This is a genomic window from Nonomuraea corallina (assembly GCF_027620315.1).
In the GTDB taxonomy this organism is placed as follows: Bacteria; Actinomycetota; Actinomycetes; order Streptosporangiales; family Streptosporangiaceae; genus Nonomuraea; species Nonomuraea corallina.
In genome coordinates, this window is sequence record NZ_JAPNNL010000013.1 from 1 (window position 1) to 56328 (window position 56328).

A 56328-nucleotide genomic window follows, 5' to 3' on the forward strand; every position below is an offset into this window, starting at 1 on the left:
CCGGGGACGGGCCTGCCGGGACGCCGGAGCGGCTCGCGGTCAGGCTGGACGAGCACCGGCGGCGGGGTGAGCGGATCGTGTTCACCAACGGCTGCTTCGACGTGCTGCACCGGGGGCATGTGACGTACCTGGAGCGGGCCGCCCAGCTCGGTGACGTGCTGGTGGTGGCGGTCAACAGCGACGCGAGCACGGCGCGGCTGAAAGGGCCGGGCCGGCCGATCAACCCGTGCGAGGACCGCATGTCGGTGCTGGCGGCGCTCGGCTACGTCGACTACGTGACCTCGTTCGAGGAGGACACGCCGGAACGGCTGCTGCGGATGGTCCGTCCCGATCTGTACGTGAAGGGCGGCGACTACACCCCCGACATGCTGCCGGAGGCGCCGCTGGTGCGGGCCATGGGCGGCGAGGTGCGGGTGCTGGACTACGTCTCCGACCGGTCCACGACGGCGATCATCGAACGGGTGCGCTCGCTGCCCGAGGACTCCCCGGGCCCTGCCTGAGCGGTCTTCCACGCCCAAATGGTCACATTCTGTGATATGTCGTGATCTGAGGGTAGAGGGCTCGCCATCGGCTCGTTCGGGGGGATCGAAGATGGCCCTGAGTCCAGTGGTGATCGGCGTCAACCGGTCGCGCGACGGGTCGATCGCGCTCGCGCGCGGCCCCGGCTCGGTCCACTGCCTGCAGAAGGAGCGGATCACCCGCCGCAGGCACCACCGAGGCCGGCTCGGCGACCTGCCGGACCACTACCTGCCCCGGCTGCCCCCGCTCGCCGGGCCGGTGGACCTCGTGGTGGAGAGCTACTCGTCCGGCGCCGAGATCGACGACCTGGCCGCCTACCGGGCGGAGCTGCGCGAGACGCTCGGACTGGGCCAGGACACGCCCGTGGTGCTCCTTTCGCATCACCTGAGCCACCTCTACAGCGCCTTCCCGCCGTCGCCGTTCGAGGAGGCCGCGGGGCTGGTGGTGAACGCGCAGGGCAGCCGGGCCCGCGACCTGACGGAACCTGTGGAGGCGCCCGGCGACCTGCTGGAGGTCTCGTCCTTCTACCGGTGCGCCAGGGGACGGGGCGGGTACCGGGCCGAGTGCCTCGCCAAGCAGCTCTGGAACGGTGACTGGACCAGGCCCGCGGGCCTGGGCTGCTTCTCCGCGCTGCTGACGCGGATGCTCTGGCCGAGCGGCGAGGGCGACGCGGGCCAGGTGACGGACCTGGCCCCGTTCGGCGACCCGGACGCGCTCGGGCTGCCCGGGCTGGACGTGCGCGGGCACGAGGTGTTCATCCCCCGGCCCTGGCTGGACGCGTTCGCGCAGGGCGCGGCGTTCCGTTACGTGGTCAACGGCGGGAGCACGTTCAAGCGGTCGGCGAACCTGGCCGCGGCCGGGCAGCGGGTGTTCGAGCGGGCGCTGGACGAACTGGTGGCGTGGCTGCACCGGCGCACCGGCCTGGCGAACCTGGTGTTCGCGGGCGTCACGGCGCTGAACCGCCCGGCCGTCGGCCGGCTGGTCCGCGCGTCGCCGTTCCGCGAGGTGTTCGTCCCGCCGAGCCCGCACGACGGCGGCACCGCGATCGGCTGCGCCCTGTACGGGATGATCGAGTGCCTGGGCGCCGGCAGCGCCTTCCGGTGGACCGACGACTTCCTCGGGCCCGACCCGGACCCGGCCGAGGTCGAGGCCGCGGTGCGGGCGCTGCCGGAGGACCTGGCGGCCGAGCGGCCCTCGGACCTCGCGGGTGCGATCGCCGGGTTGCTGGCGGACGGCCGCACGGTGGGCCTGCACCAGGGACGCAGCGAGTCGGGGCCGCGGGCGCTGGGCAACCGGAGCGTCCTGGCCGACCCCCGGGTGCCGCAGATGCGTGACTACGTCAACGCCGAGGTGGGCGGCCGCGAGTGGTTCCGGCCGCTGGCGGCGCTGGTCGCGGCCGAGCACGCGGAACGGATCTTCGAACTCGACCGTCCGGCGCCGTTCGCGCAGTACACCGCCGGCGTGCGGCCGGAGCACCGCGACGCGCTGCCCGGCGTCACGCACGTGGACGGCAGCGCCCGGCCGCAGACGGTGCGGCCGGACACCGCGCCGTTCCTGCACGGGCTGCTGACCCGCTGGCACGCGCTGACCGGCTGCCCGGTGCTCGCCTGCGCCTCGCTGAGCGGGCCGGGCGAGCCGCTCGCCGAGACGCCGGAGCACGCCATCGGCACCCTGCGCGGGACCGGTCTGCACGCGCTGGCCCTGCCGCCGTACCTCATCCGCAAGCGTGCCGAGCCGCCCGTCCCGGGCGAGGACTGGCAACCTGAGGCGCTCCCGCTCTAGCCGCCGCCGGGAACGCGCGAGGGCCCGCACCCCCACCGGGGATACGGGCCCTCCTCGCCGCGAGGTCAGGCGGGGACGATGTTCTCCGCCTGCGGGCCCTTCTGGCCCTGGGTGATGTCGAAGCTCACCTTCTGGCCCTCGTGGAGCTCACGGTAGCCCTGAGCGGCGATGTTGGAGTAGTGGGCGAAGACGTCGGCGCCGCCGCCGTCCTGCTCGATGAAGCCGAAGCCCTTTTCGGCGTTGAACCACTTCACGGTGCCTGTGGCCATGTCATTCTCCCTTGATGAGTACAGAGCCGGAGTGTCCGGACCCATCCGGAAATGACCGGTAAAACAAATGCGCCCGACGGTTACATACCGTACGGGCGCACACGAGTCATGGGTACCAGAACTGCAACGCATTCACTGTAGCACGCGGTCCCGTATGCGGGGCCCACGACAGGCACCCGCGCGAATTCTGGAAATTTTTCGCATTTGCCCGGCCGGGTTCGCCGCGTATCGCCCCTGTCACGCGGCTATCGTGGCCAGCATGTTACGGGGAGTTGACCCTGATCACCCGTCGCTGGGGCAGCGCCTGGAGGCCGCGCGTGACCGCGCGTTCGTCGGGCGGGAGGAGGAGCAGGCGCTCTTCCGTTCCGCGCTCGGCTCGGAGCTCTCGTTCATGGTCCTGTTCGTGCACGGCTCCGGCGGCATCGGCAAGTCGGCGCTGCTGCGCCGGTTCGCCGCCCAGGCCGCCGCGGCCGGCCGGCCCGTGGTGACGGTGGACGGCCGCACCGTGGACCCGTCGCCCGCCGGCTTCGAGGCCGAGGCGGGGCAGGTGTTCACCGCCGGGCGCGCGGTCCTGCTGATCGACACCTTCGAGCGGTGCCAGGGCCTGGAGGGCTGGCTGCGGGAGAGGTTCCTGCCGCGGGTGCCGGCCGGAGCCCTCGTCGTGGTCGCCGGTCGCAACCCGCCCGACCTGCGCTGGCAGGCCGACCCCGGCTGGGCGGAGGTGCTGCGGGTGATCCGGCTGCGCACGCTCGCGCCTCGGGAGGCGATGGCCCTGATCGACGCCAGGGGCGTGACCGAGGAGCTGCGCGAGCCGCTGCTGGCCTTCGCGGGCGGCCACCCGCTGGCGCTCTGCCTGGGCGCCGCCGTCGCCGCCAAGGACGACCGGGCCTCGGCCCGCTGGACCGTGGACAGGGACATCCCCGAGGAGCTCGCCGCCACGCTGCTGGACCAGCTCGTCGGCGAGGTGCCGTCGGCGGCCCACCGCCACGCGCTGGAGGTGTGCGCGCACGCCCACGCCACCACCGAGGAGCTGCTGCGCGCGGTGCTGCCCGACCATCCCAGGCCGCTGTTCGGCTGGCTGCGCCGGCTGCCGTTCGTCGAGTCGGGCCGGCACGGCCTGTTCCCGCACGACGTGGTCCGCGACGCGCTGGAGGCGGACCTGCGCTGGCGCGACCCCGAGGGGTACGCGGACATGCACCACCGCATCCACGCCCATCTGGCCGCGCAGGTGCGCGCCGCCTCGGGCCAGGACGCGCTGGCGGCCATGGGCTCGCTGTTCTTCCTGCACCGCCACGACGGGGTGACCGCGGAGTTCCAGAACTGGCGCGGCGACGGCGAGGTGCACGAGGAGCCGTTCCACCCCGAGGACCGGGCCGAGGTGCTGCGCATGGCGGCCGAGGCCGAGGGCGAGACGTCGGCCGCGGACGCCGCGTACTGGATCGACCGCCAGCCGGAGGGGTTCTGGGTGCACCGGCGCACCGAGACCGGCGAGCCGGTCGCGCTCATGTCCTGGGTGCGGGTGAGCGCCCCGGCCGCGCCGGAAGCCGCCTGCCCGCTGCTCGGGGCGGCCTGGCGGCACGCGGCGGACACCGCGCCGCCGCGCCCCGGCGAGCACGTCGCGCTGGCCCGCGCCTGGGTGCTGCCGCGCTTCCACGGCCGCTCGCCGGTGATGGACCTGGTGCAGTGGCGGGCGGTCGGCGAGTGTCTGCGCTCCGACCGGCTGGCCTGGACGTTCCTCGTCATGCGGGAGCCGGACTCCTGGCGGCGCTACCTGCGCCACTACGACATGCACGACCTGGGCGCCCGCATCCCGGTGGGAGGCGAGACGTTCGGCCTGTTCGCGCACGACTGGCGCACCATCACGCCGGAGGCCTGGCTGGAGCGGCTGAGCGTGCGCGGCCTGGGCCTGCGCGCGCCCGCCGCCCCGCAGGGCGGTGAGCTGAGGGTGCTGGCGCGTTCGGACTTCGACACGGCCGTACGGGACGCGCTGCGCAACGTGTCGCGGCCGGAGGCGCTGGCGGGCAACCCGCTGGCCCGCTGCCGGCTCGTCGCCGTGCACCCGGCGGGGGATCCCGCGCAGGCCGTGCGGGACCTGCTGGAGCAGGCGGTCGAGCAGGTGCGGCAGGACCCGCGCGCGGACCGCTTCCACCGGGCGCTGGTCACCACCTACTACGGCCGCGTCCCCACCCAGGAGGCCGCGGCCGAGAGGCTGGGGCTGCCGTTCAGTACCTACCGGCGGCACCTCGCGGCCGGGCTGGAGCGGGTGGCGGAGATCCTGTGGCACCAGGAGGTGTTCGGGGCCCGGCCAGACGCCTGATCAGCGGCGCCGCGGGCCGCTCCACCCAGCGGTGCACGGCGTAGGCGGCCAGGCACATGACCGCGGTCAGCGCCACCAGCAGCACCCACCGGTTCATCGTGCCCCCGAGCCGCTCGATGACGATGAAGCCGATGTGCGCGTGCAGCAGGTAGAGCGGGTAGGTGAGGGCTCCGGCGGTCACCAGCCAGGGCCTGGCGAGCTGCCGCAGCGCGCGCAGGGCCACCAGGGTCATGACCAGGAAAGCCGCGGCGATCACGATCACGACCACCCACGGGTCGTACTCGACCCCGTACCGCCGCCCCACCGCCTCGGCATACCCCACGCCCCGGTAGATCGCGTTGGCCAGGCAGAGCGGCACGAGCAGCAGCGTCTGCCAGGTGACCCCGAACTGGTACACCAGGAACAGCGCCATCCCGGCGATGAAGTAGTGCGCGAACTCCGACTGCACGACCAGGTCGGCGACCCCCGGCAGCATCCCCAGCTGGACCAGGGCGGTCATGGCCAGCCACCCCCACAGCGCGGCCATGACCCGGCCCCTGGTCATCCCCAGCCAGGCCAGCGCCAGGATGAGGACGTAGAAGCGCAGCTCCGCCCAGAGCGTCCAGTACACGACGTCCACGTTGGGCACGTCCACGACCGACTGGACCATGGTCAGGTTGACCAGCACCTGGAGGGCCGACACGTCGAACAGGCCGCGGCCGAGCGTCACCGTCACCGCCGCGGTCACCGCCACGCCCAGCCAGTACGCCGGGTAGAGGCGGGCCAGCCTGGAGGCGGCGAACGCCCGCGGGCCCCTGCCCCAGGCGCTCATCAGCACCACGAAGCCGCTGATGAGGAAGAACAGGTCGACGCCCAGGTAGCCGTACTTGGCCAATCCTGATATTTCGCCATAGGTAATGGTCGTGGTCCCGCCGACCGGCCCGGAGAACGCGTAGTGGTACAGCACCACGCACAGCGCCGCCGCCAGCCGCAACCCGTCGAGCTCGTAGAGCCGGTCCGCCTTGCGGCGCCGGCTCTCGTACGCGTTTCCCCCGAGATTCACCCGGCGAGCATGCTTGGCCGCATTGCTCACTTAACAGGTCGTTTTACGCCCAATCGCTGCTCATTGTCGTCGCGCCCCTGTCCATCGGGCGTGCTCGGTCGCCCGGAGGTCAGGTCCAGACCGCGGTCGGGTCCTCCAGCACCGAGCGCACGGTCGCCAGCGCCGCCCCGAGCAGCGGCCCCCGCCGGCCCAGCTCCGAGACGGTCAGCGCCCCCGGGTCCCACTCCCGTACGGTCACCCGCGCCGCCAGCTCCCGCCGCATCGGCGGCACCAGCCACTCCCCCAGCTCCGCGTAGGCTCCGCCGAGGACCACGGCGGCCGGGTCGAGCAGGTTCACCGCGCCCGCCAGCGCCGTGCCCAGCGCCCTGCCCGCCTCCTCCAGCGCCCGCCCCACGCGCGCGTCGCCCGCCCGCGCCCTCTCGGCCAGCAGCGCGATCCCGTCGCCTGGACGCTCCCCCGAGGAGGTCACGGCGGCGGGGTTCGGGGGGAGGCCGGCGGCGCGCAGGACCGCGGCCTTGGCGGCGTACCGCTCCAGGCAGCCGCGCGCGCCGCAGGAGCAGGGGGGACCGTCCGGGTGGACCGGCATGTGGCCCAGCTCGCCCGCCAGGCCACGGGCTCCGGTGAAGAGCCGGCCGCCCACCACCAGGGCCGCGCCGATGCCGCTCTCGGCCGAGACGTGGATGAAGTCGGCCGCCACCGGGTGCGCCGACAGCTCGGCCAGCGCCCCCAGGTTGGCCTCGTTCTCCACCCGCGGCGGCAGCGGGCCCGGCCACAGGTCTGCCACCGGGACGTGGTGCCAGCCCAGGTTGGGTGCGCTGCCCACGGTGCCGGAGGCGTCGGCGACCAGACCGGGCACGGCCATCACCGCCGCCACCGGCCGCAGCCCGAGCCCGGCCGCGCCGGCGGTGGCCTCGCTCGCCAGGGCCGCCAGCCTGGCGAGCACCTCGGCGGGCGGAAGGGCGGCGTTGGGGCTCTCCACGACCGTCCAGACGCGGACCTGGCCGCGCAGGTCGGTCACGCAGGCGCCCAGGTGCCCGACGCCGACCTCCAGGCCGAGCCCGGCGGGGCCGCGGTCGCTGACCATGAGCGCGCTGCCCGGCCGCCCGACCCGCCCGTTGGCGGCCGGGCCCAGCTCGGTCAGCAGCCCGGCGGCGAGCAGCTCGTCCACCAGGCTCGACACGGCCGGCCGGGTCAGCCCCGTGTGCCCGGCCACGGCCGCCCTGGACACCGGTCCGTGCCCGGCGACGGTGCTCATGACCAGGGCCAGGTTGTGCTGCCGCATGCCCTGCTGCGACGCCGGCCGGCTCCCGCCCCCGGGTCCACTCCTCACCGGAAACCTCCCCGTACCCGCGCCGTGGACCTGCGGCGGTCGCACGAGCGGCCGCGCGCCCGCGCATTCCCCGCGTTCAGAGCCGGGTGAACAGCTGGCCGGCCCGGGGCAGCGTACCGGCGATCCGCTCCACCGCCGCCTCGTCCTTGGCCACCGGCTCCAGCAGCTCGCCGCGGGCCGTGCCCCAGCGGCGGGCGACCGCGTCCGGGGCCTCGCCGGTGAGCAGGGCGGCCGCCTGGGCCGCCGCGCCGAGTGCGACGAGTTCGGTCGCCGCAGGCACCAGCACCGGGCGGCCGGACAGGCGCAGGATCGTCCGCCGCCAGGCGTCTCCCCGGGCGCCGCCGCCGATCAGCAGCAGCGGGGTCGCCGGGTCGGGCCGCTCGCCGCCGGCCCGCAGCACGTCGTCGAGCGCGGACAGCAGGGCCGCCGCGGCGCCGTCGTAGGCGGCCTGGAGCACCTGTCCGGCGGTGGTCTCGTGGCGCAGGCCGTACACGAGCCCGGCGGCGTGCGGCAGGTTGGGGGTCCGCTCGCCGTCCAGGAACGGCAGCACGACGGCGCTGCCGCCGGGCTCGACCGCCTCCCGGTCGCGGCCGAGCAGCTCGGCGATCTTGTCGATGGCCTGGGTGCAGTTGAGGGTGCAGGCGAGCGGCAGCCAGGTGTCCAGCGCGTCGGCGAACCCGGCGACGACGCCGGTCGGGTCCTCGGGGTGCTGCCGGGTGACGGCGTAGACGGTGCCGGAGGTGCCGAGGCTGAGCACGGGGGTCCCGGGTTCGAGGCCGAGGCCGAGGGCGGCGGCCATGTTGTCGCCGGTGCCGGAGGCGACGAGGGCGCCCTCGGGCAGCGGCCCGCCCGCCCGCGCGGTGCCCGCCTGGCCGGAGACGACGCGGGGCAGCAGGGCCGGGTCGAGCCCGATGTCGCGCAGCAGGTCCGTGTCGTACCCCTGGGGCGTCCACCAGCCGGTGCCCGAGGCGTCGCCGCGGTCGGTGACGCCCTCGCCCGTCAGGCGCTCGGTGAGGTAGTCGTGCGGCAGCCGTACGGCCGCGGTCCGCTCGGCGTGGTGCGGCTCGTTCTCACGCAGCCACAGCCACTTGGAGACGGTGAACGCCGCCGTCGGCACGCTGCCGGTGCGCCGGGCCAGTGTCGCGGCGCCGTACTTGTCGGTCAGCGCGGCCGCCTGGCCGGCGGAGCGGACGTCGTTCCAGAGCAGGGCGGGCCGGATGGGCGCGCCGGAGGCGTCCAGCGTCACCAGGCCGTGCTGCTGGCCGCCGACGGAGACGGCGCCGGCCCGGTCCGCCCAGCCGGTCTGGCCGACGGCCGCGCACAGGGCGCGCCACCACTGCTCGGGGTCGCTCTCGCGGCCGGCGCCGGAGGTGACGGAGTGCGGGGCGCGGCCCTCCCCCACCACGGCGCCGGTGTCGACGTCCACGGCCACGGCCTTGGCCGCCTGGGTGGAGCTGTCGATCCCGATGACGACGCGCTGTGCCGACATGGTGCCTCCCGGGTTGTGGGCTTCCCTACCGCGCTTCCGCATATTAATTTGTTTTGTGCCCTTACGAATAGGAGTCCGATGACTGACAGCCTCGCTCCCCGCCCGGAGCACAAGTTCTCGTTCGGCCTGTGGACCGTCGGCTGGCAGGGCCGCGACCCGTTCGGCGACGCCACCAGGCCCCCGCTGGACCCGGTGGAGACCGTCAACCGCCTGGCCGAGCTGGGCGCGTACGGCGTCACCTTCCACGACGACGACCTCATCCCGTTCGGCTCGTCCGACACCGAGCGCGAGTCCCACGTCAAGCGCTTCCGCCAGGCGCTCGACACCGCGGGCCTGGTGGTGCCGATGGCCACCACCAACCTGTTCACGCACCCGGTCTTCAAGGACGGCGCGTTCACCGCCAACGACCGCGACGTGCGCCGGTACGCGCTGCGCAAGACCATCCGCAACATCGACCTCGCCGTCGAGCTGGGCGCCAAGGTGTACGTGGCGTGGGGCGGCCGCGAGGGCGCCGAGTCGGGCGCCGCCAAGGACGTGCGGGTGGCCCTGGACCGCCTGAAGGAGGCCTTCGACCTGCTCGGCGAGTACGTGCTCGGCCAGGGGTACGATCTGCGCTTCGCGGTCGAGCCGAAGCCGAACGAGCCGCGCGGCGACATCCTGCTGCCCACCGTCGGCCACGCGCTGGCGTTCATCGAGGAGCTCGCCCACCCCGAACTGGTCGGCGTCAACCCCGAGACCGGTCACGAGCAGATGGCCGGGCTCAACTTCACCCACGGCATCGCCCAGGCGCTGTGGCACGGCAAGCTCTTCCACATCGACCTGAACGGCCAGTCAGGCATCAAGTACGACCAGGACCTGCGCTTCGGCGCCGGCAACCTGCGCGACGCGTTCTGGGTGGTGGACCTGCTGGAGACCGGCGGCTACACCGGCCCGCGGCACTTCGACTTCAAGCCGCCGCGGACCGAGGACATGGACGGCGTGTGGGCCTCGGCCGCCGGCAACATGCGCACCTACCTGCTGCTGAAGGAGCGGGCGGCGGCGTTCCGCGCGGACCCGGAGGTTCAGGAGGCGCTGCGCGCGGCCCGCCTCGACGACCTGGCCCGCCCGACCCTGGCGGACGGGGAGTCGCTGGCCGACCTGCTCGCGGACCGCGCCGCGTTCGAGGAGTTCGACCCCGACGCGGCCGGCCGGCGCGGCATGGCCTTCGAGCGCCTGGACCAGCTGGCGATGGAGCACCTGCTCGGCGCCCGCTGACGGCCTCCGCCTCCCCGCCTCCCCGCCGTTCCCGCCGTCCCCGCCATGTGGGGGCGGCGGTCCCGGCTACGTATGATGGGCCGATCGCTTGCCGTAGCGGCGCGGAAGCCGGTGACCCAAGCGGTGGGCGTGGCGGGCGCGGGCACCGCGCCCGGCACGGTTCGACCGGACGCCCGTCGCGGGGCGCGTCCGGGCAGAAGGCGAAGGCTCGCCCTGTCGCCGGAGGAGGCGGACTCGACATGGACGTGGTTACGGTCGGCGCGGTCACGGACGGCACGCTGCCGGTGGTGCTACGCGGTGACATCGACTTCACCAACGCCGCGCGGGTACGGGAGACGATCTCGTCCGCGGTGGCGGCGCGACGCCCTCCCGGGGTGCGGATCGAGATGGGCGAGGTGACGTTCCTCGACTCCTCCGGCGTGGGGGTGCTGGTGGACGCGATGAAGGCGGCCTGGGACGTCCAGGCGGGGTTCAAGGTGGTCAACCCGACCCCTCGCGTGTTCGACCAGCTGAGGATCGCCGGGCTGCTGGACGCCTTCGGCCTGTCCTGATCCCGAGGTGAACCAAATCCCTCGTATCACCGTATCCCCATAGGAACACCACGTTCACGGAGGAACCTAGACGCTTAAGAGGTCTCGGTGGTTTACCCAAATATCCAGATTTTTGGGACAAACCTGAGGGCGACTCGACAGAATGCGGATTCCATCCAGCGTCTACCGCAAACTGGAGGGAACCCCGTATGCGTAGACCCCTTGGGGTACTCGCCTGCCTCGCGAGCGCGGCCGCGCTCTCGGCACCCGTCGCCACGGCGAACGCCGCCACGGTGCCCCAGCCGGCCTGCCGCGTCTCCGTGGCCAAGCCGCGCCTGGCCGAGAACGGCACGATCAAGGCGACCGCCGCCCTGCGCGACTGTCACCGGCCCGGCCTGGTACGGATGCGCATCCTGCGCGCCGTGCCCGGCAAGGACCGGGTCGTCAAGAGCGGCGCCGAGCGGGGCCGCAACCCCCGCCTCACGCTCGCGATGCCGTGCGCGCCAGGCACGTACTACGTCTTCGCCACCGACTACCGGGGCCACACGGGCAAGTCCAGGGCCGTGCGCGTGACGGCGTGCGACCCGGCGGCCACCCCGGTCCCGACCACGACGGCGACCACCCCGGCGCCGGCCCCGACCCGTACGGCGACCGCGACCCCCAAGCCGGTCCCCACCACGACCCGCACCCCCGCCCCCACCCTCAGCGCGACGCCCACGCCGAGTTCTCCCTCGGGCACGGTGGGCACGGCCGAGGAGAACGAGGTCGTCCGCCTCACCAACGCCGAGCGGGCCAAGGGCGGCTGCCCGGCGCTCAAGCACGACCCGCAGCTGAACAGGGCCGCGGCCGGGCACTCGGCGGACATGGCCGCGAAGAACTACCTGAGCCACACCTCCCAGGACGGCCGCTCGTTCCTGGACCGGATCAGGCAGGCCGGGTTCACCGGCGGCCGCGGCTGGGCCGAGAACATCGCGATGGGCCAGCGCACCCCGGCCGACGTGGTGCGGGCCTGGATGAACAGCTCGGGCCACCGGGCCAACATCATGAACTGCTCGTACAACCTGATCGGCGCCGGCGCCGCGAAGAACGCGAAGGGCCAGTTCTACTGGACCCAGAACTTCGCCGCCCGCTGACGATCACCTGATCTTCTCCCACGCGGCGTGCGGAGAAGGCCGCGGCGCCCCGCGACTCCCACCGCGGGGCGCCGCGGCACGCCGGGCCCCGCCCGTCAGGCGGACAGCGAGTTCGGGCGGCGGTGGTGCAGCCCGATCACCGGCACCTCGTGCAGGCTCCCCGAGTACAGGAACTGCGTCATGCCGACCAGCAGCCGGCGCACGTCCTCCTGGGGCCGCACCACCAGCCGCAGGAACTGGCTGGTGGTGCCCAGCTTGTTGCCGCACTCGCGGACGTACACGCCGTGCCGGGTGAGCAGGTGGTCGCGCAGCGCCACCCCGTCGAACCCGTGCGGCAGCTTCACCAGCAGGAAGTTGCCCTGCGACGGGAAGACCGTCAGCTCCGGCATGCACGACAGCTGGTGGTGCATGGCCCGCCGGTCCTGGGCCAGCCGCCGCAGGCTCTCCTGGTACTCGGCCGTGCACTGCTTCATCATGAAGACGACGACCTCGGCGAAGGCGTTCAGGTTCCACTTGGGCAGCGCGTCCCTGATCTTCCCGGCCAGCGCCGGGTTGGCGACCAGATAGCCGAAGCGGACGCCGTGCAGCCCGAAGTTCTTGCCGAGGCTGCGCAGCACGATCACGTTCGGCCGCACCGCCGCCTCGGCCGCCACCCCGGGGTAGGGCTCGGCGTCCACGAAGTCGCCGAACGACTCGTCCACGATCACCAGGTCGAGGTCGATGAGCCGGTCGAGCAGCCGGAGCACCTCGTGCTTGGGCAGGTAGCCGCCGTCGGGGTTGTTCGGGTTGCAGATGACCGCGACCCGGGAGCCCCTGGCGCGGACGAACGACACGTAGTCGTTCACGTCGAGCGCGAAGGCGCGGCTCTCCAGGAGCGGGTACATGTCGACTCGTTTGCCCGTCTCCATCGGCTGGTCGGTCCAGCGGCCGAAGGTGGGGATCGGGATCGCCAGGCTCTCGCGCACCAGCAGGTGGTCGATCCAGGTGATCAGCTCGGTGGAGCCGTTGCCCATGGCCACCGTCCTGGGGTGCAGCCCCATCGTGGCGGACAGCTCGGCGGTGATCGTGTCGGCGTCGCTGGGGTAGAACTTCAGGATCGTCTCCAGGTTCCTCCCCAGGTGCTCGAAGATCTCCGGCGTCGGGAAGTACGGGTTGCACGGGATGCAGAAGTCCACCGGCGGACGCTCGCCGTCGGAGCCGCGCAGCAACGAGAAGTACGACGGGCTGTGCGCCTGCGCGCGCAGAAGGCTGAGCTCCACGACACCTCCATGGCACCTGACAGAACGTGTGGAGGTACGCGCGATCGTCCCGGCCGGTTCAGCGGGCGGACGCCGGCCGAGGGACGACCGCCTGGCAGGATGCGGGGAAACCCCGAAGGAGCGGATACGTGCGGGCTTCGCCTTTACAAAGTAGATCACCCGGTCTCCCGCGCCGGAGACCGGGTGTGATCGCGTCCGCCCGTCAGTGGTGGTGACGGTGGCGGTGGCCCAGGACCTTCACCCAGTCGGCGCCCTCGGAGGGCGCCAGGTGGCGCGAGCCTTCGAAGACCGCGCGCCAGGTGCCGGACGCGCGGGCCGGGGCCTTGGCGTGGAAGGAGCCGTCGCGGTGCGTCTTGACCGTGTCGACGTGCACCCACCGGCCGCCGCCGGACGGCTTGAAGAGGATGACGATCCGCTTCCAGCCGAGCCGGTGCCAGGTGCCGTCCTCGTCGCAGTGGTCGGCGTGGTGCACCGAGACGAAGCCGTCGATGTAGTCCTCGTCGCACTTCACCGAGAGCTTGCCCTTGATCGACAGCGGCTGGCCGCGCCAGGCGGGCTCGGGGTTGACGTCGAGTCGCAGGCGGGTGCGGCCGTTCGGGTCGGCCATGGCCGGTGCGGCCGTGCCCGCGAGCACCGCGGCCCCCGCGGCGGCCGCGACCAGTCCGGCGGCGAGTCGTCGCATCATGAGCGTGACTTCCTTCCCCGTAGAAGACGCGCTCCCCGACCGAGAGCGCCATCGCCAATGACGGGTCAAGCGAAGGAAAAGTTTCGGCAAAGCCGATCACGATTGGGCAACGCCCGCGCCGGACCGCCTCAATCCGTCCTGATCCGCGCGTCGTCCGCGGCCTCGTGAGCGGTGCCGGGGAAGCGCGCGCGCCACTCGCCGCCGTCCCGGCCGCTCACGGTGCGGGAGAAGGCGCCGGCGCCGGTGGTCTGCGCCACCGCCACGCGCTCCCAGTCCTGCGACGCGTCCCGCCGCCACAGGAACTCCACCCGCTGCCCCCGGAACGGCACGTACCCGGCGCGACCACGCGGGTCCAGCCTCGTCAGGCGCCCGGACAGCCGCACGCCGCGGCCGTCGCGCTCGGCGCGCACCGGCGACAGCCTCGTCTCCCGCCTGAGCTCGAACGAGGCGTACTCGGTCACCTCCGCTCCCCCGGCGCCCCGCGCGGTCACCGCCACCGTCCAGGTGCCGGTCGGGAAGTAGCGGTTGAGCCGCTTGTCGGGCAGGAACCGCCAGGTCTGCCAGCCGTCGGCGACGGGCCGCGAGGCCACCGGCGCCTCGACGGCCCGCACGGAGCCCGGCCGTTGATCGTCAGGCCATGGGTCGTCCGGCCGGTCCGGGCCGGGGGCCTCCTCGCGTCCGTCCTCCGAGGGCGGCCAGGGCGGGCGCTCGTCGTCGAGCACCGGCCCCGGCGGCGTGCCCGGCTCGACCCTGACGGCGACGCCCTGCCGCCCGCGCACTCCCCTGGCGACCACGTCGATCACCAGCCGGACGGAGTCCGCGGCCCCCACCACGGGCGCGGCGGGCCGTACGTCGATCTCCCTGATGACGGGCCGGTCGGCGGCGGGCGCCCGCGCGGACGCGGGGACGGGCACCTGGGCGGTCGCGGTCAGCGCCGCCGCCGAGAGCGAGGCGAGAAGCAGGCATCTGGTCATGCGCAAGACGGTAGGAACCGCCCGGTCATGATCAGTGCCACGACACCCGCCCCGGATGGCAAAGCCGCGCTCAGTCGGTGTACAGGCCCTCGATCAGGTCGGCGTACTTGCTGTGCACCACCCGCCGCTTGAGCTTGAGGCTGGGCGTCAGCTCCTGGCTCTCGGGCGTCCACTCGGTGCCCAGCAGCGCCCACTTCTTGACCTGCTGCACCCGCGCCAGCTTGGCGTTGGCCGCCTCGACGGCGCCGCCGACCTCCTTGAGCACCTCAGGGTGCTCGGCCAGCTCGGCCAGCGTCTCGTAGGCGATGCCGCGCGACTGGGCCCAGCCGGGGGCGATCTCCCCGTCGAGGGTGAGGACGGCCACCGGGTAGGGCCGGCGGTCGCCGTAGGCGAGGGCCTGGCCGATCAGCGGGTGCTCCTTGAGGTGGTTCTCGATCTCGGCCGGCGAGATGTTCTCGCCGCCGGCCGTGATGATCAGCTCCTTCTTGCGGTCGACCACCCGGTAGAAGCCGTCCTCGTCGACACTGCCGATGTCACCGGTATGGACCCAGCCGTCGGCGTCGATGAGCTCGGCGGTGGCCTCGGGCCGGTTGAGGTAGCCCCGGGTGTTGAGCGGGCTGCGGGTGAGGATCTCGCCGTCCTCGGCGATGCGCACCTCGACGCCCGGCTCGGCCTGGCCGACGGTGCCCAGGCGGTAGGCGCCTGGGGCGTTGCCGGTGAACGCCCCGGTCGTCTCGGTCATGCCGTACACGTCGATGACCTTCAGCCCGAGTCCGGCGAAGAAGCGCTGCACCTCGCCGGCGAGCGGCGCGGCGCCGGTGGCGGTCCACTGGGCGCGGTCGAACCCGATCATGCCGCGCACGATCGACAGCAGGGAGCCGTCCGCCTTCTCGTACGCCGCCTCGATCTCCGGCGTCATGGTGTGGCCGTACTGTCCCGCCTCCACCCAGGCGACGCCGGCGGCCATGGCCTGGCGCACGGCCTGTTGCTGCTCCTCCGGCTGCGTGGACAGGACCGCGACCAGCCGGGCCATCATCTTCTCCCACACCCGCGGCACGCCGAAGAACAGCACCGGCCGCACCTGACCGAGCGTGGCGCCGAGGTTGGCCAGGTCGGTGCAGAAGTACACGTGGGAGATCTTGACCAGCGGCAGGTAGAGGCTGAGAACCCGCTCGGCGATGTGCGCGTAGGTCAGATAGGAGATCTGGGTGCCCTGGACGGGCAGGTCGGCCAGCCGGTCGGTGCAGGCCACCTCGTAGAACACGTTGGCGTGGGTGAGCGGGACGCCCTTCGGCTGCCCGGTCGTGCCCGAGGTGTAGAGGACCGTGACGGGGTCGTCGGCGGAGACGGCCTGCCAGCGGGCGTCGACGGCGGCCGGGTCGGCCTCCAGCCGGGACCGGCCCAGGTCGAGGAAGTCCTGCCAGGCCATGAAGCGGTCGCCGCCCGGCGCGCCCTCCAGCATGATGATCGTGCGCAGGCCGGGCAGCCGGTCCAGCACGGGCTCCCAGCGGGCCAGCTCCTCGGGCCCGCCGATCACCGCCACCTTGGCGGCCACGTCGCCGGCGACGAAGGCGATCTGGTCGGGCGCGAACGTGCCGTAGATGGTGCAGCCCACGCCGCCCGCGTGCACGGCGCCGAGGTCGGCGAGCACGTGCTCACTCCGGTTGACCATCATCAGCGCCACCGCGTCGCCGGGCTCCAGCCCCAGGGCGGCGAAGCCGGCCGCGATCTCCAGCACCCGCTGCCGGGCCTGGCCGTAGGTCAGGGTGCTCCACCCGTCGCCGTCCGGGTCGGAGTAGGCGGGGGCGTCAGGATACTGTTCGGCGGCCTTCCTCAGCTGCTCGCACAGGGTGAGCCCGGTGATCGATCGCTCGATCTCGGCGCGCACCTCCAGGACGTCGGCCATGGCATCCGCCTCCAGTCAGTAATCACTTGCGCAACTGGGATGCATCGCACCACAAGCCGTGGTCAGCGGCAAGAGCCTCGAACGATCGTCACGTACAGTGATGACGCACATGCGCGGCGCGACCGGAAAGGGCTCGGATGAGTAACGGCGGCAAGACGTTCTTCGGTCATCCGTGGGGTCTGGCGACGCTGTTCGGGACCGAGATGTGGGAGCGGTTCAGCTGGTACGGCCTGCGCGCCATCCTGGCGTCGTTCATGGTCGCCTCCCCGGCCGACCAGGGGCTGGGCCTGTCAGAGGAGACCGCGCAGGCCGTGATCGGCATCTACGGCGCGCTGATCTACCTGGTGGCGCTGCCGGGCGGGTGGGTCGCCGACCGCATCCTGGGCCCCCGCCGGTCGGTGTTCTGGGGCGGGTTCGTCATCATGTGCGGCCATATCAGCATGGCGATCCCGGTGACCTCTCCGGCCTTCGTCTGGCTGGGCCTCCTGCTGATCATCGCGGGCACCGGGCTGCTCAAGCCGAACATCTCGGTCATGGTGGGCAAGCTGTACCCCGAGGAGGACGACGCCCGCCGCGACGCCGGGTTCTCGCTGTTCTACCTGGGCATCAACCTGGGCGCGTTCTTCGCGCCGATCGTGGTCGGCTGGCTGGCCTCCGGCGACCGGTGGCACCTCGGCTTCGGCGCCGCGGCCGTGGGCATGGCGCTCGGCCTGCTGCAGTACGTGATCGGCGGCCGGAGCAGCCTGCGCGGCGTCGGCGAACGGCCGGGCATGCCGCTGCCCGCGCGCGAGCTGCGCCGGTTCGGGCTGCTGGCCGGGGCGGGCGCGGCCGCGGCGGCGATCGCCCTGGGTCTCTGGGCGGCGACGGGCACGTTCACGCTCGGCCGGTTCACCGCGGTGATGACGGTGGTGATCGTGGCGGTGCCGATCGTCTACTTCGCGTACATCATGCTGGGGGCGCACGGGCTGACCGAGGACGAGCGGACCCGGATGAAGGCCTACATCTGGCTGTTCGCCGCCGCCGCGATCTTCTGGATGATCTACGACCTGGCGCCCAGCAAGCTGCTGTTCTTCGCCGAGAACAACACCGACCTGTCGCTGTTCGGCATCCCGATCCAGGCGGCCACCACCCAGTCGTTCAACCCGCTGTTCATCATGATCTTCGTGCCGGTGTTCGCCGCGCTCTGGGTGAAGCTCGGCAACCGGGTGAGCACGGCGCAGAAGTTCGCCTTCGCGCTGGTGATGGTCGGGCTGAGCTTCGTGATCATGGCGGTGGCGGCCAACCTGGCGCAGAGCGGCCGGGTGTCGGTGTGGTGGCTGGTGCTGGTCTACCTGGTGCAGGTCTTCGGCGAGCTGGCGCTCAGCCCGGTGGGGCTGTCGGTGACGACCAAGCTGGCGCCGGTGGCGTTCAAGGGGCAGATGCTGGGCGTGTGGTTCATCGCGGTGTCGGTGGGCGACGCGGTGGGCGGCCAGACCGGGCGGCTCGGCCAGGTGATGTCCGAACCGGCCTACTACCTGCTGCTGGCCGCGATGGCGGTCGTCGCGGGGCTGGCGCTGTTCGCCTTCTCCGGCAGGCTGCGCGCGATGATGTCGGAGCACCGTACGCCCGCCGCGCCGCCCATCCGGTAGACAGTGCCGCGTGGCAGAACTCTTCGACCTCGCGGGCATCTTCGTCTTCGCGCTGACCGGCGCCCTCATGGGGGTGCGCAAGCGCCTGGACGTGATCGGCATGGCGGTGCTGGCCGAGATCACCGCGCTCGGCGGCGGCATCATGCGCGACCTGGTGCTGAACGTCTCCCCCGTGGCCTTCCAGAGCCTGGGCTACGTGCTGGTGCCGGTGGCGGCGACCGCGGTGGTGTTCTTCTGGCATCCGCACGTGACCCGGGTGATGCCGGTCATCCTGGTGCTGGACGCCGCGGGGCTCGGCCTGTTCTGCGCCGTCGGGACCGTCAAGGCGCTGGAGTACGGCCTCAGCCCGTTGCACGCCACCCTGCTCGGGGCCACCACCGCCGTGGGCGGCGGCATCCTGCGCGACCTGCTGGCGGGCGAGATCCCCACCCTGCTGTACGACAGGCAGCTGTACGCGGTGCCGGCCCTGGTCGGCTCGGCGGCGATGGCCGGGATGTGGTGGGCCGGCCTGCACGGCTGGCCGGCGGCGCTGGGCGCGGCGGTGCTGGCCTTCGGGCTGCGCCTGGCCGCGATGCGGCTGAACTGGCGCGCTCCCCTGGCCCGGGGCGTCGGCGAGTGAGGCTCACACCATGGGGCTGAGCGCGTCGGGCACCCTGACCGCGCCGGTGCGGCCCACGCGCCGGGCCCTCTCCAGGCGCCTGACCGCCTCCCGCAGCACCTGGGGCGGCTGGGTGAAGGGCAGCCGCAGATAGCCGTCCAGCGTCCCCTCCAGGCCGAACCAGGGGCCGGGCGCGATCCGTACCCCGTGACAGGCGGCGGCCTCGGCGAGGGCGACGGCCGAGCCGGAGTCGAGCCGGATCCACAGCGTGCCGCCGCCGCGCGGCGCGGTCCACTCCCACGCCGGCAGCAGTTCGCGCAGCGCGGCCGCGAGCGTGTCGCGCGACAGGAGCAGGCCGCGGCGGCGCTCGGCCGCGGTCTCGGCCAGCCGGTCGAACAGCGCGGCCACGACGAGCTGCTCCAGCACCGGGCTGGCGATGTCGATCGAGGCCCGGTGCAGCGCCATCCGGCGGGCCAGCGCGGCCGAGGCGCGGATCCAGCCGATGCGCAGCCCGCCCCACCACAGCTTGGACGCCGAGCCGATGCTGATCACGTCGCCGTCGGCGCCGAACGCGGCCATCGGCGCGGTGCGCGGCGTCTCCTCCAGCGCCAGCTCCGACCAGGTCTCGTCGACGAGCAGGACGGTGCCGGCCCGGCGGGCCGCGGCGGCGACGGCGGCGCGGGTGCCGTCGTCCATGAGCGCGCCGGTCGGGTTCTGGAAGTCGGGCATCAGGTAGGCGAGCCGGGCGCCGGCCTGCCGCATCGCGCTGGAGACCAGGTCCTCGTGCCAGCCGCCGGCGGAGACGCCGACGGACACCAGGCGGGCGCCGTGCCGCCGGGCGGAGTCGACGGCGTGCGGGTAGGTGGGCGATTCCACGAGCACGGCGTCACCCGGCCGGACGCACACGCCGAACGCGATCTCGATGGCCTGCTGGGAGCCGGTGGTGACGAGGATCTGCTCGGGGCGGGTGGCCAGGCCGCGCTCGGTGTAGCGGGCGGCGATCCGCTCGCGCAGGACGGGCAGGCCGAGCGGGTGGTAGCCGTTGCCCATGCCGTACCTGGGCGCCTCGTCGACGGCTTCCAGCATGGCGGCGCGCAGCGCGGACGGCGCGGGCGGGGCGGCGGCGTGCAACTGGATGAGGCCGTCGCCGTCGACGGCGAGCCACGGGTTGTCGGCGGTGGCGGCCGGGTCGGGCAGCGCGGTCCAGCTCCCCGAGCCGCGCCTGCTCTCCAGGAAGCCGCGCTCGCGCAGCACGTCGTACGCGGCCGTCACGGTGGTGCGGCTGACGCCGAGGGTCTGGGCCAGGTGGCGTTCGGCCGGCATGCGCACCCGGACCGGGATCTGCCCGCCCATGACAGCCTCGCGCATCGCGTCGGCGAGCGCCCGGTAGTAGGGCCAGGCCTGCGGGCTGACGTCGACGAGCCGGGCCAGCTGACCGGCGGAGAGGTACCTCATAAGGCCACTTTCCACGATTGGCCCTGTATTGGCCAGACTCCCGTGTGCCACGGTGATCCTCATCATGAGCCAAGCAACCATCACGCACGCCGGTTCCCTGCCCGTCCGCCTGGTCCGCCTCTACGGCGGCCTGGCGCTCTACGGCGCGGGCATCGGCCTGCAGATCCGGTCGGGTCTCGGCAACGGCCCCTGGGACGTCTTCCACCAGGGGGCCGCGCTGCGCACCGGCCTGTCCATCGGCACGATGATCATCATCGTGGGCGCGCTGGTCATGCTGTTCTGGATCCCGCTGCGGCAGCGGCCCGGCTTCGGCACGATCAGCAACGTCGTCTTCGTCGGCGTCTTCGCCGACGTCGCCCTCCACCTGCTGCCCCCGTCCGGGCACCCGGTCCTCAGCTGGCTCTACGTCGCGCTCGCGGTGACGTCCATCGCGCTGGCCACCGTCCTGTACATCGGCGCCGGGATGGGCGCGGGCCCGCGCGACGGCGTCATGACCGGCCTGATCCGGCTCGGGCTGTCGGTGCGCCTGAGCCGCTTCCTCATCGAGATCACCGTCCTGGCCGCGGGATGGCTGCTCGGCGGGACGGCGGGGCTCGGCACGCTCGCCTTCGCCCTCGCCATCGGCCCGCTCACGCAACTTTTCACCCGCTGGTTCCCGCTGGATTGAGGCTAGGGTCGAGCCATGCGGATCGAGGACTACGCGCTCATCGGAGACATGCAGTCGGCGGCACTGGTCGGCAGGGACGGCTCCATCGACTGGCTCTGCCTGCCCCGGTTCGACTCCCCCGCCTGCTTCGCCGGCCTGCTCGGCGACGACCGCAACGGGCACTGGTGGCTCGGCCCCGTGGGCCGCCGGCCCGCCGACAGGCGCCGCTACCGGCCCGACACGTTGATCCTGGAGAGCGAGTGGGACACCCCGACCGGGACCGTCCGGGTGATCGACTTCATGCCGCCGCGTGACGTCAACCCCGACGTGGTCCGCATCGTGGAGGGCGTCTCCGGCACCGTCGAGATGTCCACCCAGCTGCGGGTCCGCTTCGACTACGGCCGGATCGTGCCGTGGATGCGCCGCACCGGCGGCCATCTGCAGGCCGTCGGCGGGCCCGACGCCGCCTGGCTGCACTCCCCGGTCCCGCTGCGCGGCGGCGACTACGCGCACGTGGCGACCTTCGAGGTGAAGGCGGGCGACCGGCTGCCGTTCGTGTTCACCTGGCACCCGTCCCACGAGCCGATGCCGCCCCAGATCCAGTGGGACGAGCAGCTCGTCCAGACCGAGGCCATGTGGCACGACTGGGTCCGCACCTGCACCTACGACGGCCCGTGGCGCGAGGCCGTGACCCGCTCGCTGATCACCCTCAAGGCGCTCACGTACTCCCCGACGGGCGGCATCGTCGCGGCCCCGACCACCTCCCTGCCCGAGGACCTCGGCGGCGTGCGCAACTGGGACTACCGCTTCTGCTGGCTGCGCGACGCCACCTTGACCCTGGACGCGCTGATCGGCTCCGGCTACCTGGAGGAGGCCGCCGCGTGGCGGGCGTGGCTGCTGCGCGCGATCGCGGGCCGGCCGCAGGACCTGCAGATCATGTACGGGGTCGCGGGCGAGCGCCGGCTGCCGGAGCTGGAGCTCGACTGGCTGGACGGCTACGAGCACTCGCGCCCGGTCCGGATCGGCAACCAGGCCGTGGACCAGCTCCAGCTCGACGTGTACGGCGAGGTGATGAACTGCCTCTACCTCGCCCGCATCTCCGGCCTGACCCCCGACGAGCGGGCCTGGTCGATCCAGCGGCATCTGCTCGACTACGTCGAGGAGCACTGGGACGAGCCCGACGAGGGCCTGTGGGAGGTGCGCGGGCCGCGGCGCCACTTCGTGCACTCCAAGATGATGTGCTGGGTGGCGATGGACCGGGGGGTCAAGTACGTCGAGCGGTTCGGCCGCACCGGCCCGGCCGACCGGTGGCGCGCGATGCGCGACAAGATCCACGCCGAGATCTGCGACAAGGGCTTCGACCGGCGCCGCAACACCTTCACCCAGTCCTACGGCTCCCACGAGCTGGACGCGGCGCTGCTGCTCATGCCCATGCTCGGGTTCCTGCCGATCGACGACCCCCGGGTGACCGGCACGGTCGCGGCCATCGAGAGGGAGCTGATGGCCGACGGCTTCGTGCTGCGTTACCCGGTGGCCGACGCCAACGACGTCGACGGGCTGCCCGGCGGCGAGGGCGCGTTCCTGGCGTGCAGCTTCTGGCTGGTCGAGGTCATGGCGATGCAGGGGCGCAAGGAGGAGGCGGTCGAGCTGTTCGACCGGCTGCTCGGGCTGCGCAACGACGTCGGACTGCTGGCCGAGGAGTACGACCCGCGCTACGGCAGGCTGGTCGGCAACTTCCCGCAGGCGTTCTCGCACGTCCCGCTGGTGCACGCGGCGCGCGCGCTGTCGAAGCTCATCTGACCTGACCTACACGGCCAGCCTGGCCAGCACCTTCGCGAACTCGGGCGGCGGGGCCACGACCAGCCTCGTCTGGCCCTGCCGCAGCTCGATGTCGGCCTTGATGAGCGCGAGCCGGCCCTCGTGCCACCAGTAGACCTGGGAGCTGAGCCCGCCGGTGCGGGCCGCGTGCACGCGCAGCCGTTCGATCGCGCGCACCACCCCGATGCCGTCGACGGGGTGGACGAGCATGGTGTACGGGTCGGGCAGCACGACGAGCACGCCGTCGGCCGGCACCGGCAGATAGTCCTCCAGCCAGCGCAGGTGGGTGGCGGCGGCCGGGGCGCCCGCGGTGAGCCGGGTGACCCGGGTGCCGGACAGCTCGATGGACTCGACCGTCAGCCGCTGGCCGCGCCGCACGTTGGACACGGCCAGCTCCAGCGCCCGCGCGGCGGGCACCGGCCAGCAGCCGGACTCCTCGGGCCGCACCGGGCGGTCGCCGACGGTGAGCAGCTCCAGCAGGTCGCCGTTGAGGTGGCGGCCGACCATCCGGGTCGGGTCGGCCACCTCGTCCGCCGCCTCCACGCGGGTGGCCAGCAGCGGCCGGACCTGTTCCAGGTCGCAGTAGTCGAGCGGGCCGCCGGCGACGGCGTGCGCCAGGTGCTCGGAGACCAGGGTCGGCCAGTCCTCGCGGGCCCGGCGGCCCGCCTCTCTGCGCAGCCCGGCCAGCCTGACCCGGATCTCCCGCGGTCCGCGCATGGTCAGGGACGCACCGTCGGCCGCGAACGCGCAGGTGTAGCCGAGGGACTCGCTGACGAGCGCCAGCAGCGAGTCGAGGTCCACGTCCTCGACCGATCGGTGTGCGGGCTCCCGGTCACGGTCGGAGAATGGCACGCACCCGTGTCCCTTCTGTCGGTTTCGTCCCTTTCCAGTCCTACCTTGCCCGCTCCTCGTTCCAGTACGGGCCCGTCAGGGAGCACGATTCGGTATCAATAGCCCCAAGAGCCCCAAGCCATACGCTCATCTGGGGTGATCCATGTCCCACGGGCAGCCCCGCGACGATCGGCACCCCGAGCGGCTCCAGCCGGTCGCGGAGCACCGGGTAGGGGTCCCCGCAGTCGACCCAGGACCCCAGCGCGATCCCCCGCACCCCGGCGAACGCCCCCGCCTGCAGGAGCTGGGTGAGCATCCGGTCGACGCGGTAGGGCTCCTCGCCGATGTCCTCCAGGAAGGCGATCCCGCCGTCGAACGAGGGCCGGTAAGGCGTGCCGCACAGCGCGGCCAGCAGCGACAGGTTACCTCCGGTCAGCACCCCTTCGGCCCGGCCCGGCGCCAGCACCCGATCGCCCGTGACCGTCACGGGAGAGCCGGACAGCGCCGCCCACAGCTGATCCCAGGTGACCGGCTCTGGCCCCGCGCCGGGCCCGTGCTCGCCGCCCAGCAGCACGTTGCCGGGCATCGGCCCGTGCAGGGTGGGCACGCCCAGCTCCACCGCGAACGCCTGGTGCAGCGCGGTGACGTCGCTGGAGCCCACGAGCACCTTCCGGCCGGCGGCCCGCATGGCGTCCCAGTCGAGCAGTCCCAGCAGCCGGGAGGCGCCGTAACCGCCCCTGGCGCAGAACACCACCGACACCGCCGGATCGCACCACGCCGCCTGCAGGTCGGCCGCCCGGGCCGCGTCCTCGCCGGCCAGATAGGGCAGGTCCTGGCGGTCGAGGGCGTGCGGCCCGACGACCACTTTGACGCCGCGCTCCTCCAGGCGCTCGATCCCCCGCCTGAGCAGGGCGGCGTCCACCGGGCCCGAGGGTGCGACGACGGCGGCGGTGGTGCCGGGATGCAAGAATCCGGTTGTCTCTATCACCCGGAAAACGGTGTCACACTTACCTCTCGTATGCGACTTCCGCCCCACATCCTCGTGGTCAACGGCATCAAGGTCCGCAGGCCGGTCTTCCTGGTCGGCGCCCCGCACTCGGGCACGGACCTTCTGGCCCGCGCCCTCAAGCGGTCCCCGGGGTTCCACCTGACGACGGGCCGCGCGTGCGTGGCGCACGTCGTGTACGCCTTCGCCCGCCGGCCCTCGATCGGCGGCACCTCGGGCGCGGTGCGGGTGCTGCGCGACGCGCTGGCCGAATCGTGGCAGCTCCTCGACGGCTCGTGCGGGCTGTGCTCGGACTCCTGCCGCGAGGCGGGCGGGGTGACCAGCACCGGCCCGTGCGTGGCGGCCGGCGAGGTGACCAGGTTCGGCGACGCCAGCCCCGACCTGCTCTACGCGGCTCCGGTGCTGCTGCGCGCCTTCCCCGACGCCCGGTTCGTGCAGCTCATCCGCGACGGCCGCGACGTCGTCGCCGACATGCTCGGCGACCCGGCCTGCCTGGCCTGGTTCAAGCCGGTGATGCTGCCGGAGGACACCGAGTTCCCCAACGCCTTCCTCGGCGTCAACCGCGACGAGCACCGCGACCGCTGGAAGACCATGCCGGTGGCCGGCAAGAGCGCGCTGCGCTGGCGCAGCGCGGTCCGGCTGAACGCGGCGCTGCGCCAGGAGCTGCCGGAGGCCCAGCTCATCACGGTCCGGTACGAGGACCTCGCGCGGCGGCCGGCGCAGGAGGCCGCCAGGCTTTCGGAGTTCCTCAAGACGCGGGTGCCGAAGGTCGCCCTGTACGGACCGCAGCCGCCCGAGGTGGGCGGCTGGCGGGCCCGGCTGCGCGCGGCCGACGCCGAACTCGTGGAGAAGGTGGCCCGCCAGGAGCTCACGCGGCTGGGCTACCTGACGAGCTGAACTGGGTGCGGTAGAGCTCGGCGTACAGGCCGCCGCGGCTGAGCAGTTCCTCGTGCCGGCCGCGCTCGGCGACGCGGCCGGCGTGCACGACGAGGATCTCGTCGGCCTCCCTGATCGTGGAGAGCCGGTGCGCGATCACCAGCGAGGTGCGGCCCGCCAGCGCGGTCTTGAGCGCCTGCTGCACGGCCGCCTCCGACTCCGAGTCCAGGTGGGCGGTCGCCTCGTCGAGAATCACCACGCGCGGCGCCTTGAGCAGCAGCCGGGCCAGCGCCAGGCGCTGCTTCTCGCCGCCGGACAGCCGGTAGCCGCGCTCGCCGACCACGGTCTCCAGCCCGTCGGGCAGCGCCTCGACCAGCTCGCCGATCTGGGCGGCCCGCAGCGCCGCCCACATCTCCTCCTCGGTGGCGCCGGGGCGGGCGTAGCGCAGGTTGGCCCCGATCGTGTCGTGGAACAGGTGGGGGTCCTGCATGACCACGCCCACGGTGTCGCGCAGCGAGGCGAGCGTGGCCTCGCGCACGTCCAGCCCGTTGATCCGGACGGCCCCGCCCGTGACGTCGTAGAGCCGGGAGACCAGCGAGGTGATCGTGGTCTTGCCCGCGCCCGAGTGGCCGACCAGGGCGATGAGCCTGCCGGGCGCGGCGGTGAAGCTCACGCCGTCGAGCACCTGCGGGGAGGGGCCGGTGTCCGCCTTGGCGACCGACTCCAGGGACGCCAGCGACACCTCCTCGGCCGACGGGTAGCGGAAGCGCACGTCGTCGAACTCGACGGTGACCGGGCCCTCGGGCACCGGCCGGGCGTCCGGCCGCTCGGCCACCATCGGCTTGAGGTCCAGGATCTCGAAGACCCGGTCGAAGCTGACCAGGGCCGTCATGACGTCGACGTGCACGTTCGACAGCGACGTGAGCGGCCCGTACAGGCGCATGAGCAGCGCGGCCAGGGCGACGAGCGTGCCCAGCTCGAAGACGTCGGACACGGCCAGCACGCCGCCGATCCCGTACACCAGAGCGGTGGCCAGGGCGGCGACCAGGCCGAGCGCCACCCGGAACACGGTGCCGTACATGCCGACGCGGACGCCGATGTCGCGCACCCGGGCGGCCCGCTCGCCGAACACCGCGGCGTCGTCCTCGGGTCGGCCGTAGAGCTTGGCCACCATGGCGCCGGCCACGTTGAAACGCTCCGTCGTGACGCTGCTCATCTCCGCGTCGAGCTGCATCTGCTCGCGGGTCAGCGCGGACATCCGGCGGCCGACCCACTTGGCCGGGACGATGAAGATCGGCAGGAGCACCAGGGCGATCAGCGTCACCTGCCACGACAGCACCAGCATGGCGCCCAGCACCAGGACGAGGCTGACCACGTTGGACACCACGGACGACAGCGTGCTGGTCAGCGCCCGCTGGGCGCCGATCACGTCGGTGTTGAGCCGCGAGACCAGCGCCCCGGTCTGGGCACGGGTGAAGAACGCCACCGGCATCCGCTGCACGTGGTCGAACACCTCGGTGCGCAGGTCGTAGATGAGCCCTTCCCCGATGCGGCTGGAGAACCAGCGCTGCACCAGCGTCAGCCCGGCGTCGACGAGCGCCAGCACGGCGATCGCCACCGCCAGGCCGATCACCACGCCGGTCCGCTGGGCCAGGATGCCGTCGTCGATGATGGCCTTCATCAGCAGCGGGTTGGCCACCACGATGACCGCGCCCGCCACGACGAGCAGCAGGAACGCCGCGATCTGCCTGCGGTAGGGCAGCGCGTAGCCGGCGATCCGCCGTACGGTGCCGGGCGCGAGCCGCTGTTTGGTCACCGAGCCGTCGCGCCGCAGCGAGGCCCACACGTGGGGGCCGAAGCCCCCGCCCATCATCGCCATCTAGGGGAAATCCCTTCGCTCCCCCAGCAAAGCGCCGCCGCGCCGTCCATCGATTCCCTCATCAGCTCCTGGCGAAATCCGGCCCGGTCAGGACTGGGCGTCGAAGAGAGCTTTGAGGCGTTTGGCCTGCTCGGCACCCTCTGCGGCTCTCTGCTCCTCCAGGGTGCGCCCGGACGCGCCCTGAAGGAGTCGCTTGGTCGCGGCCGCCGCCTCCCGGTTGGTCGACAGCAGCTGGGCGACCTTGCCGGCCACGGCCTCGTCGAGGTCGCCCCCGGCGACCACCTGCTCGGCCAGGCCGATGCGGAAGGCCTCCTCGGCTTCCACGTTCCTGGCCGTCAGGCAGATGTCTGTCGCCTTGGCCAGGCCCACCAGCTCCACCAGGGGCTTGGTGCCGGTCAGATCGGGCACCAGCCCGAGTGCGGGCTCTTTCATGCAGAACTTGACGTCGTCGGCCACGATCCGCAGGTCGCAGGCGAGCGCGAGCTGGAATCCCGCGCCGACCGCGTGTCCCCGCACGGCCGCGATGGAGACGATCTCGGGGCGGCGCAGCCACAGGAAACCCTGCTGAGCCTGGTCGACCAGCTCCATGATCGAGCTTTCTTCCCGCCCGCTCGCCGAACCGAACGAGCCCTGCCCCGGCACTCCCTCTTTCGTGAACATCCGCAGGTCGATGCCTGCCGAGAAGGACGGTCCCTCACCTTTCACCACGACCACGCGCACCTGCTCCGGCAAGCCGGCGCCGATCCGCGCCAGAGCCGACCAGGTCGCGAGCGTCTGCGCGTTCCGCTTCTCCGGCCGGTTCAGGGTGACCGTGGCTATCTCACCGTCCACCTCGAAGCGCAGGCCGATCTCCGCCAGTTCTTCGGCGGAAATCTCCTCCGCGTACCCCCCACGCTGTCGCGCCTTCGCGTCCGCCATCACCGCTGCCCTTCTCGCTGAACCGTCGCGCCCGAGCCTACAGAATCACATTCTGGCCCGGGCGCGACGGCTGGCTGTCTAGGGACGGGCGGCTGCGGTCGCACGTTCCGAGGCGGCCGTCAGCGCTTGGACTTGCCCCGGGTCGCCCCACCACGTCCGCGCAGAGTCACGCCGGACTCGCTGAGGATGCGGTGGATGAACCCGTAGGACCGGCCGGTCGAAGCGGCCAGGGCGCGAATGCTCTCGCCCGCGGCATAGCGCTTCTTCAGGTCGCCGGCCAGTTTCTCGCGATCGGCCCCCGTCACCCGGGTGCCCTTCTTCAGTGTCTCGGCCACGAGTACCTCCTGTAGTGCCGGACTTCCGCAGCGTTACTCCGCCATGATCAGTCATTTCAGCGGGATCGGCTACCTACTCCACGGGAAAAGATCCGTACCCACCCAAATTAAGATCAGGCAAGTGCCACAAGATCGGAAAATTCCTCGCTCCACGCGTCTTCAGTTCCGTCTGGCAGCAAGATCACCCTATCTGGTGACAGGGCGTCAACGGCACCCTCGTCATGGGTCACCAGGACGATCGCTCCTGAATACGACCTCAGAGCGTTGAGAACCTGCTCCCGGCTTACCGGATCGAGGTTGTTGGTCGGCTCGTCGAGCAGCAGCACATTGGCGCTGGAGAGCACCAGAGTGGCCAGCGCGAGACGGGTCTTCTCGCCTCCGGAGAGCACTCCGGCGGGCTTGTCGACGTCGTCGCCGGAGAACAGGAACGAGCCGAGGACCTTGCGCAGCTCGGTGTCGGTGAACGTGCCGCCCGCCGAACGCATGTTCTCCAGGACGGTCCTGTCACTGTCGAGCGTCTCGTGCTCCTGGGCGTAATAGCCGACCTTCAGGCCGTGGCCGGGCCGGATCGCTCCGGTGTCGGGCCGCTCCAGACCGCCCAGCAGCCGCAGCAGCGTGGTCTTGCCGGCGCCGTTGAGGCCCAGGATGACCACCCGGTGACCTCGGTCGATGGCCACGTCGACGTCGGTGAAGACCTCCAGGGAGCCGTAGGACTTGGACAGGCCCTCGGCGACCAGCGGGGTGCGCCCGCACGGCTGGGGCTCGGGGAAGCGCAGCCGGGCGACCTTGTCGCTCACCCGCTCCTCCTCGGTCGAGGACAGCAGGCGGTGCGCGCGGCGCATCATGTCCTGCGCGGCCTTCGCCTTGGTGGCCTTGGCGCGCATCTTGTCGGCCTGGGCCAGGAGCGCCCCGGCCTGCTTCTCGGCGTTGGCGCGCTCACGCTTGCGGCGCTTCTCGTCGGTCTCGCGCTGGGCGAGATAGGCCTTCCAGCCGACGTTGTAGTGATCGATGACGCACCGGTTGGCGTCCAGGTGGAGCACCTTGTTGACCGTGGCTTCAAGAAGCTGGACGTCGTGGCTGATGATCACCAAGCCGCCCTGATGGGATCGCAAAAAATCACGAAGCCACCCGATTGAGTCCGCATCTAGGTGGTTTGTCGGCTCGTCCAGAAGGAGAGTTTCCGCGCCGCTGAAAAGAATTCTCGCCAATTCCACCCGGCGGCGCTGGCCGCCGGAGAGCGTTTTCAGCGGCTGGCCGAGCACCCGGTCGGGCAGGCCGAGACTGGAGGCGATGGAGGCCGCCTCCGACTCCGCGGCGTAGCCGCCGAGCACGTGCATCTGGTCCTCAAGACGGCCGTACTGCCGGACCGCCTTCTCGCGGGTGCGCTCGTCGGCGGAGGACATGCCGAGCTCGGCCTCGCGCAGCTTGCGCAGGACCTCGTCCAGGCCCCTGGCCGACAGCACGCGGTCGCGGGCCAGCACCTCCAGATCGCCCGTGCGGGGGTCCTGCGGCAGGTAGCCGACGCTGCCGGTGCGGGTGACGGTGCCGCCGGCGGGCAGGCCCTCCCCGGCCAGCACCTTGGTGAGCGTCGTCTTGCCCGCGCCGTTGCGGCCGACGAGCCCTATCTTGTCGCCGGGGTTGACCCGGAAGGAGGCGTTCTCGATGAGGAGCCGCGAGCCCGCACGCAGTTCGATGTCAGTAGCGATGATCATGTTCGGCGAAGCACTCCCGTGCTAGGGAAACGAGGGATGAGGGCGTGCGACGCCGGTCAATCGGGAGTGTGCATACCGATCAGTGTAGAGCCCGCGCCTGCGGTTCCACCTCTGCGTAACGCGTCGCGCACAGCAGAACGCCGGGCGGCCCCGCTCCGATTCCGTCACTCCTCCGGCAGGTGGGCGGCGATCAGGGCCAGGTTCTGGATCGCGGCCAGGCCGTACTGGGCGGCGTCGTTGGTGCTCACGAACGGCGCGTCCCAGATCGCCGCCGGCACGTGCGGCCCCTCGACCCGGGTCAGCCGCCACTCCGGCTCGCGCTGCAACGGGTTGGTGTTGAGCTGGTCGCCCTCGTCGCGGAAGAACGCGCGCCAGGCCAGCGCGGCCAGGCCGGCGTCGCCCAGGCGGGCGGCGGCGTAGGCGGGCAGGCGGCTGTGCGCCTGGATCAGCGAGATCCCGCTCAGCGGGCCGCCCAGCTCGGCCGCCTGCCGCTCGGGCGGGGCGAGGTAGAGGCGGCAGTAGTCGAGCCAGGCCCGTTCGAAGCCGGGCACGTCCAGGCCGAGCGCGAGCAGCTCCGAGCAGATCTCGGGCAGGCCGAAGACGGCCGACAGGTGCGAGACGGCGACCGCGTCCCTGGAGGTGTCGAACCGGCCCGTGCCCAGGTCGAGGAGGGCCTCGCCGGTGAAGAACCCGCGGGGCAGCGCGCCGATGCCGGCCATGGTGCCCAGCAGCTTGTCCCTGGCCCGTTCGTCGCCGTGCCGCTCCCAGCGGGTCAGCCAGGCGGCGGCCAGCGCGCCCCAGTCGGCGCCGAGCCCGATCGGCACCGCCTGCCGGCCGGGCGGGCGCTCGTCCCGGCGCACCTTGCGCAGCGGGTCCAGGTCCGCGTACGCCTCCTCGGCGGCGGCCACCTCGTCGAGCAGGTCGCCGGTGCGCTCGTCGGCGGTCAGGTAGTAGAAGACGCGGCGGTAGGCGGCGTTCGAGATCCGCAACTGTTTGCAGCTGCACCCCCAGTGCTGCACGTTGTGCCGGCTGCCCAGGCCCTTCCACCGGCCCAGGTGGTGGACGTCGACCTCGCCGGTGTGCCGGCTCATGGCCTCGGCGAAGCGGAACACCTCGGCCCGCCCGGTGCGCAGGAACTGGTACCACAGCCACAGGTCGGGCGACAGCTCGGAGTTGTCCCAGGCGTAGCCGCCGACGTCGTAGCGCCAGGTGCGCCGGTCGGCGTCGTAGGTGTGCATGACGTCGCCGTAGTCCCAGAACCCGTACCAGCGGCGCTGCTCGCGCTCGCGGACGTACAGGTCGAACAGGAAGTCCAGGCGGTCCTCGATCGCGGCGCGGGCCGGGGTGGCGCGGTCGGGCGGCGCCCAGTCGCCGAACACCCCGGCAGCCCTGATCCGCTCGGGGCTCGCGACCAGCAGCGGGGGCTCGTTCATCGCGGCCGCGTGCGCGGCCAGCTCCGGGTGCGCGGGCGTGGCCGCGTACGCGCGCAGGGTCAGCTCGTGGGTGCGGGCGACGCCGTGCGGGTCGCCGAAGCCCGGCTCGTGGTCCTCGTACGTGATCTCCAGTCCTTCGAGCTGCTCGGCGAAGGTGTCCTGGCCCAGGCCGTCGTGCCAGAAGCGCAGGTCCATGGCGGGCGCGGACGGGGACCAGAGCCAGACGGTGACGGTGGCGGTGGCCGTGGCGGCGTCGCGGACGTCGAGCCTGGTCGGGTGCAGGCGCCAGAAGTCGCGCAGGCCGAAGCCGAGCCCGCCGCCGGGACCGCCGACATAGCCGTACCCGGCGGAACGGGTGCCGGACGGGACCGTCACCCAGGCGTGGCCCTCGGCGGTGCGCTTGCGTAGCAGGTAGCCGTCGGCGGAGTTCTGGTCGAGGGTGTAGTCGTTCCAGACGGGGACGAGGTGGAGGCGGCCGGCGACCTCCGGGTCGCCGATCGCGCCCACCGGCCGTCCCTCGACCTGGGCGCGCCGGGCCGGCTCTCCGGGGTCGCGGCGCAGGCCGGTCAGCCCGCGCACGGCCTCGGTGAGGAAGCCGTCGCGGCCGGCCAGCCGGACGTGCCGGTCGTGCGGCTCGTCCCGCATCACCACGCCGGCGCGCAGCCCCAGCCCGGCGAGGAAGTCCCGGCCCGGATCGCCGTCCCAGACGAAGGTGTGCACGATCCGCACGTCCTCGGCGCCCGCGTAGAAGTACAGGCGGACGGTGAACGGCAGCCGGTCGCCGTGCCGGCCGGTCAGCCTGATCACGGCGCGCACCGGCCCGTCCTGCTCGGCCACGGCCCGCTCGACCCGTCCCGTGGCGCTCTCTCTCCGGACGGCGCCGCCCTCGTCGGGGGTGGGGCCGTCCTGGCGCAGGCTGACCAGGCGCACGTCGCGCAGGATCTCCCGGCCGTCGCGCCGGGCGGAGCGCAGCAGGGTGTCCCCTTCCTCCTCGATCGTCCAGGTGACGGGTCCGGTGCTCACCCGGATCAGGCCGCCCTCACGGGCGACGGTGACGGGCACGCGCGCCGCCGCGGGCTCCTTTCCCGGTACGAGCCGGTACGCGCTCCCGTCCCCCGGGCCGGGGCCGATGGCGTGCGCGGACCATTTGACCGAGCCGTCCGGCCAGGTGGCCGTCACCCAGCTCTGCACGGGCACCTCCCCGCCGCCGGGTCCGGTCAGCGCGAAGGGGACGCCGGGAGCGACGGTGCCGCGCGGCCACGGGACCCCCCAGGTCACCCCGGTCGCCGTCCCGCCCGGACGGTCCAGCCAGCGCAGCGGGGTCTCCACCGCGGTCACTCCTTCACCGACCCGATGAGCACGCCCTTGGCGAAGTGCTTCTGCAGGAACGGATAGAAGAGCAGGATCGGCAGCGTGGCGATGACCACGACGGCGAACATCAGGCCCTTGGCGGGGAAGAAGACCGTGTCCAGCGCGCTGATGGCGTTGGCCGCGTCGGGGCTGGTGAGCTGCCGGACCAGGACCTGGAGAGTCCATTTGTCGTTGTCCTTGATGTACAGCAGCGGCGACATGTAGTCGTTCCAGATGCCCACCGCGTAGAACAGCGAGAACGTGGCGATGATCGGCTTCGACAGCGGGAGGACGATCTTGAAGAACACGCCCATCTCGTTGCAGCCGTCGATCCGCGCCGCCTCCTCCAGGGCCTGGGGCAGCTCCTGGAAGAACGACTTCACGATGATCAGGTAGAAGGGGTTGATCGCCAGCGGCAGGATCAGCGCCCAGTAGCTGTCCAGCAGTCCCAGGTCGCGCACCACCAGGTAGGTGGGCACGAGCCCGCCGCCGAAGACCAGCGTGAACACCACCAGGTTCAGCACCAGGGTCCGGCCCGGCAGATACCGCTTCGACAGCGGGTAGGCCATGGTGAAGGTCAGCGCCACCTGCACCACCGTGCCCACCGCGGTCACCGCGACCGTGGTGAGCAGCGCCCGCAGCATGGTGTCGTTGGCGAAGATGTAGGCGTACGTGCTGGTGACGAATCTCTCCGGCCACAGGAAGAACGGCCGCGTGGAGATCTCCGACTCACTGGCGAACGACCCGGCGACCACGTACAGCAGCGGGAGCACCGTGACCAGCGCGAGCCCGCCGAGCACGACGAGGTTCAGCGCGTCGAACACGCGGCTGCCGAGCGAGCCGTAGTGCTTGATCGGCGTGCCGGCGGGTTTCTTGACGGGCATGGCCACGCGCTCCTTCAGAACAGTCCGCGCTGGCCCAGGCGCTTGGCCAGCCAGTTGGCGCCGAAGATCAGGACGACGCCGGCGACGCCCTTGAACAGGCCGACCGCCGTGGCGTAGCTGTAACCGGCCCCGGCGATGCCGACGTAGTAGACGAAGGTGTCGAACACCTCCGCCGTGGAGCGGTTCAGCGAGTTGGTGAGCAGCCAGATCTGCTCGAAGCTCTGGTCGAGGAGGTTGCCGGAGGTCAGGATCGCCATGACCACGATCGTCGGGCGGATCGCGGGCAGCGTGACGTGCCAGAACTGCCGCCACCGGCCCGCGCCGTCCATCCGCGCCGCCTCGTACAGGTTGGGGTCCACGCCGGCCAGCGCGGCCAGGTAGATGATCGTTCCCCAGCCGGACGTCTTCCACAGCAGCTGCAGGATGACCAGCGGCCGGAACCACTCCGGCCTGGCCATGTAGTCGACCAGGGGCCCGCCGCCGCTCAGGCTGTGGATCCAGCCGGCGATGACGCCGAAGTCCACCGCGAACAGCAGGTACGTGAGCGAGAAGACGATCGTCCACGACAGGAAGTGCGGGATGTAGATCAGCGACTGCACGTACCGCTTGTAGGCGCTGACCCGCACCTCGTTGAGCAGCAGCGCGACCACGATCGGCGCCGGGAAGACGAAGAGCGCGGTGAGCAGGGCGAGGAACAGCGTGTTGAAGAGCAGCCGGCCGAAGTCGGGCCCGGTGAACAGCGCCTCGAAGTGCTTGAGCCCGACCCACGGGCTGCCGGAGTAGCCGCTGAACGGCACGAAGTCCTGGAACGCGATGGTCAGGCCGTACATCGGCAGATATCTGAAGATCGCGAAGTAGGCCAGGCCGGGGAGGAGCATCACGTACAGCCAGCGGTAGCGCCGCAGCGCCGCGCGGAGCGGCACCCGCCCGGAGCCGTCCCGGCGGCGCTCGGGGGCCGCCTCGGTGACGGGCGACGCCAGATCGGTGGCCACGGCGGCCTCCTTTCCCCAAGGGGAGGCCCGGGTGTCCCCGGGCCTCCCGGTCGAGCCGGTCAGCCGCCCACCTTGGCGATCCCCGCCTGGAGCTCGGCCAGGATCTGAGTGCCGCCGCTGTCGTACCAGCGCTTGATCTCCGCCTTGAACTGCTCCTCGGTCAGGTCGCCCGCCAGGTACTTGATGCGGGCGTCGGTCGGGATCGGGTTGAGCGTGGCGCCCTGGTCGACCGCGGTCTGTGAGATCACCGGCAGCGACGGGTCGTGCACCGCCGTCCGCAGGTCGAGCTCCATGAGCTCGTCGCGCTGCCTGAGCCAGTCCCGCTCGGCCTGGCTGGGACGCATCCACTCGTACGCGTCACCCGCCACGCCGACGCTGGAGGTCATGCCGAGCTGGATGAAGCCGAACTGGACGTCGTTGTTGATGACCTTGACCGCGGGGTCCGATTCGTTGATCTTGACGGCGAAGCCGTCCTCGACCTTGAAGTTGCGGCCCTCGATGCCGTTGTTGAGCAGGATCGAGCCCTCCTTGGAGGCCAGCTTGTCCAGCGTCCGCAGCACGTCGTCGAGCTGCTCCTCGGTCCGCACGCGCTGCTTGGAGACGGCGACGATGCCGTTGTAACCGGTGAACGGGTAGGAGAACTTCTGCCCGTCGGGCCGCGCGAGGTTGCCGGCCATCGCGACCTTCTCGTGGTAGGTGTCCGGGTCCAGCTCCTTGAACTTGTCGAACAGCTCCCCGGCCCGGACGTTGACGTCGATGATGATGCCGCCCTTGCCCTGCAGGAACGGGTCGTTCCACTTGCCGGTGTCCAGGGTGGCCCAGTCGGGGTTGACCAGGCCCTCGTCGACGAACCTCTTGATGTACTTCTGGGCCTCCCAGAACTCCGGCACGTCGAACTCGGGGACCAGCTTGCCGTCGCGCACGCCGTAGTTGTTGGGGGTGCCGAACCAGACGTCGATGACGTTGTACGGGCTGGAGGCGGAGAAGACGGGGGCGGGCCACTTGGGCAGGATCAGGCCGTAGGTGTCCTTCTTGCCGTTGCCGTCCGGGTCCCTCTCGGTGAACGCCTTGGCGATCTCGTACAGGTCGTCGGTGGTCTCGGGCAGCTTCAGGTCCAGCTTCTCCAGCCAGTCCTTGCGGATGACGACCGCCGAGCGGAGCAGCGGGCGGACCCGGTAGACGCCGTAGTTGCGGCCGTCGGTCTTGGAGTTGAGCCAGGCCTGCGGGGACTTCGGCTTGAGGTTCGGGTATTTGTCCAGCTTGTCGGTGAGGTCCCAGAACGCTCCTGCTTTGGCGGTCTTGACGAACGCCGCGCCCTTGTTGTCCTGGATGACCATGACGTCGGGCAGGGCGTCGGAGGCGAGCGTGACGTTGGTCTTCTCGTTGTAGTCGGCGTTGGGCACCCAGGTGATCTGGAGCTTCTTGCCGGTCAGCTTCTCGGCCGCCTGGTGGATCTCCCCCTGGGGGTCGGGGGCGGTCTGGAAGAGCGGGACCATCAGGGTGAGCGTGTTCGCGTCCGCCGCCTCACCGCCGCCCCCGGAGCAGGCGGTGAGAGCCAGGGCGAGGGCTAAGGCGGCGGCAGGCCGGCGACGACGGGATGCGGTCATCGGTTCCCTTTCGAGTGCAGGCGTGCCTCGTTCTCGTCGAAGAACCGCAGGCAGAGCCACGTGTTGAGGCAGATCCACGCGCCCACGCTGACGAGCGGCGCGAGGAGGGGCGCCGCCGTCGTCGCGAAGACGATCGCGGCGAGCACGAACAGCAGCAGCGCGGAGGAGGCCGGGCGGGTGAGCGCCAGCAGCGACGCCTTCGGCAGGTAGGCCGGCAGCGGCAGGTCGTAGTGAACGTAGAGCGGCCCCAGGTAGGACCCGACGCATGCGAGCGCCACCAGCGCCACCACGGTGGCCACCCGCCAGGCCGTCCCCTCCGGTCCCAGGGCCGTGAAGTACAGGTAGTTGCCGACCAGGACGGCGGCGGCGACCGCGGGCGGCAGGACGAGCAGGGACGCGCGGACGAACTCGCGCCGGTAGACGCCCCAGAACGCGGCCCACCCCTGAATCGATTCACCTTGAGCGTGCCTGCGGGCCAGGGTGTACGCGGCCACGGTGGCCGGTCCGAGCCCGAGCAGCACGCCGCCGAGAAGCGTGAAGACGATCCACTGCGCATTGAGCCGGGCCGCCCAGACCACCTCGGAACAGGCGGCCTGGACCCTGATGGACATGGCGGAATGGCTCATCCGGCGGCATCTTCCCGTGGCGTGTGCGCGGGCCCGGGGACGGGACCCGTTGCCGGGTGGTTCCGGTCCCGTTACGCGGGGGTGAACGGCGGTCGGTTGCTGCGAAAGTAGTGTTGAATCGAATCAAAGTCAACCGTCTCCGGCGAGGAATCCGGGGGGTGGGGAAAACGCCTTCCGTGCGGCCTGATGGAACGCCGGGCCGCTCAGGCGTCGCGCCGGACGGCCTTGCTCGACTCGCGCACGACCAGGTCGGGCTGGAAGATCACCTGCCGGTGACGGTGCTCGTCCCCCGCCGAGACCTCCTCCAGCAGCAGCTCGATCGCGGTCCGGCCGAGCAGCTCGCGCGGCTGGCGCACCGACGACAGCGGCACGGCCGCGGCGGCGGCGAAGTCGATGTCGTCGTAGCCGACGATCGCCACGTCCTCGGGCACCCTCAGCCCGCGCAGCGACATGGCCTGCAGGAAGCCGAGGGCGAGCAGGTCGTTGGCGCAGAAGGCGGCGGTGGGCCGGGCGGACTCGGGCAGCGCGGCCAGGCGTTCGCCCGCGGCCCGGCCGGCGGCCACGCCGAGCGAGGCGATCTCGAAGTCGACGAGCTCGGCGCCCTCACCGGCGACGGCGGCGGCGACGGCGGCCGAGGCCCCGGCGTGCCGGTCGGCGACCTGCTTGATCGACAGCGGCCCGCCCACGAACGCGATGCGCCGGTGGCCGCGCTCGACCAGGTGGGCCGCGGCCAGCCGGCCGCCGAGCCGGTCGTCGACCGCGACCGAGCACTGCGGGCCCGCGGCGGCGCTGTCCACCAGCACCACGGGCGTGCCCCTGGCGCTGAGCTGGGCCAGGCGCGGACTGGCGGCGTCGACCGGTGTGATCAGGACGCCCAGCACCCGCTGCTGCTCCAGCTGGTCGAGGTGGCGGCGCTCGCGCTCGGGGTCGGCGGCGCTGTTGCAGAGCATCATCATCGTGTCGTGCTCGTCGGCGACCGCCTCGGCGCCCTGGGCGACGTCGGCGAAGAACGGGTTGGAGACGTCGAGGACGACCAGCCCGACCGTGCGGCTGCGGCCGACGCGCAGGTGGCGGGCCACCTCGTTGCGGACGAAGCCGAGCTCGCGGATGGCCTCGAAGACCCGCTCGCGGGTCGCGGGCGAGACGATCTCGGGGCGGTTGAGCACGTTGCTCACGGTGCCGACCGAGACCCGCGCCAGCTGCGCGACCTCCTTGATGCTCCTGGTCCCCATTGATCCTCACGAGGCCGTGCCGCCGTGGACGGGGTCCATCATAGCGGCCTTGAAGATTCTTTTGAATCGTCTCAAAGCCTGGTGTCAGTGCGGCGCGGCCCCGGCGCTCATCCCGTCCAGCATCAGCCCGAGGAACCAGGCGGGCCGGGACGCCACGTGCGCGGGCAGCGAGCCGGGGTGACAGGCGAACAGGTTGAGCAGCGCCACCACGTCGTCGGCCGTCACGTCGGCGCGCATCCGGCCGTCGGCCTGCGCCCTGCGGACCAGAACGGCGAGCCGCTCCAGCCAGCGGGCCCGGATCTCCATGAACCCGGGCCCGGCGGTCGCCTCCTCGGGCAGGACGGCCAGCGCGGCGGCGAGGGCGCCCCGCCCCGCGTCGCCCGTCCACAGCACGAACGCCCGCAGCGCGCTCCAGGCGTCGGGCTCCCGCTCGGCGGCGCGGTCGAGGGCCTCGGCCAGCGAGTGCACGTAGTGCTCCCCCATGGCGGCCAGCAGCGCGGCCCGGTCGGGGAAGCGGCGGTAGAGGGTGCCGACGCCGACGCCCGCACGACGGGCGATGAGGTCCATGGGCGCGGCCGGGCCACGCTCGGCCATGACGGCCGCCGCGGCCTCCACGATCTTGCCCAGGTTCCGCCTGGCGTCCGCCCGCACGGAGGAAGCGTACCCGGAAAGAAGTGGACGATGATATTCCGCTTTCTGTTACGGTCACTCGTAACCGGAATATCATCATCCGCTAAGGAGTGGTCATGATCGTGGTCACCGGCGCGACCGGCTCGGTCGGCCGGGCGCTCGTCGCCCTGCTGCCCCGCGACGAGGTGCTCGCCGTGGTCCGCAGGCCCGCCGACCTGGACTGCCCGCACGCCCCCGGCGACTTCGAGCGCCCGGAGTCGATCGCCGCGCACCTGTCACCGGGCGACCGGCTGTTCCTCAACAGCTCCCTCTGGCCCGGCGTGGCCGACGCCCACCGCGCCGTGATCGACCTGGCGCGGGAGGCCGGGGTGGCGCAGGTGGTGACGGTCTCGGTCCGCCACGCCAGACCGGGCGGCCGGCTCGGCCAGGACCCGCACGGCCGCATCGACGAGCACCTGCGCGCCTCCGGCCTGCCGCACGCGATCCTGCGTCCCGGCGGGTTCATGCAGAACCTGCTGACGGAGGTGCGCGACGGCCGCTTCCACGGCTCGTACGGGGCGGCCCGGGTGAACTACGTCGACATCCGGGACGTCGCCGGGGCGGCGGCGGCCCTGCTGACCCGGCCGATCGGGCCGAGCGCGACCTACCCCCTGACCGGACCGGAGGCGTTCACCCACGACGAGATCGCCGCCGCGATCACCGCCGCGACCGGCCGCCCGGTGGCCTACGCCGACCTCCCGGTCCCCGCCATGACCGCCCACCTGACCGCCCAGGGGATGCCGGAGGACGTCGCCGCGCAGCTGGCCGTGATGATGCGGGAGATGGAGACGGAGGACTGGGCGTCGGCCACCACCGCGGTCGAGGACCTCACCGGGCGCCCGCCCCGCTCGCTGGCGGACTTCCTCGCCGACCACGCCCACGCCTTCGACGCCTGACCGCCGCAGCGCTCCCCGCCGCCCGCGGCTTCGGCCGCTGACGGTCGCAGCGCTCCCCGCCGGCCGCGCCGTGGGCCGCTGACGGTCGCAGCGCTCCCCGCCGCCCGCTCCGTGGGCCGCTGACGGTCGAGGGGGCCCGCCGTGCGCCCACGCCTTGGACGCCTGAAAGGTCAGGACGGGTCCACCACGCGCACCCGTACCGCACGGAACTGGGCCGGGGTCTCCTTGAGCACCGCCAGCCTCGGGTCGGGCACCGTCAGGAACGGCTCCGCCTCCAGGGCCAGCAGCGGCGCCAGGCGGCGGTCGGCGCGCAGGGCGCCGGCCGCCGCGCGGTCGCCGCCCAGCACGACGGCGTCCAGGTCGCCCAGGTACGGCGTCAGCACCCGCAGGGCCGTCTCCACCGCCGCCTCGAACGCCTTGCCCGCCTGATTGGACCTGCGGCGGGCGAAGCGCTGCTGGGACCAGCCGCCGGCCGCCGTGCGCCCCTGCACCAGCCGCGACCCGACCTTGGACGCGACCAGTTCGGTCCCTTCGAACACCCCGGCCGCGTACCCGCCGAGCCGCACCAGCACCACCCCCACCCGCCGGGCGGCGCGGGCGTGCTCGACGAGCCGCGTCACGTGCGGCGGCCCCGGCCGCATCGGCGGGAAGGGCACGTGCAGCTCGGCCAGCGCGCCGTCACGGGCCGTCAGCCGCACCACCCGCTCGTCGCCGGCGGCCTCGAACGGCCCGTGGCGGGCGGCGAACCCGTCGATCCACGGGTGCAGCCGCTCCGGCGGCACGGACACCCACCGGCCGCCGCCCTTCGCCGGTCGCGCGCTCATGCGGGAAGGCTAACGGAAGGCCCGGTCGGCGGCGGAGCCGCGGCCCGCGACCTGGACCCGTGTCCTGCCCGTGCTCTGGCCCGTGCTCTGGCCCGTGCTCTGGCCCGTGCTCTGGCCCGTGCTCTGGCCCGTGCTCTGACCCGGTGGGTAACGACTCGTCCGGCCCTCTGGGCAGATCGCGGCGGGCCAGGATAGGAAGGAGACGTGACGCGATCGATCAACAGACGTGCCCTGCTCGGCACGGGCATGCTCGCCGGGGTGGCCGCCTGCACGCCCGCCGCCTCCCCGGCCCCCTCCCCGGCCAGTTCCCCCACCGGCGCGCCCGCCTTCGACGCGAGTGACTGGGAGTCGGTGCGCGCGCAGTTCACCCTCGATCCGGCGTACGGGCAGTTCGCCGCGTTCGTGCTGGCCCCCGCGCCCGCCCCGGTGCGCGCGGCGATCGAGCGGCACCGCGCCGGCCTGGACGCCGACCCGCACTACCTGCCCTCCGGCCGCGCCACCCCCGACGACTCCGTGCTGGAGGCCGCGGCGCGCTACATCGGCGCCGACGCCCGCGAGATCGCACTCACCGACAGCACCACCATGGGCCTGGGCCTGCTCTACTCCGGCCTGCGGCTCACCAAGGGCCAGGACGTGCTCACCACCGAGCACGACTTCCTGGCCACCCACGAGGGGGTGCGGCTGCTCGCCGACCGCACCGGCGCGAAGGTGCGCAGGGTCAGGCTGTACGACGAACCGGCCAAGGCGTCGGCCGACCGGATCGTCGAGACGATCAAGGATGGCCTGGGGCCGCGGACCCGCGTGGTGGCGGTGACATGGGTGCACTCCAGCACCGGCGTGCGGTTACCGATCAGGGCCATCGCCGACATGCTGGCCGAGGCCAACCGGGACCGCGACGAGGACGACCGGGCGCTGCTGTGCGTCGACGGGGTGCACGGGTTCGGCGCGATCGCCGACGGGATGGACGACCTGGGCTGCGACTTCATGGCCAGCGGCACCCACAAGTGGCTGTTCGGGCCGCGCGGCACCGGGATCCTGTGGGGCCGGGCCTGGGAGGCGCTCACGCCGGTCATCCCGGGCTTCGGGCGGGCGTCGTTCGTGGCCTGGCAGCGCGGGGCGGGGCCGGGGGCGACCACCGCCGAGCTGGCCACGCCGGGCGGCTACAAGGCGTTCGAGCACCGGTGGGCGATGACGCAGGCGTTCAACTTCCAGACGGCGATCGGCAAGGACCGCGTCCAGCAGCGCACGCAGGAGCTGGCCACCCGGCTCAAGGCCGGCCTGGGCGAACTCCCCCACGTCCGGCTGGCCACCCCGGACTCCCCCGAGCTGTCGGCGGGGCTGGTGTGCTGCTCGATCGACGGCATGGACCCGGCCGAGGCGGTGGCCCGCCTGCACGAGCGCAAGGTGATCGCCTCGACCACCCCGTACGTGCCGCCGCTGCTCCGCTTCGGCACCAGCATCGTCACCACCCCCGAGCAGGTCGACCAGGCCGTCGAGGCGGTGAAAGGGCTGACATGAACGACGCCGAACCGTACGGGCCGCTGATCGGGACGACGGCACGGTGACCTGGAACGTCTTCGTCGGGTGATGCGGAGCCGGAGTGCCCGCCTCTGGCCGGGCACGGCGTCAGGGGGTCTGCGACGGAGGGGGCGGCTGCTGCTGCGCGCCCCAGTCCCAGAGCGCTTGGAGGACCGGGCCGAGGCGCCGCCCCTGCGGCGTGAGCCGGTAGTGCACCCGGGGCGGCCAACCGGACCGGCGGCGGCGATCGAGCACCCCCGTTTCCGTCAGGTGCGCCAGCCGGTCGGACAGGACCTTGTCCGACAGTGCTGGCAGGGCCCGGCTGAGCTCGGTGAAGGTGTGGTCGCCTTTCAGGAACTCGCGGATCACCAGAGTCGTCCATCGGCCGTGCAGGACCGCGAGAGTGATCTCCACCGGGCAGGAGGAAGTGGGTTCGGCGGCATGTGCCCGCGGGTCGTCCGGCAGACCCGGCAGAACCGGGTGTCCAACCGTTTGGTGAGTCACGAAGGCGCCTCCTAGCGTTGCCACGTCCGGTTGATTGTCTCCGATGGAAGGACGGGTACCGATGACACGGCAGCTCGCCGAACGTCCCGAGGACGTGGCCCCGGTGTTCGCCGAACGGTTCAACAGCGGCGATCCGGAGGCGGTGGCGGAGGTCTACGAGAGCGGGGCGGTGTTCGTCGCCGAGCCCGGCTCGCCGCTCACCGGGCAGGAGGCCCACGCCGCCAACGGCCGGTTCATGGAGCTCGGGGTGCCGATCACGGTTCACCCGCGGCACGTCTACACCACGGGTGACCTGGCCCTGCTGATCGTCGATTGGGCCATCGACGGCACCGGCCGCGACGGCCGGCCGGTGCACCTGGAGGGCACCGCCACCGACATCGCCCGGCGCGGGCAGGACGGGCGGTGGCGGTATGTCGTCGACAACCCTTTCGGCGTGCGCCGGGAAGGCCCACGGCCGTGATCCGCCGGGTCTCCCGAGGAGAACGCCCTCTCCCCGGGCGACCCGCTCTCAGAGCCGGCAGGCGTAGATGTCGGTGACGAGGATGGCGCGGGCGCCGATGTCCCACAGCTTGTCCATGACCTGCTGGTGGCCCTGACGGCGGACCATCGCGCGGACGGCCACCCAGCCCTCGCGGTGCAGCGGCGAGACCGTCGGGCCCTCCATGCCGGGGGTGAGCGCGATGGCCTCGTCGATCCGTTCGGCGCGGATGTCGTAGTCCATCATCACGAAGTCGCGGGCGTGCACCACGCCCTGCAGACGGCGGATGATCTGCTGGACGCCCGGCGTGTCGGCGGCGTCGTGCCGCCGGATCAGCACGGCCTCGGAGCGCATGATCGGCTCGCCGAACACCTCCAGCCCGACGTTGCGCAGCGTGGTGCCGGTCTCGACCACGTCGGCCACGGCGTCGGCGACGCCCAGCCTGATGGCGGTCTCGACGGCGCCGTCGAGCTTGATCACGCGCGCGTCGACGCCCTGGTCGGACAGGTACTTGTCGAGCAGGCCGGTGTAGGAGGTGGCCACCCGCAGCCCCTGCAGGTCGTGCACGCTGGTCATGGCGCCCGTCCTGGCCGCCAGCCGGAACGTGGAGGCGCCGAAGCCGAGCGGCATGATCTCCTCGACGGGCGCGCCCGAGTCGATGAGCATGTCCCTGCCGGTGATGCCGAGGTCGAGCGTGCCCTCGCCGACGTAGACGGCGATGTCGCGCGGGCGCAGGAAGAACAGCTCGCAGCCGTTGGCCTCGTCGACGATGAACAGCTCTTTGCTGTCTCTGCGGGGCCGGTATCCGGCCTCCTTGAGCATGGTCTGGGCGGCCTCGCTGAGAGCGCCCTTGTTGGGTACGGCCAGACGTAGCATGTCGGTGGTTCCTCAGATGTGTCGCGGAAGTTTGCGGGACGGGCGGAAACGGGCGCGGAGCGCCCTAGAGATGCTTGTACACCTCGTCGAGCCCGATCCCCTTCGCGATCATCAGCACCTGCACGTGGTAGAGGAGCTGCGAGATCTCTTCGGCGGCCCGGTCGTTGGACTCGTGCTCGGCGGCCATCCAGCTCTCGGCGGCCTCCTCGACGACCTTCTTGCCGATGGCATGGACGCCGGCGTCGAGCGCGGCCACGGTACCCGACCCCGCGGGCCGGGTCTGCGCCTTCTCTGACAGCTCGGCGAACAGCTCTTCGAAGGTCTTCATGATCTCTCTCGTCGTTCGGCAGGAGTGCTCTACAAGCCTAGTCTGCGCCGGGCACCGGACTCACCGAGGACCGCCGTGTTCCCCGGGCGCGTCGCCCTCCTTCCCTCCCGGGTGCGGGCCGCTGATGCGGGCCGCTGGTGCGGGCGCGACGCGCCACTGTTCTGCGTCGCGCCCTGTCCGCGGGCACCCCTCAGCCGGCCGTCACCAGGGAACCGGGCCCTCCACGCTGAAGAACCCAGCGGTCGGCCCGGCGGAACCGAGGGTGGCCAGCCGCACCACGATCGTGGCGCCCTGCGCGGGGGTGAGGAGCCCGCGGTGGTCGTTGATGTCCGTGGCGACGTAGCCGGGAGCGGCGGCATTGACCAGGATGCCGTCCTTGCGCAGTTCGTTGGCGTACTGCACGGTCAGGGCGTTCAGGGCCGTCTTGGAGGGCGCGTACGCGGCTGACTGCGGCAGCGCCGTCAGCGGGCCTTGCGGGTCGCTGGTGACGGCCAGCGACGCGACCCCGCTGCTGAGGTTGACGATGCGGGGCTCCGGCGACCGTCTCAGCAACGGGAGCATGGCGTTGGTCACCGCGATCACGCCGAAGACGTTCGTCTCGAACACCGCCCGGACCATGTCCAGGTCGACGCCGCTGGGGATCTGATCGACGGCGTCCTCGGGCGCGACCCGGCCCGAACCGGTGATGGCGGCATTGTTGACCAGCACGTCAAGGTGGCCGAAGCGCTCCCCGATCCAACGCGCGGCGTCCTCGGCGGTGGCCGGGTCGGTGACGTCCAGGGTGACCGCGTGCGCGTCGCCGCCCCCCGCGCGCACCGCCGCCGCGGCCTCCTCTCCGAGCGCCGGGTCCCTGGCGGCCATCAGGACCGTCATGCCCAGCTCGGCCAGGCGCTCCGCGGTCGCCCGCCCGATCCCCTTGTTGGCCCCGGTGATCAGCGCGACCCTCTGGCGCGCGGTGTGTTCGTCCATGATCAAGGCTCCTGTCTCAGTGGCGCTGTGTCCCCCCCGGGACGAGACAGGCCGGCCGTCCTGTGACATGGCCGTCGTCGCCCCGTACGCATGTCACAGAACACCTGGGCCGTCTCGTCCCGGGAACGTGGAACTGGTCACTGATGTCGGGAAGGTGATGGTCATGCGGGTGTTCGTGGCGGGTGGCGCCGGGGTGCTGGGACGGCGGCTGGTAGCGCGGCTGGTGGCGCGGGGCCATCAGGTGACGGCGACGACGACGAGCCCGGGCAAAGTGGGCGTCCTGGAGAGCCTGGGCTCCGAGGCGGTCGTGATGGACGGGCTGGACGCGGAGGCGGTCGGCGAGGCGGTGGCCCGGGCCCGCCCGGACGCGATCGTGCACCAGATGACGGCCATCAGCGGCAAGCCGGACATCAGGCATTTCGACCGTTGGTTCGCCACCACCAACCGGCTGCGCACCGAGGGGACGGACCATCTGCTTGCCGCCGCCGAGGCGACCGGCGTCCCCCACGTCGCGGCCCAGAGTTACGCCTCGTGGAACGGCATCCGCGAGGGCGGATGGGTCAAGACCGAGGAGGACCCGCTGGACCCGACCAGCACCGGCCAGGGCGCCGAGGCGATCCGCCACCTGGAGCGGGCTGTCGTCGCGGCCGGGGGCGCGGTGCTGCGCTACGGCGCCTTCTACGGGCCGGGCGCCACCGACGCCCAGGTCGAACTGGTGCGCAAACGGCAGTATCCCGTCATCGGTGACGGCCGCGGCCACAGCTCGTGGGTGCACCTCGACGACGCGGCCGAGGCCACCGTCCTGGCCGTGGAGCAGCGGGCGCGGGGCGTGTTCAACATCGTCGACGACGAACCGGCCCCGGCGCGCGAGTGGCTGCCTCACCTGGCCGCGTGCGCGGGCGCCAAGCCGCCGATGCGGATCCCGGTCTGGCTGGCCAGGCCACTGGCCGGGAGGACCGCAGTGGCGATGATGACGGAAGGCCGCGGCTTCTCCAACGCCAAGGCCAAGCGGGAACTCGGCTGGCAGCCGCGCCACCCGTCCTGGCGTCAGGGGTTCGAGGAGGAGCTGAGGTGAGCAGGACGGAGGAGTTCCAGGAGTTGCGGCCGCTGCTGTTCTCGATCGCCTACCGCATCCTGGGCAGCGCGAGCGAGGCCGAGGACGCGGTCCAGGAGGCCTGGCTGCGTTACGACGCCTATCCGGGACGGCCCGCGTCGGCCAAGGCGTTCCTGTCGGCCACGGTGTCCAGGATCGCGATCGACGTGCTGCGCTCGGCCCGGGTCCGGCGCGAGGAGTACACGGGGCGGTGGTTCCCCGAACCTCTGCTCGCCGACCCGTACGAGGACCCGGAGCGGTCGGCGGAGCTGGCCGACTCGGTGTCGACGGCGGCGCTGCTGCTGCTGGAGCGGCTCAGCCCGCTGGAGCGCGCGGTCTTCGTGCTGCGGGAGGTGTTCGGGTTCGGCTTCGGCGAGGTCGCCGCGGCGGTGGGGCGTTCGGAGGCGGCCTGCCGTCAGCTCGCCGTGCGTGCGCGCCGCCACATGGCCGAGGGACAGGTCCGGTTCACGGCCGACCGCCGGGAGCGGGAGGAGCTGGCGGGACGGTTCTTCCACGCCTTCCGTGAGGGGGACGTCGACGGGCTGCGCGAGCTGCTCGCCGCCGACGTGGCGATGGTCGGCGACAGCGGCGGCCGGGCCCCGCTGTGGGGCCGGGGCGTCTTCGGCGCCGCCGAGGTGGCCCGTACCCTGGCCGCCATCGGCGGGCCGTTCGCCCGCATCGGCGGCGTGGTGGAGCCGCGCGAGATCAACGGCCAGCCGGGCGCGATCTTCCGCGACCGTGACCGCAAGATCGTCAACACCTTGACGTTCGACATCCTCGACGGGCGGATCCAGACGATCCGCGCCGTGATCAACCCCGACAAACTACGCCACCTGGGCCCGGTGGCGGACGCCTGGGCCGTCATCCGCGAGGCCACCCGAACCCGCCACCCCACCCCTCCCGCCGTGCCCTGAACCCGCGCCAGGCACCGCGCGAGCCCTCAGCGGGTGGCTCGGTGGGGCGGGTGCGGAAAAGAAACAGGCGGGACCCGCCGGGTGGCTCGGTGAGGCGGGAGGTGGATGACGGGGGTCGGCACCGGCTGGTGGCTACATACGCGAGCACCCCCGCGCCGCTCGTCAGAACGGCACGGGGGTGCCCGGTGATGGCCTGTCAGGCCCGCCTGTCACGCGGATCGCACCGTACGCGCAGGCGGGATCGACCTCGGGTCAGCGGTCGAAGCGGCGGCCGGAGCCGCCACGGCGGAAGCCGCCGCCCCTGGCGCCGCGGTCGTCGGAGCGGAAGCCGCCCGGGCGGTAGCCGTCGCGGGGACGGTCGTCGGGACGGCTGACGGACCGGTCGCGGTCGCCCCCGGCGGGACGGCCACGGTCGGCGGAGTAGCGGTTGGCCCGGTCGTCGGAGCGGAACCCGCCGGCGCGCGTGCCGCGGTCGTCACGGTAGCCACCCCGGTCGAGGTTGGGCCGGTCGTCGCGGTAGCCGCCGCGCGGGCGGTCACCGTCGCGGAACGGGCGGTCGTCGGAACGGTAACCGCGCTGCTCAGAGCGGAACCCGTTGTCGCGGCGGTCCTCGCCGAAGGTGCGAGGCTCCCGGTCGCCGCCGTGGCGGCGGTCGTCGCGGAACGGCCGGTCGCCGCCCTCGTACCGACGCCTGCCCGAGAACCCGTCCTCGTGGCGGCGCGGACCGGAGAAGCCCTCCTCGCGGCGCGGGCCCGAGAAACCGTCCTCGCGGCGCGGGCCCGAGAAGCCCTCCTCGCGGCGCGGGCCCGAGAAGCCCTCGTCGTGACGCCTGGGGCGGCGCTCGCCGTCGTAGTCGCGGCGCGGGCGGCGGGTGCGGGCGCCGTGGTTGTCACGGCCGTCGCGGCGCGGGCGCAGGGGCTTGCGCACGTCCGGCTCCCAGACGGGGATCGACTCGCCGCTCGGCGTGCGGGCGCCGGTGACCTCGGCCACCCGCGGGTGACCCGGGGTCGCCTTGAGGCGGAACGGGTGGATGCCGGCCCGCCGGGTCAGCGACTCGGTGGAGCGGCGCTCGTTCGGCAGGACCAGCGTGACGACGGTGCCCTTCTCGCCGGCGCGGGCGGTGCGGCCGCCCCGGTGCAGGTAGCTCTTGCTGTCCTGGGGCGGGTCGACGTGCAGCACCAGGCTGATGTTGTCGACGTGGATGCCGCGGGCGGCGACGTCGGTGCAGACGAGCACGTTGACGGAGCCTTCGCGGAACTCGGCCAGGATGCGGGTGCGCTGGTTCTGGCGCTTGCCGCCGTGCAGGCCGCCCGCCTTGACGCCGACCCTGGCCAGCTGCTTGCAGAGGCGGTCGACGCCGTGCTGGGTGCGCACGAAGATGATCGTGCGGCCCTCGCGGTTGGCGATCTCGGCGGTGATGTCGAACTTGTCGTCCCGGGTCACCTGCAGCACGTGGTGCTCCATGGTGTCGACGGGCGAGGTGGCGGGGGCGACGGAGTGGCTGACCGGGTCCTTGAGGAAGCGCTGGACGAGCTTGTCCACGTCGCCGTCGAGGGTGGCCGAGAACAGCAGGCGCTGCCCGCCGGGCGGGGTCTGCGCGAGCAGTTCGGTCACGACCGGGAAGAACCCGAGGTCGCACATATGGTCGGCCTCGTCCAGGACGCTGACCTCGATGTCCTCCAGCGAGCACTCGCCCTGGCGGATCAGGTCGCCGAGCCGGCCGGGGGTGGCGATGACGATGTCGACGCCGCGGCGCAGCGCCTCGATCTGCTTGCCCATGGACATGCCGCCGACGACGACCTTCATGCGCAGGCCGAGGCCGCGGCCGAGGGGTTCGAGGGCGTCGTGCACCTGGAGGGCGAGCTCACGGGTGGGGACGAGGACCATCGCGCGGGGGCGGCCGGGGGCCGGCCTGACGCCGGCGATGCGGGCCATCATGGGGAGCCCGAAGGCGAGGGTCTTGCCCGAGCCGGTCTGGCCGCGGCCGAGCACGTCGGCGCCGGCGAGCACGTCCGGGATGGCCGCGCTCTGGATGGGGAACGGGGAGTCGATGCCCTGCCTGGCCAGACCGTTCACGAGCGGCTTGGGCAGACCGAGCAACTCGAACTCGGAGGGCCCCTGCTCGGGGGTCGTCTCGGGCAGGACAGCGTCAAGCATGGTCACGAAATTCGTGCCTTTCAGTCGAAGTGGCACGTCACTTCTGCGAAAGGACGAGCCAGGACGTACGGCGACCTTGCCGTACACATTGCAGTGCGCCCGCCATCGGGGCGGAGCTTGGGGGAAGGCGCACCTGAGGGCGCCGGCCGCAGGCGGCGCGGGACGCGCGATGAGGCGTCAGGTGTCCTTGTGTGCCAACAAGGGAGAGATCGCGATGTATTCCCGAGGGAGGACTCCGGACTTTCCGACATCCTCCGGCACGCTGAATCGGCCGGCGCCGGGGCGCCAGCCTCCAGCCGAAAATATCAGACGTTGAAGCCTAGCATACGAAGTTGCTCACGACCCTCATCGGTGATCTTGTCAGGGCCCCACGGCGGCAGCCAGACCCAGTTGATCTTCACGTCGGAGACCATGCCGTCGAGCGCGGAGTGCGCCTGGTCCTCGATGACGTCGGTCAGCGGGCAGGCCGCGCTGGTCAGGGTCATGTCGATGGTGGCGACGGGCTTGCCGTCCTCGCTCGGGTCCAGGTTGAGGCCGTAGATCAGGCCGAGGTCGACGACGTTGATGCCCAGCTCGGGGTCGACGACGTCCTTGAGCGCCTCCATGACCTCCTCGACGGTCGCGTCACCGTCGAAGCCGGTCGGGGTCTCGACAGGCTTGCTCATCGCGCAGCACTCCTCACCACAGCGTCCTTGTAGGCCATCCACGACAGCAGCGCGCACTTGACGCGCGCCGGGAACTTGGCCACCCCGGCGAACGCCACCGCGTCGCCGAGCACGTCCTCGTCGGGTTCGACCTGTCCCCTGCCCTGCATGAGGCGGGTGAACTCGTCGACCACGGACAGGGTCTCCTCCACGGTCGAGCCGGTCGTCAGCTCGTGCAGCACCGACGCCGCGGCCTGGCTGATGGAACAGCCCTGCCCGTCGTACGAGACGTCCTCGATCTTGCCGGCGTCGCCGACCCTGACCCGCAGCGTGATCTCGTCGCCGCACGTCGGGTTCACGTGGTGAACCTCGGCGTCGTACGGCTCGCGCAGCCCCCGCCCCTGCGGGTGCTTGTAGTGCTCCAGGATCAGCTCCTGGTACATCGACTCGCCGATCATGGCTATGCGAACACCTTCTGGACGTGGTGGAGGCCGCGCACCAGGGCGTCGATCTCGCCCGTGGTGTTGTACAGATAGAACGACGCCCGGGTGGTCGCCGGTATTCCGAACCGTAGATGCAGCGGGCGCGCGCAGTGGTGGCCGACGCGCACCGCGATGCCGAAATCGTCGTCCAGGATCTGGCCGACGTCGTGCGGGTGGATGCCGTCCAGGGTGAACGACAGCGTGCCGCCGCGCAGTTCGAGCGAGTCTGGGCCGATCAGCCGCAGGCCCGGCAGGTCGCGGAGCGCGTCCAGGGCGTACGCGGTGAGCTCACGCTCGTGGGCCTCGACCGCGGTCATGCCGATCCCGGTCAGGTAGTCGACGGCCGCGCCGAGACCGATGGCCTCGACGATCGGCGGCGTGCCCGCCTCGAACTTGTGCGGGATGGGGGCGAACGTCGAGCGGTCCATCCAGACCGCCTCGATCATCTCGCCGCCGCCGAGGAACGGGGGCATGGCGTCGAGCAGCTCGCCGCGGCCCCACAGCACGCCGATGCCCGAGGGGCCGACCATCTTGTGACCGGTGAAGGCGACGAAGTCGACGCCCAGCGCGGCCACGTCCACCGGGTGGTGGGGCACCGACTGGGAGGCGTCGAGCATCACCAGCGCGCCGGCCTGGCGGGCGCGGGCCAGCACGTCGGCCACCGGGTTGACGGTGCCGAGCACGTTCGACTGGTGGGCGATAGAGATGATCTTCGTCCGCTCGCCGACCAGGTCGTCCAGCCGGGACAGGTCGAGCCGGCCCTCGTCGGTGACGCCGAACCACCTCAGCGTCGCGCCGGTGCGCTGCGCCAGCAGCTGCCACGGCACGATGTTGGAGTGGTGCTCCATCTCGGAGATGACGATCTCGTCACCGGGTCCGAGCCGGAAGCGGTCGTCGGCGTTGGCCGGGTTGCCGAAGGAGTAGGCGACCAGGTTGAGCGCCTCGGAGGCGTTCTTGGTGAAGACGACCTCGTCGCGCGAGGGCGCGCCGACGAAAGCCGCGATCTTGTCGCGGGCGCTCTCGTAGGCCTCCGTGGACTCCGCCCCCAGCACGTGCATGGCGCGGCCGACGTTGCCGTAGTGCATCGCCAGGTGTTCGCGCATGGTCTCGATGACCTGCGTGGGCTTCTGGGAGGAGTTGCCCGAGTCGAGGTAGACGAGCGGACGCCCGCCGGGCAGCTCGCGGGAGAGAACCGGGAAGTCCTTCCTGATCCTCTCCACGTCCAAGCTGGTCTGAGTCATGCAGATGCCTTCGTGTACTGCTCGTAGCCCTCGGACTCGAGCTTGTCGGCCAGCTCCGGCCCGCCCTCCTCGACGATCTTGCCGGCGGCGAAGACGTGCACGAAGTCGGGCTTCACGTAGCGGAGGATGCGGGTGTAGTGGGTGATCAGCAGCACGCCGGTCTCACCGGAGGCGCGGAAGCGGTTGATGCCCTCCGACACCACCCGCAGCGCGTCGACGTCGAGGCCCGAGTCGGTCTCGTCGAGCACCGCGATCTTCGGCTTGAGCAGCTCCAGCTGGAGGATCTCGTGGCGCTTCTTCTCGCCGCCGGAGAAGCCCTCGTTGAGGTTGCGCTGGGCGAAGGCGGCGTCGATGGCGAGCGCGTCCATGCCGTTCTTCAGGTCCTTGGCGAACTCGCGCAGCTTGGGCGCCTCGCCGCGGACCGAGGTGACGGCCGAGCGCAGGAAGTTGGACACCGACACGCCGGGAACCTCGACGGGGTACTGCATGGCCAGGAACAGGCCGGCGCGGGCCCGCTCGTCGACCGACAGCTCCAGCAGGTCGACGCCGTCGAGCAGGACCTGCCCGCCGGTGATCGTGTACTTGGGGTGACCGGCGATCGCGTAGGCGAGCGTGGACTTGCCCGAGCCGTTCGGACCCATGATGGCGTGGGTCTCGCCGGACTTCACGGTCAGGTTGACGCCGCGCAGGATTTCCTTGTCCTCGACGGCGACGTGGAGGTCACGGATCTCAAGGGTGGACATGTGCTTATGACTCCTTCGAGAGCGAGACGAGCACGTCATCGCCGTCGATCTTGACTGTGTAGACGTTCACGGGACGGGTGGCGGGCGGGCCGGTGGGCTTGCCGGTGCGGACGTCGAAGCACGAGCCGTGCAGCCAGCACTCGAGCGTGCCGTCGTAGACGTCGCCCTCGCTGAGCCGCACCTCGGCGTGGGAGCAGACGTCGTGCAGGGCGAACACGTCGCCGCCCTGGCGCACCAGGGCGACCGGGGTGTCCCCGACCTCGACGCCCAGGACACCCCCGTCGGGGATGTCACCGATCACGCAGACCTTCTCGAAACTCATCGCGAGAGCTCCGCCTCCAGCGCCGCCATGACCCGCTCGCGGATCTCCTCGATCTGGATCTTCTCGACGAGCTGGCCGAGGAAGCCCCGGATGACCAGGCGGCGCGCCTCGTCGTACGGGATGCCCCGGGCCTGCAGGTAGAACAGGTGCTCGTCGTCGAGCCGGCCGGAGGCCGAGGCGTGCCCCGCGCCGGCCACCTCACCGGTGAGGATCTCCAGGTTGGGCACCGAGTCGGCGCGGGCGCCGTCGGTGAGGATGAGGTTGCGGTTGAGCTCGTACGTGTCGGTGCCCTCGGCCTCGACCCGGATGATCACGTCGCCGATCCAGACGGCGTGCGCGTCCTGGCCCTGCAGGGCGCCGCGGTAGTCGACGTTGCTCTTGCAGTTGGGCTGCGAGTGGTCGACCAGGAGGCGGTGCTCCAGGTGCTGGCCGGCGTCGACGAAGTAGACGCCGAGCAGGTCGGCGTCGCCGCCGGGCGCGTCGTAGGACACGCTGGGCGACAGGCGCACGAGGTCGCCGCCGAGCGTCACCGCGAAGCTGCGGAAGGTGGCGTCCTTGCCGAGCCTGGCGTGGTGGTGGCTGACGTGGACGGCGTCGTCGTCCCAGTCCTGCAGGCTGACCACGCGCAGGGTGGCGCCGTCGCCGACGGCGAACTCCACGTTGTCGGCGTAGACGGCGCTGCCCTTGTGGTCGAGCACGACCACGGCCTCGGCCATCGGCTCGACCTGGACCAGCAGGTGACCGTAGGCGGCGCCGTCGCCGGCGCCGGTGAGCGTGACGACGGTCGGCCGGGAGGCCACCGCCTCGCGCGGCACCGTGAGCACGGTCGCCTTCTCGAACGCGGTGTAGGCCTGCGCGCTGACCCGGTCGGCGGGCACGTAGACCTGGCCGAGCCGCGGGTCGTCACGGCCCACGGTCTCGACGGTGACCTCGGGCGCGGCGTCCACATCGACCCTGACATGACCTCCGGGGACGGCCTTGCCGTCGTGCAGGCCCTTCAGTCGCGCGAGCGGGGTGAACCGCCACGCCTCCTCACGCCCGGCCGGCACGTCGAAGTCGGCCAGGTCGTACGACGCCTTCTCGTGCAGGGTCGACAGGGGCTTCTCGTTCAGGCCCATCAGCCGACGGCTCCTTCCATCTGCAGCTCGATCAGCCGGTTCAGCTCGAGCGCGTACTCCATGGGCAGCTCACGCGCGATCGGCTCGACGAAGCCGCGCACGATCATCGCCATCGCCTCGTCCTCGTCGAGCCCGCGGCTCATGAGGTAGAACAGCTGGTCCTCGCTGACCTTGGAGACCGTGGCCTCGTGGCCCATCGAGACGTCGTCCTCGCGGACGTCGACGTAGGGGTAGGTGTCGGAGCGGCTGATCTGGTCGACGAGCAGCGCGTCGCACTTGACGGTGCTGGCGCTGCCGTGGGCGCCCTCCTCGATCTGCACGAGACCGCGGTAGGAGGTCCGGCCGCCGCCGCGCGCCACCGACTTGGAGATGACACTGGAGCTGGTGTGCGGCGCGAGGTGGACCATCTTGGACCCGGCGTCCTGGTGCTGGCCCTCGCCGGCGAACGCGACGCTCAGGGTCTCGCCCTTGGCGTGCTCGCCCATGAGGTAGACGGCGGGGTACTTCATCGTGACCTTGGAGCCGATGTTGCCGTCGATCCACTCCATGGTCGCGCCCTCGTAGGCGACGGCGCGCTTGGTGACCAGGTTGTAGACGTTGTTCGACCAGTTCTGGATGGTCGTGTAACGGCAGCGGGCGTTCTTCTTCACGATGATCTCGACCACCGCGGAGTGCAGGGAGTCCGAGGAGTAGATCGGCGCGGTGCAGCCCTCGACGTAGTGGACGTAGCTGTTCTCGTCCACGATGATCAGGGTGCGCTCGAACTGGCCCATGTTCTCGGTGTTGATCCGGAAGTAGGCCTGCAGCGGGATCTCGACCTCGACGTTCGGCGGCACGTAGATGAACGAGCCACCGGACCACACGGCGGTGTTGAGCGCGGCGAACTTGTTGTCGCCGACCGGGATCACGGAGCCGAAGTACTCCTTGAAGAGCTCCTCGTGCTCCTTCAGGCCCGTGTCGGTGTCGACGAAGATGACGCCCTTCTCCTCGAGGTCCTCACGGATCTTGTGGTAGACGACCTCGGACTCGTACTGGGCGGCGACGCCGGCGATGAGGCGCTGCTTCTCCGCCTCGGGGATGCCGAGCTTGTCGTAGGTGTTCTTGATGTCGGCCGGCAGCTCGTCCCAGGACGTCGCCTGCTTCTCGGTCGAGCGGACGAAGTACTTGATGTTGTCGAAGTCGATGGCGGTGAGGTCGGAACCCCAGGTCGGCAGCGGCTTCCGGTCGAACAGGCGGAGGCCCTTCAGGCGAAGGTCGAGCATCCATTCCGGCTCGTTCTTCAGCGCGGAGATGTCGCGTACGACCTCCTCGGACAGGCCTCGCTTGGCCGCCGCGCCGGCGGCGTCGGGGTCGGCCCAGCCGAACTTGTAATTCCCGAGGCCTTCCAGCTCCGGGCGGTCGGTGACAGTCACCCTCCGGTCTCCTTGCTTCTGTCGCGGATGCTTCTATCGCGGATGCTTCTATCGCGGATGCTTCTCTCGCGGACGCTCTGGTCACGACCGCTTTCATCTGCTCTATGTGAGGCCCCCAGCGTCTGGGGGCTGACGTGCGTGGTGCAGACCCCGTCGCCGTGGGCGATCGTGGCCAGGCGCTGCACGGGGGTGCCGAGCAGCTGCGCGAACGCCTCCGTCTCGGCCTCGCACAGCTGCGGGAACTCCGCGGCCGCGTGGGCCACCGGGCAGTGGTGCTGGCAGAGCTGGTCGCCGCCCGACTTGGCCTTGCTGGCCGAGGCGGCGTAGCCCTCCGCGGACAGGGCCTGCGCCAGCACCTGGACGCGCTGGCCCGCCGGCACCGTCCGCATGACCGGCTCCAGCCGCCGCAGCAGGCCGTCGACCTGGGTGCGGGCGAAGTCGGCCACCGCCTCCTCGCCCAGGCGCTCGGCCAGGAAGCGCAGCGCGCTCCCGGCCAGGTCGTCGTAGGCGTGCTCGAAGGCGTTGCGCCCCGCGTCGGTGATGGCGAACAGCTTGGCCGGTCGCCCGCGCCCCCGCTGGCCGCGCGGCCGCACCGTACGGGGCTCGATCATCCCGTCGGCGAGCAGCGCGTCAAGGTGGCGCCGGACGGCCGCGGGCGTCAGCCCGAGCCGCTCGCCCAGCGCCGCCGCGGCGATGGGCCCGTGCTCCAGGATGAGCCGGGCGACGCGCGCACGGGTGCTGCGCTCGCTGCCGGGCTCTATCAAGGGCACGTTTTTCACAACATCAGTGTGCCGTAATTCCTTCCCGGTCCACAAATGGTTCCGA

52 protein-coding genes are annotated in these 56328 nt (G+C 72.1%); 16 read left to right on the plus strand and 36 right to left on the minus strand.

The window, feature by feature from the left end; genetic code table 11:
• Positions 1-500, plus strand: a 500-nt coding sequence (gene rfaE2, locus OUY22_RS05500) for a D-glycero-beta-D-manno-heptose 1-phosphate adenylyltransferase (protein ID WP_270153655.1), incomplete at its 5' end; no start/stop codon positions are given.
• Positions 501-591: 91 nt separating this feature from the next.
• Positions 592-2301: a carbamoyltransferase C-terminal domain-containing protein gene (locus OUY22_RS05505; protein WP_270153656.1), complete on the plus strand. Its 1710-nt coding sequence runs from the start codon at positions 592-594 to the stop codon at positions 2299-2301.
• A gap of 65 nt (positions 2302-2366) precedes the next feature.
• On the opposite strand, the gene OUY22_RS05510 is transcribed toward OUY22_RS05505, so the two are convergent.
• On the minus strand, positions 2367-2570 hold the full coding sequence (locus OUY22_RS05510) for a cold-shock protein (RefSeq protein WP_270153657.1): 204 nt from the start codon (positions 2568-2570) through the stop codon (positions 2367-2369).
• A gap of 259 nt (positions 2571-2829) precedes the next feature.
• Here OUY22_RS05510 and OUY22_RS05515 point away from each other — a divergent pair, with 259 nt between their 5' ends.
• A complete protein-coding gene (locus OUY22_RS05515; RefSeq protein WP_270153658.1) occupies positions 2830-4887 on the plus strand; it encodes a P-loop NTPase family protein in 2058 nt (685 codons plus the stop codon).
• Here the strand turns inward: OUY22_RS05515 and OUY22_RS05520 are convergent.
• From OUY22_RS05520 to xylB, 3 genes are all read right to left on the minus strand, one after another.
• The gene (locus tag OUY22_RS05520) at positions 4793-5929 is read right to left on the minus strand and encodes an acyltransferase family protein (protein WP_270153660.1); all 1137 of its coding nucleotides are present in this window, start codon (positions 5927-5929) and stop codon (positions 4793-4795) included. The genes OUY22_RS05515 and OUY22_RS05520 overlap by 95 nt on opposite strands.
• Before the next feature lie 109 nt (positions 5930-6038).
• On the minus strand, positions 6039-7259 hold the full coding sequence (locus tag OUY22_RS05525; RefSeq protein WP_270153661.1) for an ROK family transcriptional regulator: 1221 nt from the start codon (positions 7257-7259) through the stop codon (positions 6039-6041).
• Between the two features lie 76 nt (positions 7260-7335).
• The gene (xylB, locus tag OUY22_RS05530) at positions 7336-8748 is read right to left on the minus strand and encodes a xylulokinase (protein ID WP_270153662.1); all 1413 of its coding nucleotides are present in this window, start codon (positions 8746-8748) and stop codon (positions 7336-7338) included.
• 78 nt (positions 8749-8826) lie between these two features.
• Here xylB and xylA point away from each other — a divergent pair, with 78 nt between their 5' ends.
• The 3 genes from xylA (at position 8827) to OUY22_RS05545 (ending at position 11665) form a co-directional block, all read left to right on the plus strand.
• On the plus strand, positions 8827-10002 hold the full coding sequence (gene xylA, locus OUY22_RS05535; RefSeq protein ID WP_270153663.1) for a xylose isomerase: 1176 nt from the start codon (positions 8827-8829) through the stop codon (positions 10000-10002).
• A gap of 239 nt (positions 10003-10241) precedes the next feature.
• Positions 10242-10553 carry an STAS domain-containing protein gene (locus OUY22_RS05540; RefSeq protein ID WP_270153664.1) on the plus strand — a complete coding sequence of 104 codons (312 nt, stop codon included), beginning with the start codon at positions 10242-10244 and terminating at the stop codon, positions 10551-10553.
• A gap of 188 nt (positions 10554-10741) precedes the next feature.
• Entirely contained in the window at positions 10742-11665 is a 924-nt protein-coding gene (locus OUY22_RS05545; protein WP_270153665.1) for a CAP domain-containing protein, read from the plus strand.
• 95 nt (positions 11666-11760) lie between these two features.
• Here the strand turns inward: OUY22_RS05545 and OUY22_RS05550 are convergent, their stop codons facing one another.
• The 4 genes from OUY22_RS05550 to OUY22_RS05565 all read right to left on the minus strand — a co-directional run bounded on the left by OUY22_RS05550 (position 11761) and on the right by OUY22_RS05565 (position 16489).
• Positions 11761-12924, minus strand: a complete 1164-nt coding sequence (locus OUY22_RS05550; RefSeq protein ID WP_270153666.1) for a pyridoxal phosphate-dependent aminotransferase — start codon at positions 12922-12924, stop codon at positions 11761-11763.
• A 202-nt stretch (positions 12925-13126) separates the two neighbouring features.
• The gene (locus OUY22_RS05555) at positions 13127-13609 is read right to left on the minus strand and encodes a hypothetical protein (protein ID WP_270153667.1); all 483 of its coding nucleotides are present in this window, start codon (positions 13607-13609) and stop codon (positions 13127-13129) included.
• A 128-nt stretch (positions 13610-13737) separates the two neighbouring features.
• Positions 13738-14583 carry a hypothetical protein gene (locus OUY22_RS05560; RefSeq protein ID WP_270153668.1) on the minus strand — a complete coding sequence of 282 codons (846 nt, stop codon included), beginning with the start codon at positions 14581-14583 and terminating at the stop codon, positions 13738-13740.
• Between the two features lie 70 nt (positions 14584-14653).
• A complete protein-coding gene (locus OUY22_RS05565; protein ID WP_270153669.1) occupies positions 14654-16489 on the minus strand; it encodes an AMP-dependent synthetase/ligase in 1836 nt (611 codons plus the stop codon).
• A gap of 137 nt (positions 16490-16626) precedes the next feature.
• Here OUY22_RS05565 and OUY22_RS05570 point away from each other — a divergent pair, with 137 nt between their 5' ends.
• On the plus strand, positions 16627-18117 hold the full coding sequence (locus tag OUY22_RS05570; protein WP_270153670.1) for a peptide MFS transporter: 1491 nt from the start codon (positions 16627-16629) through the stop codon (positions 18115-18117).
• A gap of 10 nt (positions 18118-18127) precedes the next feature.
• Positions 18128-18736, plus strand: coding sequence for a trimeric intracellular cation channel family protein (locus tag OUY22_RS05575; protein ID WP_270153671.1), 609 nt, complete (start codon positions 18128-18130; stop codon positions 18734-18736).
• 3 nt (positions 18737-18739) lie between these two features.
• On the opposite strand, the gene yczR is transcribed toward OUY22_RS05575, so the two are convergent.
• On the minus strand, positions 18740-20170 hold the full coding sequence (gene yczR, locus OUY22_RS05580; RefSeq protein WP_270153672.1) for a MocR-like transcription factor YczR: 1431 nt from the start codon (positions 20168-20170) through the stop codon (positions 18740-18742).
• A 64-nt stretch (positions 20171-20234) separates the two neighbouring features.
• Between yczR and yczE the strand changes: the two genes are divergently transcribed.
• Together yczE and OUY22_RS05590 are read left to right on the plus strand one after the other, a co-directional pair.
• Positions 20235-20837 carry a membrane protein YczE gene (gene yczE, locus OUY22_RS05585; RefSeq protein WP_270153673.1) on the plus strand — a complete coding sequence of 201 codons (603 nt, stop codon included), beginning with the start codon at positions 20235-20237 and terminating at the stop codon, positions 20835-20837.
• Between the two features lie 15 nt (positions 20838-20852).
• Entirely contained in the window at positions 20853-22616 is a 1764-nt protein-coding gene (locus OUY22_RS05590) for a glycoside hydrolase family 15 protein (RefSeq protein WP_270153674.1), read from the plus strand.
• A 6-nt stretch (positions 22617-22622) separates the two neighbouring features.
• On the opposite strand, the gene OUY22_RS05595 is transcribed toward OUY22_RS05590, so the two are convergent.
• Positions 22623-23486: a hypothetical protein gene (locus OUY22_RS05595; protein WP_270153676.1), complete on the minus strand. Its 864-nt coding sequence runs from the start codon at positions 23484-23486 to the stop codon at positions 22623-22625.
• Positions 23487-23526: 40 nt separating this feature from the next.
• Positions 23527-24432, minus strand: coding sequence for a S66 peptidase family protein (locus tag OUY22_RS05600; RefSeq protein ID WP_270153677.1), 906 nt, complete (start codon positions 24430-24432; stop codon positions 23527-23529).
• 51 nt (positions 24433-24483) lie between these two features.
• Between OUY22_RS05600 and OUY22_RS05605 the strand changes: the two genes are divergently transcribed.
• Positions 24484-25368, plus strand: a complete 885-nt coding sequence (locus OUY22_RS05605) for a sulfotransferase (RefSeq protein WP_270153678.1) — start codon at positions 24484-24486, stop codon at positions 25366-25368.
• On the opposite strand, the gene OUY22_RS05610 is transcribed toward OUY22_RS05605, so the two are convergent.
• The 11 genes from OUY22_RS05610 to OUY22_RS05660 all read right to left on the minus strand — a co-directional run bounded on the left by OUY22_RS05610 (position 25340) and on the right by OUY22_RS05660 (position 38966).
• The gene (locus OUY22_RS05610; protein WP_270153679.1) at positions 25340-27226 is read right to left on the minus strand and encodes an ABC transporter ATP-binding protein; all 1887 of its coding nucleotides are present in this window, start codon (positions 27224-27226) and stop codon (positions 25340-25342) included. The genes OUY22_RS05605 and OUY22_RS05610 overlap by 29 nt on opposite strands.
• Before the next feature lie 87 nt (positions 27227-27313).
• Entirely contained in the window at positions 27314-28144 is an 831-nt protein-coding gene (locus OUY22_RS05615; RefSeq protein ID WP_270153680.1) for an enoyl-CoA hydratase/isomerase family protein, read from the minus strand.
• 119 nt (positions 28145-28263) lie between these two features.
• Positions 28264-28479 carry a helix-turn-helix domain-containing protein gene (locus OUY22_RS05620; protein WP_020547488.1) on the minus strand — a complete coding sequence of 72 codons (216 nt, stop codon included), beginning with the start codon at positions 28477-28479 and terminating at the stop codon, positions 28264-28266.
• Positions 28480-28592: 113 nt separating this feature from the next.
• Positions 28593-30191 (minus strand): ribosomal protection-like ABC-F family protein, encoded by a 1599-nt coding sequence (abc-f, locus tag OUY22_RS05625; protein WP_270153681.1) that lies wholly within the window; start codon positions 30189-30191, stop codon positions 28593-28595.
• Between the two features lie 164 nt (positions 30192-30355).
• A complete protein-coding gene (locus tag OUY22_RS05630) occupies positions 30356-32953 on the minus strand; it encodes an exo-rhamnogalacturonan lyase family protein (RefSeq protein ID WP_270153682.1) in 2598 nt (865 codons plus the stop codon).
• 5 nt (positions 32954-32958) lie between these two features.
• Positions 32959-33858 (minus strand): carbohydrate ABC transporter permease, encoded by a 900-nt coding sequence (locus tag OUY22_RS05635; protein ID WP_270153683.1) that lies wholly within the window; start codon positions 33856-33858, stop codon positions 32959-32961.
• Between the two features lie 14 nt (positions 33859-33872).
• On the minus strand, positions 33873-34850 hold the full coding sequence (locus tag OUY22_RS05640; protein WP_270153684.1) for an ABC transporter permease: 978 nt from the start codon (positions 34848-34850) through the stop codon (positions 33873-33875).
• 59 nt (positions 34851-34909) lie between these two features.
• Positions 34910-36457 (minus strand): extracellular solute-binding protein, encoded by a 1548-nt coding sequence (locus tag OUY22_RS05645; protein ID WP_270153685.1) that lies wholly within the window; start codon positions 36455-36457, stop codon positions 34910-34912.
• A complete protein-coding gene (locus OUY22_RS05650; RefSeq protein WP_270153686.1) occupies positions 36454-37083 on the minus strand; it encodes a YesL family protein in 630 nt (209 codons plus the stop codon). The genes OUY22_RS05645 and OUY22_RS05650 overlap by 4 nt, the downstream gene beginning before the upstream one ends.
• A gap of 203 nt (positions 37084-37286) precedes the next feature.
• A complete protein-coding gene (locus tag OUY22_RS05655) occupies positions 37287-38315 on the minus strand; it encodes a LacI family DNA-binding transcriptional regulator (RefSeq protein ID WP_270153687.1) in 1029 nt (342 codons plus the stop codon).
• Positions 38316-38399: 84 nt separating this feature from the next.
• A complete protein-coding gene (locus tag OUY22_RS05660) occupies positions 38400-38966 on the minus strand; it encodes a TetR/AcrR family transcriptional regulator (protein ID WP_270153688.1) in 567 nt (188 codons plus the stop codon).
• A gap of 95 nt (positions 38967-39061) precedes the next feature.
• On the opposite strand from OUY22_RS05660, the gene OUY22_RS05665 reads away from it, so the two are divergent.
• The gene (locus tag OUY22_RS05665) at positions 39062-39880 is read left to right on the plus strand and encodes an NAD(P)H-binding protein (protein ID WP_270153689.1); all 819 of its coding nucleotides are present in this window, start codon (positions 39062-39064) and stop codon (positions 39878-39880) included.
• Positions 39881-40050: 170 nt separating this feature from the next.
• On the opposite strand, the gene OUY22_RS05670 is transcribed toward OUY22_RS05665, so the two are convergent.
• Positions 40051-40704, minus strand: a complete 654-nt coding sequence (locus OUY22_RS05670; protein ID WP_270153690.1) for an acVLRF1 family peptidyl-tRNA hydrolase — start codon at positions 40702-40704, stop codon at positions 40051-40053.
• Between the two features lie 204 nt (positions 40705-40908).
• Here OUY22_RS05670 and OUY22_RS05675 point away from each other — a divergent pair, with 204 nt between their 5' ends.
• Positions 40909-42222: an aminotransferase class V-fold PLP-dependent enzyme gene (locus OUY22_RS05675; protein WP_270153692.1), complete on the plus strand. Its 1314-nt coding sequence runs from the start codon at positions 40909-40911 to the stop codon at positions 42220-42222.
• A 108-nt stretch (positions 42223-42330) separates the two neighbouring features.
• On the opposite strand, the gene OUY22_RS05680 is transcribed toward OUY22_RS05675, so the two are convergent.
• On the minus strand, positions 42331-42636 hold the full coding sequence (locus OUY22_RS05680) for a winged helix-turn-helix transcriptional regulator (RefSeq protein ID WP_270153693.1): 306 nt from the start codon (positions 42634-42636) through the stop codon (positions 42331-42333).
• Positions 42637-42787: 151 nt separating this feature from the next.
• Between OUY22_RS05680 and OUY22_RS05685 the strand changes: the two genes are divergently transcribed.
• The gene (locus OUY22_RS05685; RefSeq protein ID WP_270153694.1) at positions 42788-43186 is read left to right on the plus strand and encodes a YybH family protein; all 399 of its coding nucleotides are present in this window, start codon (positions 42788-42790) and stop codon (positions 43184-43186) included.
• 48 nt (positions 43187-43234) lie between these two features.
• Here the strand turns inward: OUY22_RS05685 and hisG are convergent, their stop codons facing one another.
• From hisG to OUY22_RS05700, 3 genes are all read right to left on the minus strand, one after another.
• The gene (hisG, locus tag OUY22_RS05690) at positions 43235-44080 is read right to left on the minus strand and encodes an ATP phosphoribosyltransferase (protein ID WP_270153695.1); all 846 of its coding nucleotides are present in this window, start codon (positions 44078-44080) and stop codon (positions 43235-43237) included.
• A 64-nt stretch (positions 44081-44144) separates the two neighbouring features.
• Positions 44145-44408: a phosphoribosyl-ATP diphosphatase gene (locus tag OUY22_RS05695; RefSeq protein WP_148031308.1), complete on the minus strand. Its 264-nt coding sequence runs from the start codon at positions 44406-44408 to the stop codon at positions 44145-44147.
• 201 nt (positions 44409-44609) lie between these two features.
• Positions 44610-45377 carry an SDR family NAD(P)-dependent oxidoreductase gene (locus OUY22_RS05700; RefSeq protein ID WP_270153696.1) on the minus strand — a complete coding sequence of 256 codons (768 nt, stop codon included), beginning with the start codon at positions 45375-45377 and terminating at the stop codon, positions 44610-44612.
• 163 nt (positions 45378-45540) lie between these two features.
• Between OUY22_RS05700 and OUY22_RS05705 the strand changes: the two genes are divergently transcribed.
• Both OUY22_RS05705 and OUY22_RS05710 read left to right on the plus strand, forming a co-directional pair.
• The gene (locus OUY22_RS05705) at positions 45541-46452 is read left to right on the plus strand and encodes an NAD-dependent epimerase/dehydratase family protein (RefSeq protein ID WP_270153697.1); all 912 of its coding nucleotides are present in this window, start codon (positions 45541-45543) and stop codon (positions 46450-46452) included.
• The gene (locus OUY22_RS05710) at positions 46449-47384 is read left to right on the plus strand and encodes an RNA polymerase sigma-70 factor (RefSeq protein ID WP_270153698.1); all 936 of its coding nucleotides are present in this window, start codon (positions 46449-46451) and stop codon (positions 47382-47384) included. Before OUY22_RS05705 ends, OUY22_RS05710 begins: the two co-directional genes overlap by 4 nt.
• Positions 47385-47636: 252 nt before the next feature.
• Here OUY22_RS05710 and OUY22_RS05715 read toward each other — a convergent pair whose 3' ends face one another.
• The 9 genes from OUY22_RS05715 to OUY22_RS05755 all read right to left on the minus strand — a co-directional run bounded on the left by OUY22_RS05715 (position 47637) and on the right by OUY22_RS05755 (position 56273).
• Complete coding sequence (locus OUY22_RS05715) at positions 47637-49541, minus strand: DEAD/DEAH box helicase (RefSeq protein ID WP_270153699.1); 1905 nt, start codon at positions 49539-49541, stop codon at positions 47637-47639.
• A 305-nt stretch (positions 49542-49846) separates the two neighbouring features.
• Positions 49847-50206 carry a metal-sulfur cluster assembly factor gene (locus tag OUY22_RS05720; RefSeq protein WP_270153700.1) on the minus strand — a complete coding sequence of 120 codons (360 nt, stop codon included), beginning with the start codon at positions 50204-50206 and terminating at the stop codon, positions 49847-49849.
• The gene (gene sufU, locus OUY22_RS05725; protein ID WP_270153701.1) at positions 50203-50643 is read right to left on the minus strand and encodes a Fe-S cluster assembly sulfur transfer protein SufU; all 441 of its coding nucleotides are present in this window, start codon (positions 50641-50643) and stop codon (positions 50203-50205) included. The genes OUY22_RS05720 and sufU overlap by 4 nt, the downstream gene beginning before the upstream one ends.
• A gap of 2 nt (positions 50644-50645) precedes the next feature.
• Complete coding sequence (locus tag OUY22_RS05730) at positions 50646-51908, minus strand: cysteine desulfurase (RefSeq protein ID WP_270153702.1); 1263 nt, start codon at positions 51906-51908, stop codon at positions 50646-50648.
• Positions 51905-52651 (minus strand): Fe-S cluster assembly ATPase SufC, encoded by a 747-nt coding sequence (gene sufC / locus OUY22_RS05735; protein WP_270153704.1) that lies wholly within the window; start codon positions 52649-52651, stop codon positions 51905-51907. Before sufC ends, OUY22_RS05730 begins: the two co-directional genes overlap by 4 nt.
• Positions 52652-52655: 4 nt before the next feature.
• Positions 52656-52973, minus strand: coding sequence for a non-heme iron oxygenase ferredoxin subunit (locus OUY22_RS05740; RefSeq protein WP_270153705.1), 318 nt, complete (start codon positions 52971-52973; stop codon positions 52656-52658).
• Entirely contained in the window at positions 52970-54091 is a 1122-nt protein-coding gene (sufD, locus tag OUY22_RS05745) for a Fe-S cluster assembly protein SufD (protein WP_270153706.1), read from the minus strand. The genes OUY22_RS05740 and sufD overlap by 4 nt, the downstream gene beginning before the upstream one ends.
• Positions 54091-55503, minus strand: a complete 1413-nt coding sequence (gene sufB, locus OUY22_RS05750) for a Fe-S cluster assembly protein SufB (RefSeq protein WP_270153707.1) — start codon at positions 55501-55503, stop codon at positions 54091-54093. Before sufB ends, sufD begins: the two co-directional genes overlap by 1 nt.
• Positions 55500-56273: a helix-turn-helix transcriptional regulator gene (locus tag OUY22_RS05755; RefSeq protein WP_270153708.1), complete on the minus strand. Its 774-nt coding sequence runs from the start codon at positions 56271-56273 to the stop codon at positions 55500-55502. Before OUY22_RS05755 ends, sufB begins: the two co-directional genes overlap by 4 nt.
• Positions 56274-56328 lie beyond the last annotated feature (55 nt).

What these genes read in the sequence shown, in the direction of transcription:
- OUY22_RS05505 (WP_270153656.1), top strand. Translation starts at nt 592, where the DNA reads ATGGCCCTGAGTCCAGTGGTGATCGGCGTCAACCGGTCGCGCGACGGG.
- OUY22_RS05510 (WP_270153657.1), bottom strand. Translation starts at nt 2,570, where the DNA reads ATGGCCACAGGCACCGTGAAGTGGTTCAACGCCGAAAAGGGCTTCGGC.
- OUY22_RS05515 (WP_270153658.1), top strand. Translation starts at nt 2,830, where the DNA reads ATGTTACGGGGAGTTGACCCTGATCACCCGTCGCTGGGGCAGCGCCTG.
- xylB (WP_270153662.1), bottom strand. Translation starts at nt 8,748, where the DNA reads ATGTCGGCACAGCGCGTCGTCATCGGGATCGACAGCTCCACCCAGGCG.
- xylA (WP_270153663.1), top strand. Translation starts at nt 8,827, where the DNA reads ATGACTGACAGCCTCGCTCCCCGCCCGGAGCACAAGTTCTCGTTCGGC.
- OUY22_RS05540 (WP_270153664.1), top strand. Translation starts at nt 10,242, where the DNA reads ATGGACGTGGTTACGGTCGGCGCGGTCACGGACGGCACGCTGCCGGTG.
- OUY22_RS05545 (WP_270153665.1), top strand. Translation starts at nt 10,742, where the DNA reads ATGCGTAGACCCCTTGGGGTACTCGCCTGCCTCGCGAGCGCGGCCGCG.
- OUY22_RS05555 (WP_270153667.1), bottom strand. Translation starts at nt 13,609, where the DNA reads ATGATGCGACGACTCGCCGCCGGACTGGTCGCGGCCGCCGCGGGGGCC.
- OUY22_RS05560 (WP_270153668.1), bottom strand. Translation starts at nt 14,583, where the DNA reads ATGACCAGATGCCTGCTTCTCGCCTCGCTCTCGGCGGCGGCGCTGACC.
- OUY22_RS05565 (WP_270153669.1), bottom strand. Translation starts at nt 16,489, where the DNA reads ATGGCCGACGTCCTGGAGGTGCGCGCCGAGATCGAGCGATCGATCACC.
- OUY22_RS05570 (WP_270153670.1), top strand. Translation starts at nt 16,627, where the DNA reads ATGAGTAACGGCGGCAAGACGTTCTTCGGTCATCCGTGGGGTCTGGCG.
- yczR (WP_270153672.1), bottom strand. Translation starts at nt 20,170, where the DNA reads ATGAGGTACCTCTCCGCCGGTCAGCTGGCCCGGCTCGTCGACGTCAGC.
- yczE (WP_270153673.1), top strand. Translation starts at nt 20,235, where the DNA reads ATGAGCCAAGCAACCATCACGCACGCCGGTTCCCTGCCCGTCCGCCTG.
- OUY22_RS05590 (WP_270153674.1), top strand. Translation starts at nt 20,853, where the DNA reads ATGCGGATCGAGGACTACGCGCTCATCGGAGACATGCAGTCGGCGGCA.
- OUY22_RS05605 (WP_270153678.1), top strand. Translation starts at nt 24,484, where the DNA reads ATGCGACTTCCGCCCCACATCCTCGTGGTCAACGGCATCAAGGTCCGC.
- OUY22_RS05610 (WP_270153679.1), bottom strand. Translation starts at nt 27,226, where the DNA reads ATGGCGATGATGGGCGGGGGCTTCGGCCCCCACGTGTGGGCCTCGCTG.
- OUY22_RS05615 (WP_270153680.1), bottom strand. Translation starts at nt 28,144, where the DNA reads ATGGCGGACGCGAAGGCGCGACAGCGTGGGGGGTACGCGGAGGAGATT.
- abc-f (WP_270153681.1), bottom strand. Translation starts at nt 30,191, where the DNA reads ATGATCATCGCTACTGACATCGAACTGCGTGCGGGCTCGCGGCTCCTC.
- OUY22_RS05635 (WP_270153683.1), bottom strand. Translation starts at nt 33,858, where the DNA reads ATGCCCGTCAAGAAACCCGCCGGCACGCCGATCAAGCACTACGGCTCG.
- OUY22_RS05645 (WP_270153685.1), bottom strand. Translation starts at nt 36,457, where the DNA reads ATGACCGCATCCCGTCGTCGCCGGCCTGCCGCCGCCTTAGCCCTCGCC.
- OUY22_RS05650 (WP_270153686.1), bottom strand. Translation starts at nt 37,083, where the DNA reads ATGAGCCATTCCGCCATGTCCATCAGGGTCCAGGCCGCCTGTTCCGAG.
- OUY22_RS05655 (WP_270153687.1), bottom strand. Translation starts at nt 38,315, where the DNA reads ATGGGGACCAGGAGCATCAAGGAGGTCGCGCAGCTGGCGCGGGTCTCG.
- OUY22_RS05665 (WP_270153689.1), top strand. Translation starts at nt 39,062, where the DNA reads ATGATCGTGGTCACCGGCGCGACCGGCTCGGTCGGCCGGGCGCTCGTC.
- OUY22_RS05670 (WP_270153690.1), bottom strand. Translation starts at nt 40,704, where the DNA reads ATGAGCGCGCGACCGGCGAAGGGCGGCGGCCGGTGGGTGTCCGTGCCG.
- OUY22_RS05685 (WP_270153694.1), top strand. Translation starts at nt 42,788, where the DNA reads ATGACACGGCAGCTCGCCGAACGTCCCGAGGACGTGGCCCCGGTGTTC.
- hisG (WP_270153695.1), bottom strand. Translation starts at nt 44,080, where the DNA reads ATGCTACGTCTGGCCGTACCCAACAAGGGCGCTCTCAGCGAGGCCGCC.
- OUY22_RS05695 (WP_148031308.1), bottom strand. Translation starts at nt 44,408, where the DNA reads ATGAAGACCTTCGAAGAGCTGTTCGCCGAGCTGTCAGAGAAGGCGCAG.
- OUY22_RS05700 (WP_270153696.1), bottom strand. Translation starts at nt 45,377, where the DNA reads ATGGACGAACACACCGCGCGCCAGAGGGTCGCGCTGATCACCGGGGCC.
- OUY22_RS05705 (WP_270153697.1), top strand. Translation starts at nt 45,541, where the DNA reads ATGCGGGTGTTCGTGGCGGGTGGCGCCGGGGTGCTGGGACGGCGGCTG.
- OUY22_RS05715 (WP_270153699.1), bottom strand. Translation starts at nt 49,541, where the DNA reads ATGCTTGACGCTGTCCTGCCCGAGACGACCCCCGAGCAGGGGCCCTCC.
- OUY22_RS05720 (WP_270153700.1), bottom strand. Translation starts at nt 50,206, where the DNA reads ATGAGCAAGCCTGTCGAGACCCCGACCGGCTTCGACGGTGACGCGACC.
- sufU (WP_270153701.1), bottom strand. Translation starts at nt 50,643, where the DNA reads ATGATCGGCGAGTCGATGTACCAGGAGCTGATCCTGGAGCACTACAAG.
- OUY22_RS05730 (WP_270153702.1), bottom strand. Translation starts at nt 51,908, where the DNA reads ATGACTCAGACCAGCTTGGACGTGGAGAGGATCAGGAAGGACTTCCCG.
- sufC (WP_270153704.1), bottom strand. Translation starts at nt 52,651, where the DNA reads ATGTCCACCCTTGAGATCCGTGACCTCCACGTCGCCGTCGAGGACAAG.
- OUY22_RS05740 (WP_270153705.1), bottom strand. Translation starts at nt 52,973, where the DNA reads ATGAGTTTCGAGAAGGTCTGCGTGATCGGTGACATCCCCGACGGGGGT.
- sufD (WP_270153706.1), bottom strand. Translation starts at nt 54,091, where the DNA reads ATGGGCCTGAACGAGAAGCCCCTGTCGACCCTGCACGAGAAGGCGTCG.